Annotated in this window: 44 protein-coding genes and 3 pseudogenes (1 of these 47 running past the window's edge); 41 read left to right on the top strand and 6 right to left on the bottom strand. The window is 45.6% G+C overall.

The window, feature by feature from the left end:
• Positions 1-359 precede the first annotated feature (359 nt).
• Positions 360-2,942, top strand: a complete 2,583-nt coding sequence (locus tag DQX05_RS14310; RefSeq protein ID WP_119794259.1) for an adenosylcobalamin-dependent ribonucleoside-diphosphate reductase — start codon at positions 360-362, stop codon at positions 2,940-2,942.
• 291 nt (positions 2,943-3,233) lie between these two features.
• Here DQX05_RS14310 and DQX05_RS14320 read toward each other — a convergent pair whose 3' ends face one another.
• Entirely contained in the window at positions 3,234-3,602 is a 369-nt protein-coding gene (locus DQX05_RS14320) for a hypothetical protein (RefSeq protein ID WP_119794261.1), read from the bottom strand.
• Between the two features lie 500 nt (positions 3,603-4,102).
• Between DQX05_RS14320 and DQX05_RS33165 the strand changes: the two are divergent.
• The 3 genes and pseudogenes from DQX05_RS33165 to DQX05_RS14345 all read left to right on the top strand — a co-directional run.
• A pseudogene (locus tag DQX05_RS33165) lies at positions 4,103-4,325 on the top strand (transposase); the annotation flags it as partial.
• A gap of 319 nt (positions 4,326-4,644) precedes the next feature.
• The gene (locus DQX05_RS14330; RefSeq protein WP_259391992.1) at positions 4,645-5,160 is read left to right on the top strand and encodes a hypothetical protein; all 516 of its coding nucleotides are present in this window, start codon (positions 4,645-4,647) and stop codon (positions 5,158-5,160) included.
• A 605-nt stretch (positions 5,161-5,765) separates the two neighbouring features.
• Positions 5,766-6,140 (top strand): hypothetical protein, encoded by a 375-nt coding sequence (locus tag DQX05_RS14345; RefSeq protein ID WP_119794263.1) that lies wholly within the window; start codon positions 5,766-5,768, stop codon positions 6,138-6,140.
• 87 nt (positions 6,141-6,227) lie between these two features.
• Here the strand turns inward: DQX05_RS14345 and DQX05_RS14350 are convergent.
• A pseudogene (locus tag DQX05_RS14350) lies at positions 6,228-6,503 on the bottom strand (IS1380 family transposase); the annotation flags it as partial.
• A gap of 529 nt (positions 6,504-7,032) precedes the next feature.
• On the opposite strand from DQX05_RS14350, the gene DQX05_RS32100 reads away from it, so the two are divergent.
• From DQX05_RS32100 to DQX05_RS14365, 5 genes are all read left to right on the top strand, one after another.
• Positions 7,033-7,362 carry a helix-turn-helix domain-containing protein gene (locus tag DQX05_RS32100; RefSeq protein WP_259391994.1) on the top strand — a complete coding sequence of 110 codons (330 nt, stop codon included), beginning with the start codon at positions 7,033-7,035 and terminating at the stop codon, positions 7,360-7,362.
• Between the two features lie 19 nt (positions 7,363-7,381).
• A complete protein-coding gene (locus DQX05_RS32105; RefSeq protein ID WP_259391995.1) occupies positions 7,382-8,041 on the top strand; it encodes a hypothetical protein in 660 nt (219 codons plus the stop codon).
• Positions 8,011-8,319 carry a hypothetical protein gene (locus DQX05_RS32110; protein ID WP_259391996.1) on the top strand — a complete coding sequence of 103 codons (309 nt, stop codon included), beginning with the start codon at positions 8,011-8,013 and terminating at the stop codon, positions 8,317-8,319. The genes DQX05_RS32105 and DQX05_RS32110 overlap by 31 nt, the downstream gene beginning before the upstream one ends.
• Positions 8,320-8,813: 494 nt before the next feature.
• Positions 8,814-8,942: an aspartyl-phosphate phosphatase Spo0E family protein gene (locus tag DQX05_RS14360; protein ID WP_259391997.1), complete on the top strand. Its 129-nt coding sequence runs from the start codon at positions 8,814-8,816 to the stop codon at positions 8,940-8,942.
• 107 nt (positions 8,943-9,049) lie between these two features.
• Positions 9,050-9,415: a hypothetical protein gene (locus DQX05_RS14365; protein WP_119794265.1), complete on the top strand. Its 366-nt coding sequence runs from the start codon at positions 9,050-9,052 to the stop codon at positions 9,413-9,415.
• Between the two features lie 1,116 nt (positions 9,416-10,531).
• Here DQX05_RS14365 and DQX05_RS14380 read toward each other — a convergent pair.
• On the bottom strand, positions 10,532-10,741 hold the full coding sequence (locus tag DQX05_RS14380; protein ID WP_119794267.1) for a hypothetical protein: 210 nt from the start codon (positions 10,739-10,741) through the stop codon (positions 10,532-10,534).
• 830 nt (positions 10,742-11,571) lie between these two features.
• Between DQX05_RS14380 and DQX05_RS14390 the strand changes: the two genes are divergently transcribed.
• The 26 genes and pseudogenes from DQX05_RS14390 to DQX05_RS14530 all read left to right on the top strand — a co-directional run bounded on the left by DQX05_RS14390 (position 11,572) and on the right by DQX05_RS14530 (position 46,714).
• Positions 11,572-11,769, top strand: a complete 198-nt coding sequence (locus tag DQX05_RS14390; RefSeq protein ID WP_119794269.1) for a hypothetical protein — start codon at positions 11,572-11,574, stop codon at positions 11,767-11,769.
• A gap of 809 nt (positions 11,770-12,578) precedes the next feature.
• Positions 12,579-13,043 (top strand): hypothetical protein, encoded by a 465-nt coding sequence (locus DQX05_RS14405; protein ID WP_119794272.1) that lies wholly within the window; start codon positions 12,579-12,581, stop codon positions 13,041-13,043.
• A 1,748-nt stretch (positions 13,044-14,791) separates the two neighbouring features.
• Positions 14,792-15,739, top strand: coding sequence for a carbohydrate ABC transporter permease (locus DQX05_RS14420; protein ID WP_259391998.1), 948 nt, complete (start codon positions 14,792-14,794; stop codon positions 15,737-15,739).
• A 25-nt stretch (positions 15,740-15,764) separates the two neighbouring features.
• Positions 15,765-16,601: a carbohydrate ABC transporter permease gene (locus DQX05_RS14425; protein WP_119794391.1), complete on the top strand. Its 837-nt coding sequence runs from the start codon at positions 15,765-15,767 to the stop codon at positions 16,599-16,601.
• A gap of 181 nt (positions 16,602-16,782) precedes the next feature.
• On the top strand, positions 16,783-18,165 hold the full coding sequence (locus DQX05_RS14430; RefSeq protein ID WP_119794275.1) for an ABC transporter substrate-binding protein: 1,383 nt from the start codon (positions 16,783-16,785) through the stop codon (positions 18,163-18,165).
• Positions 18,166-18,296: 131 nt separating this feature from the next.
• Positions 18,297-21,557, top strand: a complete 3,261-nt coding sequence (locus DQX05_RS14435) for a polysaccharide lyase family 8 super-sandwich domain-containing protein (protein WP_182914750.1) — start codon at positions 18,297-18,299, stop codon at positions 21,555-21,557.
• Positions 21,558-21,597: 40 nt separating this feature from the next.
• A complete protein-coding gene (locus tag DQX05_RS14440; RefSeq protein WP_119794392.1) occupies positions 21,598-23,088 on the top strand; it encodes an alpha-L-fucosidase in 1,491 nt (496 codons plus the stop codon).
• The gene (locus DQX05_RS14445; RefSeq protein WP_119794277.1) at positions 23,085-24,047 is read left to right on the top strand and encodes a sugar kinase; all 963 of its coding nucleotides are present in this window, start codon (positions 23,085-23,087) and stop codon (positions 24,045-24,047) included. Before DQX05_RS14440 ends, DQX05_RS14445 begins: the two co-directional genes overlap by 4 nt.
• 53 nt (positions 24,048-24,100) lie before the next feature.
• Positions 24,101-24,766 (top strand): bifunctional 2-keto-4-hydroxyglutarate aldolase/2-keto-3-deoxy-6-phosphogluconate aldolase, encoded by a 666-nt coding sequence (locus tag DQX05_RS14450; RefSeq protein ID WP_119794278.1) that lies wholly within the window; start codon positions 24,101-24,103, stop codon positions 24,764-24,766.
• 105 nt (positions 24,767-24,871) lie between these two features.
• Positions 24,872-27,304, top strand: coding sequence for a glycoside hydrolase family 95 protein (locus DQX05_RS14455; RefSeq protein WP_119794279.1), 2,433 nt, complete (start codon positions 24,872-24,874; stop codon positions 27,302-27,304).
• Positions 27,305-27,514: 210 nt separating this feature from the next.
• Positions 27,515-28,345 (top strand): 5-dehydro-4-deoxy-D-glucuronate isomerase, encoded by an 831-nt coding sequence (gene kduI, locus DQX05_RS14460; protein ID WP_119794393.1) that lies wholly within the window; start codon positions 27,515-27,517, stop codon positions 28,343-28,345.
• A 40-nt stretch (positions 28,346-28,385) separates the two neighbouring features.
• Positions 28,386-29,192 carry a gluconate 5-dehydrogenase gene (locus DQX05_RS14465; RefSeq protein WP_119794280.1) on the top strand — a complete coding sequence of 269 codons (807 nt, stop codon included), beginning with the start codon at positions 28,386-28,388 and terminating at the stop codon, positions 29,190-29,192.
• 133 nt (positions 29,193-29,325) lie between these two features.
• Entirely contained in the window at positions 29,326-31,143 is a 1,818-nt protein-coding gene (locus tag DQX05_RS14470; protein ID WP_259391999.1) for a DUF2264 domain-containing protein, read from the top strand.
• 125 nt (positions 31,144-31,268) lie between these two features.
• The gene (locus DQX05_RS14475; RefSeq protein WP_182914752.1) at positions 31,269-32,456 is read left to right on the top strand and encodes a glycoside hydrolase family 88 protein; all 1,188 of its coding nucleotides are present in this window, start codon (positions 31,269-31,271) and stop codon (positions 32,454-32,456) included.
• 76 nt (positions 32,457-32,532) lie between these two features.
• Positions 32,533-34,290 carry a sensor histidine kinase gene (locus DQX05_RS14480; RefSeq protein WP_119794281.1) on the top strand — a complete coding sequence of 586 codons (1,758 nt, stop codon included), beginning with the start codon at positions 32,533-32,535 and terminating at the stop codon, positions 34,288-34,290.
• Complete coding sequence (locus DQX05_RS14485; protein WP_119794282.1) at positions 34,265-35,860, top strand: response regulator transcription factor; 1,596 nt, start codon at positions 34,265-34,267, stop codon at positions 35,858-35,860. The genes DQX05_RS14480 and DQX05_RS14485 overlap by 26 nt, the downstream gene beginning before the upstream one ends.
• Before the next feature lie 469 nt (positions 35,861-36,329).
• Positions 36,330-38,501 carry a 1,3-beta-galactosyl-N-acetylhexosamine phosphorylase gene (gene gnpA, locus DQX05_RS14490; RefSeq protein ID WP_119794283.1) on the top strand — a complete coding sequence of 724 codons (2,172 nt, stop codon included), beginning with the start codon at positions 36,330-36,332 and terminating at the stop codon, positions 38,499-38,501.
• Positions 38,502-38,952: 451 nt separating this feature from the next.
• The gene (ahpC, locus tag DQX05_RS14495; protein ID WP_119794284.1) at positions 38,953-39,516 is read left to right on the top strand and encodes an alkyl hydroperoxide reductase subunit C; all 564 of its coding nucleotides are present in this window, start codon (positions 38,953-38,955) and stop codon (positions 39,514-39,516) included.
• A gap of 10 nt (positions 39,517-39,526) precedes the next feature.
• Positions 39,527-41,056 (top strand): alkyl hydroperoxide reductase subunit F, encoded by a 1,530-nt coding sequence (gene ahpF / locus DQX05_RS14500; RefSeq protein WP_119794285.1) that lies wholly within the window; start codon positions 39,527-39,529, stop codon positions 41,054-41,056.
• Between the two features lie 464 nt (positions 41,057-41,520).
• Complete coding sequence (locus DQX05_RS14505; protein WP_119794286.1) at positions 41,521-41,880, top strand: acetate and sugar kinases/Hsc70/actin family protein; 360 nt, start codon at positions 41,521-41,523, stop codon at positions 41,878-41,880.
• 172 nt (positions 41,881-42,052) lie between these two features.
• Entirely contained in the window at positions 42,053-42,661 is a 609-nt protein-coding gene (locus DQX05_RS14510) for a MarR family winged helix-turn-helix transcriptional regulator (RefSeq protein WP_119794287.1), read from the top strand.
• Positions 42,651-43,382: a 4'-phosphopantetheinyl transferase family protein gene (locus DQX05_RS14515; RefSeq protein ID WP_119794288.1), complete on the top strand. Its 732-nt coding sequence runs from the start codon at positions 42,651-42,653 to the stop codon at positions 43,380-43,382. Before DQX05_RS14510 ends, DQX05_RS14515 begins: the two co-directional genes overlap by 11 nt.
• Positions 43,383-43,975: 593 nt before the next feature.
• On the top strand, positions 43,976-44,563 hold the full coding sequence (locus DQX05_RS30315) for a matrixin family metalloprotease (protein WP_147385188.1): 588 nt from the start codon (positions 43,976-43,978) through the stop codon (positions 44,561-44,563).
• A 21-nt stretch (positions 44,564-44,584) separates the two neighbouring features.
• Positions 44,585-45,163, top strand: coding sequence for a hypothetical protein (locus DQX05_RS14525; protein WP_119794290.1), 579 nt, complete (start codon positions 44,585-44,587; stop codon positions 45,161-45,163).
• A 110-nt stretch (positions 45,164-45,273) separates the two neighbouring features.
• A pseudogene (locus DQX05_RS33425) lies at positions 45,274-45,443 on the top strand (transposase); the annotation flags it as partial.
• A gap of 539 nt (positions 45,444-45,982) precedes the next feature.
• Positions 45,983-46,714, top strand: a complete 732-nt coding sequence (locus tag DQX05_RS14530; protein WP_119794291.1) for a 4'-phosphopantetheinyl transferase family protein — start codon at positions 45,983-45,985, stop codon at positions 46,712-46,714.
• 107 nt (positions 46,715-46,821) lie between these two features.
• Here DQX05_RS14530 and DQX05_RS14535 read toward each other — a convergent pair whose 3' ends face one another.
• Complete coding sequence (locus tag DQX05_RS14535; RefSeq protein WP_119794292.1) at positions 46,822-47,727, bottom strand: CgeB family protein; 906 nt, start codon at positions 47,725-47,727, stop codon at positions 46,822-46,824.
• Positions 47,724-48,806, bottom strand: coding sequence for a polysaccharide pyruvyl transferase family protein (locus DQX05_RS14540; RefSeq protein WP_119794293.1), 1,083 nt, complete (start codon positions 48,804-48,806; stop codon positions 47,724-47,726). The genes DQX05_RS14535 and DQX05_RS14540 overlap by 4 nt, the downstream gene beginning before the upstream one ends.
• Before the next feature lie 484 nt (positions 48,807-49,290).
• Here DQX05_RS14540 and DQX05_RS30800 point away from each other — a divergent pair, with 484 nt between their 5' ends.
• The 6 genes from DQX05_RS30800 (at position 49,291) to DQX05_RS14570 (ending at position 55,562) form a co-directional block, all read left to right on the top strand.
• Positions 49,291-49,929 (top strand): WD40/YVTN/BNR-like repeat-containing protein, encoded by a 639-nt coding sequence (locus DQX05_RS30800; protein ID WP_220483179.1) that lies wholly within the window; start codon positions 49,291-49,293, stop codon positions 49,927-49,929.
• 230 nt (positions 49,930-50,159) lie between these two features.
• On the top strand, positions 50,160-50,861 hold the full coding sequence (locus DQX05_RS14550) for a response regulator transcription factor (RefSeq protein WP_119794294.1): 702 nt from the start codon (positions 50,160-50,162) through the stop codon (positions 50,859-50,861).
• Positions 50,854-52,149, top strand: coding sequence for a sensor histidine kinase (locus DQX05_RS14555; protein WP_119794295.1), 1,296 nt, complete (start codon positions 50,854-50,856; stop codon positions 52,147-52,149). Before DQX05_RS14550 ends, DQX05_RS14555 begins: the two co-directional genes overlap by 8 nt.
• A gap of 207 nt (positions 52,150-52,356) precedes the next feature.
• Positions 52,357-53,694 carry an ABC transporter substrate-binding protein gene (locus DQX05_RS14560; RefSeq protein WP_119794296.1) on the top strand — a complete coding sequence of 446 codons (1,338 nt, stop codon included), beginning with the start codon at positions 52,357-52,359 and terminating at the stop codon, positions 53,692-53,694.
• A gap of 116 nt (positions 53,695-53,810) precedes the next feature.
• Positions 53,811-54,668, top strand: a complete 858-nt coding sequence (locus DQX05_RS14565; protein ID WP_119794297.1) for a carbohydrate ABC transporter permease — start codon at positions 53,811-53,813, stop codon at positions 54,666-54,668.
• Positions 54,669-54,689: 21 nt separating this feature from the next.
• Positions 54,690-55,562, top strand: coding sequence for a carbohydrate ABC transporter permease (locus DQX05_RS14570; protein WP_119794298.1), 873 nt, complete (start codon positions 54,690-54,692; stop codon positions 55,560-55,562).
• Between the two features lie 223 nt (positions 55,563-55,785).
• Here the strand turns inward: DQX05_RS14570 and DQX05_RS14575 are convergent, their stop codons facing one another.
• Positions 55,786-57,671, bottom strand: the 3' portion of a protein-coding gene (locus DQX05_RS14575) for a collagenase (protein ID WP_119794299.1). Its footprint extends 1,243 nt past the window's final position; 1,886 of the gene's 3,129 nt are visible here — the last part of the coding sequence; its start codon lies off the right edge, out of view; the stop codon is at positions 55,786-55,788.

Genomic DNA, 57,671 nt, shown 5'->3' on the forward strand with positions numbered 1-57,671 from the left:
TTCTCCTATTGACTTATCTTTTTTTGGTTTTTTTTTTTTTTTGCCCTTCTTGCTTTTCTGTCGGCCAGAGGTTGCTCGTGGCGCCTGCTAGCGGGGCGGGGGCGGGAGGTATGCCTTCCTCAGGAAAATGCAAGAGACAAAATAGAGAGATTGCTAGAGAAAAACGAAGCATGGAGTTCCCCGGTTCTCATCCATTCGCTATAATTCCTTTTTTCTTATTAGAAATTCTATATGTAGTATAGTACAATGATTTTCGCACACAATATATTGTGGAAAATACATACATTGTACAATGCTTCAATTATCGTGTGCGGTGGTTATCATTCAAGTAGCGAGTAATATATAGGAGGTTGTGTTCTTTGAATACGGGGCATAAGCAGCGCTTGGAAGGCTTGAGCGAAAAAATATTTCTGGATCGGTACGCATGGAAGGATGCAGACACGAACAACACCAAAGTAGGAGATGTCGTCCTGGTGCTGACCAAAGACGATCCGAAGTTCCCGGCGAAGGAAGTCGGAGAAGTGGTAGAGCGTAACGGACGCTTCGTCTCTGTCAAGCTGAGAAGCGGAGAGGTGGTTCAATCCACGGTAGAGAAGCTGACCTTGACGATAGAGAAAACACCGGAAGAAATGTGGGATCGGCTGGCGGCTGCGATGGCATCGGTAGAACCAACCCCTGAAAAACAAAACGAATGGACGGAAAAATTCCGTTATATCTTAGATGACTGGAAGCTCGTTCCTGGGGGCCGCATCGCGGCCGGGGCCGGGGCGAGCGAGGAATTGACCCTCTTCAACTGCTACGTTATTCCTTCGCCGAAGGATAGCCGCGGCGGTATTATGGAGACTTTGTCGGAGATGACCGAAATCATGGCCCGGGGCGGAGGCGTCGGGATCAACCTGTCGTCGCTTCGTCCTCGGCGCGCGATCGTGCGCGGGGTCAACGGTTCCTCTAGCGGCGCTGTCTCCTGGGGCGGATTGTTCAGCTATACGACCGGATTGATCGAGCAGGGGGGCAGCCGCCGCGGCGCGCTCATGCTGATGATGAACGACTGGCATCCGGACGTGGTCGATTTCATCACGGTGAAGCAGACAATGGGCCAGGTGACGAACGCCAATTTGTCTGTCTGCGTGAGCAACGGCTTCATGAAGGCGGTCAAGGAAGATCTGGATTGGGAGTTGGTCTTCCCGGATACCTCCGATCCGGAATATGACGAGCTGTGGGACGGAGACCTTGATAAATGGAAGCAGGCCGGCAAGGCGGTCATTCCTTACCGCACCGTCAAGGCCCGCGAGATCTGGCATACGATTATCGAGTCGGCGTGGAAATCGGCCGAGCCGGGCGTCGTGTTCATGGAATACTACAACCAGATGTCGAACAGCTGGTATTTCAACCCGATCATCTGCACGAACCCTTGCGGGGAGCAGGGCTTGCCGGCATGGGGCGTCTGCAATCTGTCCGCGCTCAATCTGTCCAAGTTCTATGACGAGGAGAAGCATGATGTCGCGTGGGACGAGCTGTCTACCGTGACGCGCTATGCGGTGCGCTTCCTGGACAACGTAATCGATAAGACTCCGTATCATTTCGAGGAAAATAAAGAGAACCAGCAGAACGAGCGCCGCGTCGGCCTCGGCTCGATGGGCTTGGCCGAGCTGATGATCAAGCTGGGCATCCGCTACGGCAGCCCGGAATCGCTGGAGTTCCTCGATAAGCTGTTCGGCTTCATCGCGCGCGAATCGTATCTCGCGTCGGCGGAGATCGCGGGCGAGAAGGGCGCGTTCCCGGCATTCGAGACGGAGCCGTATCTGCAGAGCGGCTTCATGAAGAACATTCAGGTGGTGTACCCGGAGGTCGGGGAAGCGATTCGCCAGCAGGGCATGCGCAATGTGACCATCATTACGCAAGCGCCGACGGGCAGCACCGGGACGATGGTCGGCACCTCGACCGGCATCGAGCCGTACTTCGCCTTCAAATATTTCCGGCAAAGCCGCCTCGGCTTCGACGAGCAGTTCGTGCCGATTGCGCAGGAATGGATGGACGCGCATCCGGGCCAGGAACTGCCGGATTACTTCATTACGGCGATGGATCTGTCCGCCGAGGATCATATCCGCGCGCAGGCGGCGATCCAGCGCTGGGTGGACAGCTCGATCTCGAAGACGGCGAACTGTCCGAACGACTTCACGGTAGAAGAGACGAAGCGGTTGTACGAGCTGGCCTTCGATCTCGGCTGCAAGGGCGTCACGATCTATCGCGACGGCAGCCGCGATGTTCAGGTTCTGTCGACCGACAAGGGAGACAACAAGGAAGACGGACAAGCTGACCAGACCGAAGCTGGGACCCCGGCAGAAGAGGCGGCAGAAGCGCCTGCTGTTCCGGCGGCCACGTTGGCGGCAGCGCCGAACCCGGCGGGCAGCAATGTGTACAAGCGCCGTCCGCAAGTACTGCGTGGCGCGACCTATAAGGTGAATACGCCATTCGGCATGGCTTATATTACGATTAACGATATGAACGGCATTCCGGGCGAGATTTTCTTGAACGTTGGCAAGGCCGGTTCCGATGTATTCGCGATGGCGGAAGCGCTCGGCCGCGTCTGTTCGCTGTTCCTTCGCTATGGCGATCATGGCAACAAGGTCGAGCTGCTCATCAAGCATCTGAAGGGCATCGGCGGTTCCGGCGCGATCGGCTTCGGCGCCAACCGCGTCGAATCGATTGCCGATGCGGTAGCCAAGGCGCTCGAGATTCACCAGCAGGAAGCGCTCGGACTCGGCGCCGAGAATGATCCGGCTCCGATCGCCGCGACGATTGAGACCCCGGTCATCGGCCTGAAGGAGAGCGGCAGCGCATCTGCCTCGCGCGACCTGTGCCCGTCCTGCGGCACTGCCTCGCTCCTGAACGTCGAGGGCTGCAAGACCTGTGCGAACTGCGGTTACAGCCGCTGCTCGTAGAAGACGGAAGTCCCCCTGGATGGGGGACTTCCCTTATCCGTTACGAATGCGGATGTTCAATCAAGATCTTGATAAAATGAAAAAGAATGCAAAGAGGTGTGATCGGCTTGACGCTTACGAACGTTTAAATGGCTTGTACCCAACCAATATCGGCGAGTTGTATAACGATAAGAAAACCCTCAGCTCTGTTAAATTGAACTGAGGGAAATAGACTAATTTTTTATTTTTTACCCTGTCTACTTGACAGGGGCACTTCACTGGCCGCTAGGTGGGTTTATTTGACGTTTACCTTTACACCATACCGCCCGCGTCTTCAATAATTCTCATGGCTTTGTCAAAAGACTCCTCCTCCACCACAACAGTCAGCAAAATGTCCCTTCCGGTGGGTCCACCCTGCCCCCCGTCACTCATTCCGCTTGCCGATACATTTGTAGCAGCTAGAACGTTGGTGGAATCACCTCCGAGCGTGTCCCCGAAGGTCACGGAGGTTAAACTGCCCATACTGCCGGTTAGATTCGGCGAACCGTATGAATCACTGGCTGGATACATGCTGAAACGATCAATTGACATGTCCACGACATGCAGCGCCTGCAGCTTCTTGGACACACTTTCGGCTTCTTCCGGACTTAAAAAATAGGCCAAAATATTTTTTTCTGCCACAACCTTCACCTACCTGTGTTCATGGTCTGTTTTCTTAACCAGTAAAATAGGCTTTCATCCCTTTCATTAGATTCTGCCTAACCCGTAATGAATATGCGCATACGTCGGGAAAAAGAAACATTTACTTGAAACGATAAAGTAGGGGAACCACTTACATGGCTCTCCCCTTATCGAACCGTACGTGCCCTACTAAGGCATACGGCTCACCAACGTGATTCAACTTGAGATCAATATGTCGCTAATCGTTGTGCATATTGCATTTTACGGACGTGAAGCAGCGGTGAAGCTCAGCATAACGGTGTAAGGGCGGCACAACGTCACGAAGCAGTCCGGGTTCAAAACCGGGACGAACATCGATCCGGGCAACGCCGGCTTGAATCTGAAGGGACTCGGTTGCTTCGATTCGGCCAGCGACAGCAACTGGACGAAATGTAGTGTTCGCCGAGGTAACAGGGGCTTGCCTTTTCGCCTTATATATTATAAATTGATGAACGGTTAAAGAAGTCTACTCTGCCGATCCTTGTTCCTCATGGCAACGAGGTTCAAACGAGAACGCAAACGGCCTTCTCAGAGAGTTCTTCCCAAAGGGGCATGACTTTGGAGAGGTGACGGAAAAACAGTTAGCCGATGCTATTCAATGGATCAAATGCTCGACTTCGAAAATGCCTTGCTCGGCGTTCGTCTCACGAAACTTTCATGGAAGAGGTGTCGCACTTAACTTGACAATCCGTCGTATTGATCTTATTTTTGAAATGCAGATGGCAAGATGACGCAAATTCATGCGAATCACGAATATCCGAGTGGGGATCTCAATTTGCTGAGAGAGATAGAAGAACGATACGTATCCGAGCTGAGAAACGGCGGGAATGGCTGTCGGCGCATTCGATGGCGATTCGCTTGTCGGATTCGGAGAGCAATGGAAGCCAATTGACGGATGACGTCGATCCCGAGCTTTTTCAAAAAGAGCCGAAGGATATTCATATGCTGTTGAGGCTTTAGATCTAATGAAGCAAATAAGGTAACATACGCGGAGAGTGATGCTATGAGAGAGATAAAGTTGTACAATGTAATATTTCCGATTTGGTTCATCATGTTTTATCCGCCGATCATTCTCGTTACGTTGGCAGGCAACTTCATCATCGACTCGCTAGTCCTTCTCGCTTCCGCGTATGCATTCGGTCTCGTATCAGCGGATCAAACATTGGGGCTCATTTATAAAAAGACCATATGGAAAGTGTGGGGCTTCGGATTTCTTGCCGATTTTATCGGAGCCCTGTTCTTATTTTCCTTGCTGCTGCTGGAAGGAATGCAGGTGCTGCCTCGGGAAGCGATCTCAGCGGTTGCTTATAATCCTTTTCACAATATATCCGGCTTCATGCTCGTCATTATCGCGATGTTCATCTCTTCTTCTATCATATTTATCCTGAATTACAAGTTCACATTTAAAAAGCATATTGCGAGTCCTGCACAGAGACTGAAGGTATGCTTAGCAATCGCGATTGTTACGACACCTTGGACGTTCTTGATCCCGACCCAATGGTTATATAGAGGACTGTAAATGTTGAAATATGATTTCATTGTAAGCCAGAATGAGCAGGACTACTATCCGCGCGTTGCTAGCGGAGTGGCGAGCATAATGATGTTGCTTACTTATCATAAGTTGGTGAATGGGAAACGTTTACAGAGTTGGCTGATGAGATTTTTAAACGATTTGACCTCTATAAAACGGAAGGTCAATCGTCGCTCTCAAGAACGGCGTTTTAGGATGGACATGGTCATGAAATTCGGGTAGTTACGGATCTAAGGGCGATCTCGGCAGAACAGGTTGCTGAGATCTATAAAAAACGCTAGCAAATAGAGCTTTTTTTTTCGATGGATAAAGCAGCATCTAAATGTGCTTACTTTGTTTGGAACGACGGAAAATGCGGTATACGGACAGCTTTATTCAGTCTTGATTGTTTATGTGGTCAACAGGCGTGAAATAAAACCTAAGTTTAAGGAGAATCAAGTATCATTGTTCCTTATATTTGAATAAAATAATTTTCTGTCTATATGATATATAAAGACATTAAGGACTTCGGATGCGACACTTATTGCTGAATACTATCGTAGAGTTGCTATCTTATTGCAATTTATGAATAAAGAAAGTATAAGTATTTTTTCGTGCTTTCGAGAATCATTGAAAAGGACATAGATATTCTCGATTATGATACGCTTCTATCAATCTGTCCTGATCTTAAGGAGGTAAATTTATCGGTATTCAAGCTGATTTGTTTCGGTTATATTGAATGGTGTGTTTTGATAGATAAACAACATCCAATTGCTCTTAAATATCCCGATATATATGAACCTTTTATCAAATTGTTTGAACGAGGTGGGGGGCGAATTAGTATTCATCATCATGAGTTAGTAGGAGGATTCGGAGCATTTCCGCGAACTATTGCTGCTGACAGAGGAGATATGAAAGAATTCGATATCAGCGACAATGCTCTTGATCAGGAAGTCATTAAATTAAACCTAAATTTCGAAAGCCCATAAGATTGAGGCGAGTGACGGGTCTTTCCCCCTCCCCACTGAAGAGGCAACCCCATTTTCCATATGAAATTTTGGGGAGTACTCATTCCAGATGAAGTTTTCCATGCAGCAGTGCTGATTGTAGAAGCGCCACAAATCGATCGGCTCCCATTGCAAATTGGTCGCGATCGCTTCATACTGCCCATCCGTGTCGAACAGAATTCGGCTATGACCGTCATCGAACATTTGCGCCTTACGGATGATCGCTGCCCGGCGCGCCTTGTTCCAAGACGTCGCTTTGTAGATCGAGGTAATGCCTTCAATGATCCAGTCTTCGTCGACATAACGCGTCCAATAGCGGCAAGCCTGAACTTCTTTGGCAAGCCTCCCTTTACTCCCCATATAACGTAAATTATATAGGCAGTATTTTGATATATAGGGGGGATAGTTTACATCTAGTAATAGTTAATTTTTACAAAATATGCTCTTAGCACTTCCATTCACACACCTCGCTTAAAATTTGAACCGATATTAGTATCGGATCGTGTATCGTAAATTCCTCTTCACACCAATAAAACCTCCTGTTCCCTATCCCACTATTTTCTTCCTTTCTCACCCCTAAACCACCCATTTCCCCTTATCATAACAATCTTTCCTCGATATTACGCCAGCTCCTTCAACCCTTTCCCCACAATCAAACCCCTTAAATCCCTTTCTGTAATAAACTTTTTTGACACAAAAAAGTGTTCTTAAATGCACCTTCCGATACATCAAAAAACACTCTCGATTCTATATCTTGTACATGGTCTTTCTCTTTCGCAAAATGGATAAAGTGTAAACAAATGTTTGTGATTCGCAGAGTGGCATGGTAATATATAGGTGTAAAACAAATATTTTGTTACTTAGGAGTGAGGTTGTGAGTACCGTTGCTACGAAGCCAATGAGTTTGGGGGAGCTGATACAGCATCATCGAAAGAGGAAGGAAATGACTCTGGCGAAGCTGCAAGAAGCAGTCGGCATAGATAAAGGCAGCCTGTCGAGAATTGAAAACAACGAGATTAAGCGGCCTGATTTCCAAGCCATCTTATCTATTACTTCTGCATTAAATATCCCCCATGAATCCATCGTAGAACAGTACATCGAGATTGGACATAAGGCGGAAGTACTATACGAAATTTTACAGAATGAGTTGGAAACGCTTGAGCATCCTTCGCTGATACTGAAAATCTCTAAAAAACTTTCTTGAATCGCCAAATGAAGATAGCTTGGAAGCAGTAAGTAAATTGTATCGCAAAATCGACTCTATCGACAACGACTCCATTAAACTCGCGTTGTATAACCTCATCCTTGATTACTCACGTTCCCACGGAATTATGCCTTACATAGCTAAAAGCATGTATCAACGTTACCTCATTGAACGAAATGATTTCAGCAGATTGAAGGAGACCTATCAAAATGGAAAGTATATTCTTCATTATGCTGACTTCTTATCGTCCGAGGAACGGGCGAGCCTGTACTATAAATTAGGCATACATGCATACACCCTTAGCAATCATAACGAGTGCATTGCTTATTGCAAGGAAGTATTGAAAGTCGGAGGGCATTACAAAGCAGATGCGCTCGGTGTCCTCATAGATGCATATTTTAGCATAGGGGCATACACTGAATCAGAATTGTATCTGCTTCAATATAAAAATTTTGCTTATCCAAATATAAAAGAAAATGTTGTTCTTATGGATGCGTTTTACGCTGCAAAAAAGGAAGTGTCAACCAAGCCATCGAACAGCTTACATCATTTCTTGAGATATGTAGCAATGCGTCCATTATTCCGGCGACAAAACAACTTCTTCAATTGTACTTACAGGAGAAAAACATTGAAGGGGCTAAAGCTATTTTGGAGAACGACAAGACAACTGCCTTTGTAGTCGATGAGGCTAATCCATTGGTTTGCGCTACTTATGCTGACAGTCTTCGAGTTAAAGGAGAATATTATTTGGCTTCGGGCGACATAGACAAAAGTATTACGAGTAAGGTGGAATCGGCCTTGTGGTACTCCAAAGTTGACGATGCAGCTAAAGAAAAAGAATGCCTTAACACGGTGATGTATATCCATTTAACACATAACGTTTCGCCGCAGTCTACACTAGAAAAGTTAAGCGATTACTACCAACGAAGCGTTAAAGAATTGGAGGGATTAGCGTGAAAAACAAAATTAAAAACTTAATCTGCAATGTCCTTCTTAGCACAGCTATAATAGCAACAACAGCAGCAATGTTTACTGGCGGGTCAGGAAGTGTCCATCCTTGGTAAAGCACCTTAAATGGTGGTTTTTCAAAAGTTAAACACGAACTAAAGGAACGGAGGGCTATAGTTGAAAAATTTAATCCAAAGAATCTGTGCTCCAGCTTTTCTTTACACTGCTCTTATAACAGTAGTTGCATTATCAAGTGACACTGGGTCTATTATTCCTTATTGAACGTACCTTTAACCCCTTAATAACAGTCGTTGCATTCTCTGGCGGGTCAGGGAGCATATATCCGTGATAATTTTGGGAGCATCTCTTGATGCTCCTTTTTCGACAAATGATGCAATAAAATATTTTCACAAATCAGACTGTAAACGTGCATTATACTATACATAGAATAGATAGTGTACGTGAGGTGAGCAGTCATTTCTCTAGAGAATAAAATTATCGAATTGAGGAAGAAATTAACCAAGGGAGTCGAGAATAAGGGGGATTTTAAAGATGAAGAAGTAGTCCGAGTTAGTCAATTGCTAGATATGTATATACTTGAGATTCAAAGGAAACATAAACAGAAACCATAAACATTTCACTATGCAAGGGGTTGTAACAAAATCAGATTAAGGGACTGTTCCCGGCAACACACAGTTTTGCAAAAAGTCAAAATCCAACGGAGAAGGAAATTCAGGCATTGGCTTATGAATTGGAATACATTTTCTCGAATATCCTTGTAAAGGATGAAAAGACAGGAGTCTATCTTGTCAACGAAGAAGAGTTAAAGAACTCACACTATACTGAAGAAGAACAAGAACGTTTTCTTAAATATGCTAAACAATTAATGAATCAAGGAGACTATAGTCTTAATAATACCTTCGATAAATGTATGCAGGATTTATTGGGGATCACAAGTGCTGTATGGGACGAGATAAAGAGCTATATCGACGCCGGGCAATATCTTGCAGCAGCGGGAGCTATTTTACTTGCTGCGCAGATAGCTGTTAATCCAATAACAATCGCTTTATTTGTGGCAACATGCGGACCTAGTTCAGCTAGTTAAAATATCTTCACTATGAAAAGAGAGTCTTATAATTTACTTTCATTAAGAAAATAAATGTGGGACTCTCTTTATATTCTAGATTCATTAATATATAAGGGATGCCAGCGTTTCTTTTAGCGAATTCGCATACTCATTCATGGACGTGGCCTCCTCCTGTTTCAAGGGTCTTCGCCACACATATCCATCTACCTGTTAAGTCTTGATTTTCTTTTGAAACAAAAAAAGAGCGGGCTATCTTTTCGATAACCTGCTCTTGTGCTTGATTATGGTTTCCGCGCCTTATCTTAATGAGTAAGTTCCCCTTTTATTTATCCATTTTATTCTTCTTCCTGTAAATCAATTTTTGTCTAACAAGTCGCAAAGAGAAAAGTTGAAGCCAATTATTCCTGCCCTTGAATATCGTACTGTAATAAGATATTCTTAAGACACATTTTTACATCTTCAGTCTGGAAATCATCCCTTGAGACAGAATAATGCACTCATGTCCCAAAAGAAGAATAAAATAAGCAACTGCGTAGACAGGAAGTGCAATCGAAGTGATTACATATATTATCTTTTCACTTTTCGAAAGTTCCCTTTCCCAGCTAGCTAGTTTGAGTTGCCTACGATAAATAAAGCTAGAAAAATAATCAAATCAATCACCCCTTTAGGTCTAAGGAGTTTATTCTAAATAATACAACGGACTTCACAATCGAATTACAGAAAAGACATTGAATGGTTTTTCCTTTTCATGTAGTGCTTAATAAAATCCATAATACCAACCATAATCAGCAAGAAGACGGATAGTAAGAAACGTTTAGTATAGCCAACTCCTTCGTATATAATAAAGAAGTAAGTAACTACAAAGTTGACTATGAAAAAATCAAATATCCCAGATCTCATTCATCTTGTCTCAGAACCAGGGATCTACAACAGTAGATTTTCTTATGTCTGTATCAGAAGATGCAATAGATACTTTTTTCATCTTTTCAAACCTCCTCTTATGTAGTACGTTTAGACAAATCTATACGATGCTTAGGATTTAACATAATCGGAGGAAGTTGTCTGTCGAAAAAAGGCATTTTTACAAAATATTTTTATCACTTTTTTGTATTCCAAGATATGTTCATAATTCCTTTATAAAGGGCCTTCTATTTCTAAATCCTTCAGTCCAGTTCTATACATATAAGCATTAGGCAACTCGCAGCCAGCTTCATAATAAGGTTCATTCAGTCTCAATTGTACCGGATACATATAATCCTGATACAAATATGCTTGCTCTATATATTCAACTCTTCCCTCCACTCCAAGGGATTTGATTTTTATAACCTGATCGACTTTTATCATTCAGTAAAAAACACTCCTTTAGAAATTAACAAGATTATAAGTTTCAGGCTTTTCCTCCGTTGCAGCTTGAAGATACGCACATTAGAAATTAGTTTTTCAAATTGATTCATATTGCCCCCCTGCTCTCCATTTGTTTAATCCAAGCGTACAGAAAAAATAACCATGAAATTAGACGTTTTCGATTCATGTAGGTGGAAGTAGTCCGACTTAGTCAACAACTAGATATTTATATACTTGAGATTCAAAGAAGAGAGTACATAAAAGGGAGATATATAAAGAAGTTTGAATAAAATCAAGTCGAAGAACGTGTACGATGCAATGGTTGCAGGAAAATAAGATTAAAATAGATGAATATTCGATCCTGTTATATAAAGGCAGATAAGGTAATATATTGCTAGTATTATCTTCACCTATAGAAAACGAATCCAATGGGTTCGAAATGCATCGATGATCAACTAAAGCTTATATTGAACTAAAGTTTTGGGGAGTAATGGAAGGTTGTTTCAAGGATGCTATACTTGGCCATGTTAGCATTCTTGTTTCAATAATATAGAGTCGATTCCAGATGAGAAGGGCAGACAACACTGGGAATCAACTCCGAAGCGCTCTTTCCTTGCCGTGCAAAGAAACAGCTAGGATTAACACCAACTAAGTCTTTGTAATAGCATTGGATCGGGCAGTCGTTATATCGAGGAGGGGTACCTATTTTCCTTGGTTGTAGTGATTGGAAGTAAGCACAGATTGCATCAGACATCATCGAAGAAAATGATAAGTTACAAAGTCCGATCCATGAGATATCGAATCATTATATTATTAAGGAGATGAAAAAAATGAAAAAGCAAATCATTACTTTTGTATTGAGTGTAAGCATGTTATTGTCAGTCGTTGCTCCAGCCGCATTCGCATCAGAGGCCACGGTTGCAGAAAACCTTCAACAACAGTCACAGGAAAATCGCATCCTTGAAATTGGTAAGGATGATTTCTCACAAAGTGTCTTGGAAGCAGCCCCGATGATGGACAAATACTGACGAAAGAAAATAAAGTTATAGACTGAAAAATAAAGTACTAGACTGACGCATTTGTTCTGTTTTTTACCTTGATGCCCTTCTTTATTCCAATACCAGGAGGTAATAACTTATTTCTTCAAAATATGAATCTGGTTCCTTTTAGAGATGTGATTAAAGGAATTAACGGTGCTATAAGGGAAGCTATTCTAAATATTATTATGTTAATACCATTTGGATTTTTACTTCCTATTCGTAAGAAAAAGAAATGTAATTACTATAACTCTTTTTTCATTATTATTTTCTTTATCAATAGAGCTAATGCAATTACTGTATATATGGTCAGCAGGACCAATAAGTAGAAGTTTGATGTTACAGATTTAATAAATAATACTATTGGAGGAATGATTCGCTATTTAATTTTTCTTATTTTTCGTCCACTTATTAATAAGATGCTCAAACAAATAAAGTAACAATATTTATAGAATAAACGTGTGATTCAACTAACGGGAAACGTTAGTTCAATGAAACAGCGACAGTCTAGAACTTTATTTTCTCGTCCTTAGCTGTCGCTGTTCCAATATAGACATCCGGTCTAATACTTTATTTTCTGCTGACAACGAGCCTTAGAAGTGATTCTTGAGGCTCGTTGTCTCTGACGGCCTTTTTATGAAGAAAGTGGACTTTTTGAGAATCGCTCTCTCTTTTTCTTCTGTAAAAACCAATGATAGATTTTGATTGAATTGCCATGTATTCACAGTAAAATTGCCTTTTAATAGCTTGCATGCTATAATAACCACCTAACATCTACCACATAAAGGGGGAAGAGGAATATGAGGAAATATTTCCGTAACACGTTTTTTGCTTTCTTCGTTGTCGCCTTAGTAGTTACATTCACTACACCTCAAACTGGATATGCAGGAACTAGTAAAAACTTCAAGTTCCATGTCGGGTACAGAGATGATGGCGTGTATGCAACGAAAAGTTCTGGTAAAAGGTTCGAGGTTACATTTAAGAAGCCAGTAAAATATCTATCGTTTGCTGCTGTGCTAGACGATTATAGTAAGAAAGAACTTCCACTGAAGCTTTATTTCCACATAGAAGAAAAACTCGATAACGGAAGAACACATGCTTTCAAGGACAAGAAAATTAAATTTAGTTATATTGGAGAAAGAGACTCGTCAGAAGGCTACACACAAACAATTGATCCCGGTACTTATTATGTGTATGTTTCACGAAGAGATGGTTCAGTCCATCCAATAGAGGGTAATGGTTACTTCTATTATGATTATGAGTAATAAGTAAGTAATAAAGCAGGGATTCTTTGCCTAACGAAGCAGATCCCATAATGTGAGACAAATAAACACCTTCAAGAGAATGTTCTTATATCGTAAGATATAAAGACAACCTTGGAGGTGTTTTTACATTAGCAACAAGAGTGAGCTATCCAGTAGATGTGAAGATGCAAACGATTCAGGTATGGCGTCATTTATTCCTGGAGGTCAAATCGTATCATTTTGGTCGGCGGTTGCAGGTTTCGGTGCTGCATGGTTTGCAAATGAATTGTCCTACAAAAACGATGGCAAGGGAGTTACGTTTAATTTTCATTGGCTCCCTTGGACATATTTTGTTGTAACCTCAAATAGTTTATCAAACAGAAAGGAGGGGCTATGCACAATATCTTACTACTTGTATTTGCTGTTTTTATAATAGCCGCTCTTGTAGGTAGCTTCGTTTTCAAAAAGAACATTTTCAAATCAGATCAAACTGTATTGGTATTGTTTGTACTTCTGGTCATCATGTCGTGGAATTATACATTCTTATATGACCCCGGAAACTTATACTATTCGATTGCTCTGACGGTTGTCTTGTTCTTAGTTGCACTAAAAACATTTTTGTGGAGTAAGAAGTGATGTAATCGGGTATGTTAGTCTTCACACTATCTAGCATACGTTTGACGGACATAAAAAGGAACACCAAAAAGGTGTTCCTTTTAAATTTCTTGTACGCCCAGAGAGGAGAATAAAGTGAATGAAAGCAATTGTGCAGTAACGTAAAACTTCGAACTAATATTGGTTGCCAGTTATTTATTACGAAGTTACAACAAACCAGTAAGCGATTTAACGTAGAGGAGTGAAGGAGAGTCATGGAGATCAGTCAAATTGAAGCGTTATTAATCATCATTTCTTTTCTTACTCTATACACATTAATAGTCGTTCTAGGAATTCACTTTATCTTTAGAAAGAACATTTTGCTAAGGAATTATGTTTATTTGGGACTTTTGGCAATTGGGTTAATAGTATCGTATTACAGTACGATCTTCAAGGACAGAAGTAACTGGATTCAATCTTTACTCTTTACGATTATTTTTATTGGACTTGTCAGACAGCAATTGATTTACAGGAAGAAGAATAAAATGAATAAATAAAAGGGGTACTTACGGGTACTCCTTTTTTATTATTATCATTTGAACTGTTACATATATACATAAAAGTGTACTATAGTCTGTATCAAAAAAATCGACCTTGATTGACCTTGACCTTATGGAGAGCACCCTCCCCTGTAAAAAGCCAGAAGTAATCCTGGTTCCAAGCAGCGGCCGTATCCGCCGTGAATGTCGCCGCTACCGCTCAGGCGTTAGCGCGAATGTATGCCTCACTGAGTAGCGGATTTTTCGGTTTCTATGGGGGATGTTGAATAGTGTATCTTTTAGTCATCAATATGTTTGCCTTTCTATTTTTGTTTTGTTACATCCCCGTTTCTTCATCAGCTGCTTGTTCGAGTGATTCAGATCTCTCCATGTCCGACTTATCCCATCAAGGCCTTCATCTAAATGATGCTCAATATCGTCGTGTGCTCTTTGTGAATCTAATAGTCATCTCAAAGGAGCAAAAACATTGGCTTTCCTTAACAGGTTTTGATGACATTTTTCTTACACGACAAAGGTCAAAATTTTACCCACACAAGGTCATAATCCATCCTTTGTTCTCCCTTGTCTGCCCCTTATGATGAAGTCAACAAATTATAAGTTGAGGTGACATCATAAGTGGAGGAGACAAAATCAAGTTATCAGCTCCCACAGCAGCAGGCGGAGCGCGTAGTGAAGAAATTTTGGTCGCCACAGAGAAAGGAAGCATTATTTGGTTGGTTGTTTTTACTGCCGGAAATTGTGGGTATGTTGCTGCTTAATGTATTTGCCCTTGGGTTTTCGTTGTATTTAAGTTTTACAGATTGGGATTTATTGTCTGGGGTATCAGGTATTAAATTTGCCGGTTTGCAAAACTACATTCACTTATTTCAAGACCCGACAATATGGAAGGCATTATACAACAACTTAGTGTATACGGTGTTAACCGTGCCATTGCCGATTGCGATTGCGCTTGTGCTAGCGGTTGTTATTCATAGTAAAGTCTACTTTAAAGATTACTTTAAAGTCGTATTCTTCATACCTTACATTTCCTCGATTATCGCTGTGGCAGCAGTGTGGAGCATTTTGTTCCACCCTTCGCTAGGCCCTATCAATCAATTTCTAATGGATCTTGGTGTCTCGAATCCCCCGAAATGGCTCGTTGATCCAAAAACATCACTAATCTCGGTCGCCATTATTAGTGCGTGGGCAGGGCTCGGTTATACGATTATTATTTACATGGCGGGACTGTCCAATATTTCCGAAGAACTATATGAAGCGGCAGAAATTGATGGGGCAACGGGGATGAAGAAGTTTTTCAATATCACGATCCCGATGCTCCGGCCAACGACGTTTTTCTTGCTGATTACGATGCTAATTGGTTCATTTAAAGTGTTCGATATTATTTCGTACTTGACCGAAGGCGGCCCTGATAATTCATCAACCGTAATTGTATTCCGCATCTATCAAGAAGGTTTTGTCAACTACAAGATGGGCTATGCATCTGCAATATCTTGGCTGTTATTTGCGATTATCGGTCTGATTACGGCGGCAACGTGGAAGATGCGTCAAGAAGAATCATTTTAATAGAAAGGGAGAGAGGGAGAGTATGATGCTTAGCTTACGTAATAAGACTTCTAAAATTATCGCTACCGTGTTAATGGGGACATTGTCCATTTTTTTTATCTTTCCATTATTATGGATGGTCTCATCGGCATTTAAATTTGAAAAAGATGTGATGCGCTTTCCGATTGAATGGATTCCATCTTCCATCAACGTTGTCAATAACTTCAAGGCAGTATGGATGCAAAGGGTACCGTTTGGTCACATTTATTTGAACTCAATTAAAGTGGCGATTATCGTTACTTTACTTTCGCTACTTATATCAACGATGGCAGCCTATTCATTTACGAAGCTAAAATTTCGTGGCCGAAACCTCGTATTTGCCATGCTGCTAGCAATGATGATTATTCCTGATCAAGCGACGCTCATTCCTCGCTTCATGCTTATTCGCTGGCTGGGACTATATGACACCCATGCAGCGCTAATATTGATGGGTATGTTTTCGATTTATTTTACATTCTTGTTGCGTCAATTTATGACCGGTGTAAGTGATGATATTTTGGAAGCGGCTAGAATTGACGGTGCAGGGCACCTGCGTACCTTCACTTCGATTATGCTTCCGCTCTGTCGTCCTGTGATAGCTACGGTGGCGATTATTAAATTCATCTGGTCGTGGAATGATTATCAAAATCCGTTAATCTTCTTGCAATCGAAATCATTGTATACCGTTCCGCTAGGCATGACATTGTTTAGGGATGATTACACGACCAACGATGCGATTATGATGATGGCGGCAGTGTCAGCGATTATTCCTCTGCTGATTGTATTTATTGTTCTGCAGAAACAAGTTATTAGTGGGATTGCCCTTGGTGGTGTGAAAGGGTAAGCAATACGGGCTCATGATAAATCCGTAGATATCTTAGAATCTTCTAATAGGTCAAAATCGTTATCGCACAAGCACAAAATTATACACGCTAGCAAGTTGCAAACGTTATATACTGGCTGTAAGCGCTAACAACGGTCTTAATTAAAACAATACGATAATTAATTTTAGGAGGAAGTTGCAAATGGTAAGTAAAAGAAAACGCTATTTTCTTATTTCCACATGCATACTGCTCACATTAATGATGTTTACAAGCGCTTGTGGAAACAAAGCTGCTGACGAATCAGCACAATCGAACGGTTCTGCAGGTACGGGGACGAAGGAAGTGACGCTCAAGTACTATAACTGGGATAATGAGGCCCAAGAAGGGGCTACAGACGCAATGCTGCGTGAGTTTGAAGCAGCTAACCCTGGTATTAAAGTTGAACATGTCGTGCTCGTTCCAGGTAATTCATTAGAAATGTTGAAGAAATTAGACTTTCTTATTTCGTCAGGAGATGAAGTTGACGTAGTTCAATTACCAAGTTCATCAGCAGTCGTTGAAAGAGCAGTTCGCAGTGCATTTACGCCACTCAATGAATTCTATGATAAAGAAGGTTTGAAAGCGGAAGATGAGTATTATGTTAATCCGCAAGTAGACGGCAAATATTACGGGATGCAATATACATCAGGTTATACTTATGTAATGCTCAATAAGGATGCGTTGGATGAAGCGGGACTGCCTGTTCCTAAATTCGGCTGGACATGGGATGACTATCGTGACTATGCGAAGAAGCTAACAAAAGGCGAAGGTGTAGATAAACGATATGGGACATACTTCCATTCGTGGGAGTTATATATGAATGCCCCAGCGCAAACGGTAATGAAAGATCCGTTCCGCTATGACGATGGCAGTACAATTCTGTCTGACCCAACCTATCCGTACTTTTTCCAACTGCGCAAAGACATGGAGAGTGTTGATAAGTCAGCGAAAACATACGCGGATGTATTAGCAGCTAAGCTTAACTATCGCAGTGAATTTTTCGGCGGGAGTGCAGCGATGATCATGTCAGGTAGCTTCACGATTCCTGATCCAGGTAATCTTGAGCAGTACCCACATGATTTTGTGACTGCTTTCGCGCCAGTTCCTTTGCCTCCACAGAATGCTTTGCCTAAAGAATATGAGGGCGGTAAATACTTTGTTGGCGGTTCACAATTAGCAATGGGTTCAACAACGAAGCACAAGGAAGAGGCATATAAGCTGATGCGCTTTATGTCTACAGCAGATTCAACCAATAGACAAGAGTTTTCCGGTTGGAAGAAAGCAGATCAAACAGCACTATTGGAGCGCATGATTGGTGAAAACACGGACAAGTACGATGTAGAGTCGTTAAAGTACACGCTGTTTGGCGACGATATTAAGTATTTGGATGCTTCTAAGGTGCTTACCATTTCGAGTGCTGATTTAACAAAAGTTATTGGCGATGGCTTCAGCAAATTTATGCTTAGCAACGAGCCAATTGACAAAGTACAAGCATGGATGGTTGAAGAAGCAACGAAGATTATTAATGAGAAAGAGAACAAGTAACGATTAGTAAGTAACATAATAAATAGCAATCCGCTGAAACGGGGCGTCTCTATATTCCATGCTATATAAAGTGTAAATAGTGGAAGAGGGACGCCTTTGCAGTAAGTTGCTCAGGGATGGAGGTAGGAGTGATGAAAAGGATACTAAGCTTGTTACTAGTAGTTACGATAGTAGTCACGTTGTTGCCTGTTAGTACAGTTGTGGCGATGTCATCAGATGCATCAGATGCTGATAATTGGCGGCAAGATACGAACGTATTTACCGATGTTAATTTAGTACCGAATGGTGATTTCGAAATGACAGCGGCGCCGAGCGGTACTTGGATTCAATATACGGATACGAATCCTGTACCTGTTCATTGGGACACGTGGATTCCAGTAGGTTCTGGTAAGCCAACTAAAAAAACAGTAAATGTAACGGTCGACACCTCTACTTATTATAGTGGTCAGCAATCGATGCTGATTGATGCTTCCCAAACAAGTCGCGTATCTATTAATGCAAAGGCACCTGTTGAATCAGGTAAATCGTACCGCTTGCAAGTGTGGTATAAAACCGAAAATATTACAGGTGGCAGCGGCGCTTATTTTCGCACTTCTGTGCTGAATGCTTCTAACACAAAATTAATAGATGGACCTGGTTCAACTAAGGTCTATGGTACGAACGATTGGAGAATGCAGCAAGTCTTTATAACGGTGCCAGCTGGTGGTGCCAAATTTTTTGTTGAATTGTTTTTTGAAAATTGCACCGGCAAAGTGTGGTTTGATAACATTCGGCTGGAGGAGTATGACGGTATAACGATGTTAACGCTTGAACCGACGGCAATGGCGATGACGGTTGGGGAGACGAAGCCGCTTACATTAACCCATACTCCAAATGAGCTATTATCTCCCAAAGTAATATGGAGTACTAGCGATGAGAACGTAGCTACTGTTGATAACGACGGTAATGTAACAGCAGTTGCTGCGGGTGTAGCAACAGTCACTGTTGCAACAGAAGACCAGATGATAAAGGCACAAAGTAACATTGGTGTAGAATCCGCAGAAACAGCAGCTGCCTACAACCAATTGCGTGAACGCTGGAAGCAGAAGCTAGTTGGATCTGCAGACGCTACCCTCGCTGCTGACCCCGTTATTCAGGCACTAGTAACTGAGATGGATAATAGTGTATCCAATGCCACTAAGACGGGTTATCTCGATACACTTCGTGCTGATGATGGCAGCCGCAGATACTTATGGTCAGATCTTGTCGATAACGCCGATACGAAGGAGCAGCATGCCAACAATATAGTTAGTGAGTTTACTCGTATTAAAACGTTGGCAACCGCTTACAACACAGAATCTTCCCGTTTCTATCAAAATAAAGAGTTGCGGGATGCAATTACTGGTGCTCTAGATTGGATGTACGCTAAGCGCTATAACGAGCGTTTATCCTACAGCAGCGCCAGTAGCTGGTGGGGATTTGAAATCGGTGCACCGCAGCTGTTAAATGATTGTTTGATTCTTATGTATGATGAGTTGAACGATCAGCAAATAGGCGACTTTATGCGGACAATTGATAAATATTGTCCTAACCCAACAAAGCGGGTGCAAAATAGCTCCGTTATCGAGACTGGTGGCAATTTGCTGGACAAAGCGCTTGTCGTAACTTTGCGCGGCGTAATTGGTAAAAATAGCGCTAAAATTACGCAAGGACGGGATTCGATTGGTTCAGAATTTAACTATGTCACGAATGGTGATGGTGTATATGAAGATGGTTCACTGGTGCAGCATTCGAATATCGCTTACACGGCTGGCTATGGTGCAGTTTGGCTCAGCCGCACGGCGGACATCACTTATTTGCTCAACACTTCACCATGGCCTGTGACTGACCCGCGTGTGGCTAACATTTACAAGTGGGTAAGTGATACATTCGAACCGGTTATTTACAAAGGGCTGTACATGGATATGGTTAACGGCCGGGGGATTTCCAGAAGCGGTTCGGGTACGGCTCGCAGTACGATTGTAGCCTTAGCAAGTTTAGCAGAGGGTGCACCGCCAGAAATAAGCGCGAATATTCGCAGTATGGTTAAGGAATGGGTAAGCAAGGATACAACCTTTGATGATTACTATAAAGGCTTGCCGATTTATAGTGTGATGTTGCTAAAGCAAGTGATGAACGATGATAGTGTTGCAGCGCGCGGTGAGTTAACGCGCAGTTATATGCTCAACGGTATGGCTCGTGTTGCACATCATCGTCCGGACTACGCTTTTGGTCTAAGTATGTTCTCAGACCGCATCTCTGCCTTTGAAATGGGTAACAAAGAAAATATAAAAGGCTGGGATACCGGTCTTGGCATGACCTATATCTATAACGAAGACTTATTGCAATATCGCGATGGATTTTGGGCAACGGTTAATAGTTTCCGCTTGCCAGGCACGACGACAGACGGTTCAGGAGAAGGAAAGATGCCGGGCGAATGGGCGTACTATTACAACACGAAAAGTCATGTTGGCGGTGCAACACTAGATCATTTATATAGCGCAAGCGGCATGGATTTCTCATTATCGAAAGTAACGGGCAGTGATTTAAGTGGTAAGAAATCATGGTTTATGTTCGATGATGAAATTGTAGCCCTCGGTACAGATATTAGTAAAACATCGGCCGCTACAAAACCGGTAGAAACGATTGTTGATAATCGCAAGTTGAATAGCAGCGGTGATAACGCCTTAGTGATTAACGGTGTACAGGTGCCTACAGCATTGGATTATGCAGCAGATATTGATGATGTAAACTGGGTGCACCTGGCGGGCAATCGTGCAGGTTCTGGTGCAGATATGGGCTATTACTTCCCAACTGCGCCCACACTACATGTCGTGCGCGAGGCGAGAACAGGCTCGTGGTTTGATATTAACAACGGTCAATCGAAAGATAAGCTGACGCGCAACTATGCTAGCATCGCCTTTGAACATGGGAATAATCCACAAGCAGCTAGTTACGAATATGTGTTGCTTCCGGGTAAGACAGCGGCACAAACACAAGCTTATAGTGAACAACCAGCAGTAGAAGTGCTGAGCAACACCTCAACCGTACAGGCTGTTAGCCATAAGCAGCTTGGCATCACCACTGCGAATTTCTGGAGTGCAGATACTGTGGACAGCATCAGTGCTACATCCGCTGCCACTGTCATCATGAAGGAAGACAGTGATGAAATGAAAATTGCGATATCTGATCCAACGCAAAAGAAGAACACAGTGACGATTGAAGTCCATCAACCGGACTTGACACTGCTGACTGCAGATACTGGGATGAAAGTTACACCGATAGAAGATGGAGTTAGCATTGAAGTCAACACTTCGGGATCGCTAGGTAAGACGTATACGGCAATATTCGTTCTCGGAAATAACTGTAAATGAGAGATGGAGTGTTCATAAAGTGACGGTTACAAGTAACGTAATGAGTGCGGAGCAGGTTAAGGCTGCGGCGTTGGTGCGGCCGTCGGAGCGACAGTTGGCGATACAAGAGATGGGGTTTTATGCTTTTGTACATTTTACAGTAAATACGTTCACGGACCAGGAATGGGGCAGTGGGCAGGAGCAGCCGGATATTTTTAATCCGACGCAGTTGGATGCACGACAGTGGGTGCGCGCTTGTAAGGCTGCAGGGATGAAAGGGCTGATTCTGACTTGTAAGCATCACGATGGGTTTTGTTTGTGGCCGAGTGAGTATACAGAGCATTCGGTGAAGAATAGCCCGTGGGAAGATGGCAAGGGTGATGTCGTTCGTGAGGTGGCTGATGCTTGTCGTGAAGGCGGGTTGAAGTTTGGGATTTATTTATCGCCTTGGGATCGTCATGAGGCTTGTTATGGGGATTCGCCAGCTTATAATAAGTACTTTACCAATCAACTGCGCGAACTGTTGACAAGGTATGGGGATATTTTTTGTGTGTGGTTTGATGGGGCTTGTGGTGAAGGTCCTAACGGCAAGCGGCAAGTGTATGATTGGAATAGCTATTATGCACTGATTCGTGAATTGCAGCCAGAGGCGAGTATTTCGGTTTGTGGACCGGATGTGCGCTGGTGTGGCAATGAGGCGGGGCATTGTCGCAAGTCGGAGTGGAGCGTAGTACCTGCGCAGCTGCAGGATAAGGAGAGAATTCAGGAAAATTCACAGCAGGAAGATAATGCTGAATTCGCCAAGCGTTTCACTTCAGAGGATGAAGACTTGGGTAGCCGCGACATTATCACCAATGTATCGGAGCTTGTCTGGTATCCAGCGGAAGTGGATACGTCGATTCGTCCGGGATGGTTCTATCATGCGAGTCAAGATGATCAGGTCAAGTCGCTGGATGAGCTGCGGAATGTGTACTATGGTTCGGTCGGAGGCAATGCTACGCTCTTGCTTAATATTCCTGCTGATACGCGCGGTCTGCTCCACGAGAATGATGTGCAGCGGTTAGAGGAGTTGGGGGCTTGGATTCGCAATACGTTTGAGACGAATGTGGCGCGCGATGCAACTGCTACGGCTAGTGAAGCGATGGCTGGACATGACGCGGCCAATGTATTGGATGGCAATCGAGATACATTTTGGGCTCCTGAGCAAGGTACAGAGGTGGCGAGTATCACTGTCGACTTAGGAACAGAGCACACGTTCGACCACATCGTACTGCAGGAGTATCGCTATACGCAGAGGATTGAGCGTTTCAGCTTGGAGTATTGGCAAGCCGATGCTGCTGCAACTACAGAGGCAAGCACGGATACAGCTGCAGGCAGAGGCACGTGGCAGCCAATTCTGAAGGGTACAATTATCGGTCACAAGCGAATTTTCCATTTTCCAGCCATAAGCAGCAGTCGCTTGCGTCTTCACATCACTGGCTCACGCTGGTGGCCAAACTTGTCCACATTCGAAGTGTACAATAGTCAGGTTCAGGATGGTGAAGGTGAATGAATAATCGAAATTCTCATCCGGAAGTGGTCACCTTCGGGGAAAGTATGGCCCTATTGATCGCCGAGGGAGGAAAAGGTCTTGAATACACATCGAATTTGACGCCATCCTTTGGTGGAGCTGAGACGAATGTAGCGATCGGTTTGTCAAGGCTTGGACATTCCGCAGGCTGGTGCGGCCGGCTTGGAGATGATCCGTTCGGGCAGCGGATTTATAAGATGGTGCGGGGAGAAGGCGTAGATGTTACACGCACTTCATTCACACATGAAGCTCCAACAGGACTAATGATTCGAGAGAATGCGGCTGGAAGAAGCTCTGTTTATTATTACCGCAAGCTATCGGCGGCTAGTAAAATGACTCCTGAGCATTTGGATGAGGAATATATTGCTGGAGCAAAGATTTTGCATATTACCGGAATCACACCTGCGTTAAGCACATCCTGCGCGGAGACGGCGGCAGCAGCTATGGACATCGCGAAGCAGCACGGAGTCAAAGTGAGCTTCGATCCGAATTTGCGCTTAAAGCTATGGGATGTTAAAGCAGCCCAAAAGGTTCTTTTGCCATTGGCGCTAAAAGCGGATTATTTCTTACCGGGATTAGATGAATTGAAACTGTTGTATGAGACGGAATCGGTGGATGAGATCGTTGCCAAGCTCGGTGAGCTGTCCGCTGTAAGCATTATTAAAGGTGGCGAGGACAAAACCTATATTCTGGAGAACGGTAAACTGTCAGCGGTTCCTTACTATAAGGTTGATCATGTAGTCGATACTGTAGGAGCTGGAGATGGCTTCTGCGCCGGATTTCTAGCTGGTTTGCTGCGGGAATATAGCCTTGAGGAGGCGGTTCGTCTCGGGAATTTGATCGGCTCGCAGGTAATCCAGACTGTTGGTGATTGGGAAGGTCTCCCTAGTGGAGCACAAATCGAGCGATTGCTTGCCGGTAAGATGCATGTTGAGCGATAAGGGTGTTTTGGAAATTCCGATGAAGTGAAATAGAGATTGGTGAGGAGAACGATATGAAGAAAATGCAGCTTATTCAGAAGATTGTGCAGGAAGGTGTCGTTGCCGTACTTCGCGGAGAAACGGCAGAAGAAGTTGTTGCAATGGCCGAGGAAGCTATACGCGGCGGAATTAAAGTGATAGAGATTACGATGACAGTTCCGTTTGCGTTGAAAGCGATTGAGAAACTAGCTCAAAAATATAAATGGAATTCATCGGATGAATCTACTTATGCGATTATTGGCGCAGGGACCGTGCTGGATGCTGAAACGGCACGCGCGGCGATTCTCAGCGGCGCCCAATTCGTAGTGTCCCCTTTTCTTATCGCTGAGACAGTAACCTTGTGTAACAGATATCGCGTACCGGTTATGCCAGGAACAATGACCATCAAGGAAATGAATGAAGCGCTTGAGCTTGGAGCCGATATCGTCAAGCTGTTCCCAGGCAACCTGTATGAGCCATCCGTAATCAAGGCGATCAAAGGCCCATTGCCGCAGGCTAACATTATGCCAACCGGCGGTGTGTCGTTGGATAACCTTGGTGAATGGATAAAAGCCGGAGCGGTAGCGGTAGGGATCGGCTCCGATTTGACGAATGAAGCAGTAAAGAACAAAGATTTATCGTTGATTCGGAAGAAAGCTGCCGCTTATGTAAATGCCTATCGTCAGGCAAAAGAGATATAAAATATAAAGAGCAAGTTCTGAGGCCATATATGCCTTGCTACTTGCTCTTTTCTCTATATCTACGAGCTATTACACAGGATTCTTTAAAGAAATGAGGGTAGCTTAATGAATCATATAAGCAACTATTATTTGCTTGAGCGGACAGCGGCTAGCAAATGGACGGAAGCGTTTCCGATCGGTAACGGGCGTTTAGGGGGAGTTGTATATGGTGGTATACAGCGCGAGCAAATTCAATTAAATGAAGATTCGATTTGGTATGGTGGTGCAAGGGATAACGATAACAGAGCTGCGCAAGCGGCGTTGCCGGAAATTAAAAACTTGTTGCTGCAGGGTAACGTGCGCAAGGCAGAAAAGTTAGTGTTGAAGCATATGACTAACGTACCACAATATTTCAACCCTTATCAGACATTAGGCAACTTGTTCTTGGATTTTGATACGAATATAGAAGTTCATGCAATCAATCATTATTGTCGTGAGTTAGATTTGGATAATGCTTTGGTTCAGGTAAATTATGAAGTGGGACGGCAAGATAAGGAAGGAAGAACGGCAACTAAGGCAACGGGTGAAGTTCAGAAAGATGCAATTCAGTACAGCCGCGAGATATTTTCTAGTGCCGCTGATCAAGTGATGGTAATCCGGATGACAACGACCGATGCAGCAGGCTTAACCTTTGCAGCTAAATTCGACCGTAGACCATTCACCGGTGAATTTGTTCAGACAGATGATAGACAGGCTATTGCCATGCAAGGACAATTAGGAGCAGATGGCGTACGTTATGCCGTTGTGTTGCGGGCAGTAGTTGAGGGCGGACAGTGTCAGACGGCGGGCAATTATCTTGATATTCGCCAAGCTAGTGCAGTCACGCTTATTGTAGCAGCGCAGACTTCATTTCGCTGTGCTGATGCTTATGCTGTTGCTTGGCAACAAGCGAAACAGGCAGCTAAAGTGCCATATGAGACATTGAAGCAGCGGCACTTGGATGATTATAAGCCGCTGTTTCACCGTGTGACGTTGGATTTGGAAGCGGAGCAAGGAAGAAGAACGGAGCCACAGCAACAGATTCCTAGACAGCAATGCTTGTCCACGTCGCAGCGACTAGAACGATACCGGCAAGGTGCAGCTGATAATGGGCTGGAGGCTCTGTTTTATCAGTACGGGCGTTATTTACTGCTTGCCAGCTCCAGACCGGGAACTCTACCAGCTAACTTGCAAGGGATTTGGAACGATAGCTATACTCCTCCATGGGAATCGGACTATCATCTAAACATTAACTTGCAAATGAACTACTGGCTTGCCGAGACGGGGAATTTAGCGGAATGTCACATGCCGCTATTTGATTTTATTGAACGCTTAGTCATCAATGGACGCCACACAGCGCGCAACATTTATGGTGCACGCGGATTTGTTGCCCACACGAGTAGCAATCTGTGGGCAGATACAGGCATTTACGGGGAATATGTGAGCGCCAATATGTGGCCGATGGGTGGCGCATGGATTGCGCTACATATGTGGGAGCATTATTGTTATAACGGCTCGCTTTCGTTCTTGCGCGAACGTGCGTATCCCGTGTTGAAAGAAGCGTCGTTATTTTTCTTAGACTTCTTATTGGAGTTGCCATCAGGCCAGCTGGTGACCGCACCATCACTATCACCAGAAAACTCGTATCGCAGTGAACAGGGTGAAGTCGGGGCGCTATGCTATGGTCCGTCGATGGACTCGCAAATTTTGTATGCGTTGTTTACAGCATGTATCCGTGCTGGTGAACTGTTGCAACTGGATGTGGAAGGGCATATGGAACAGGGGTTCCAAGAGGACAAACATTTGTTGGCACAGTGGCAGCAAGTGCGCAGTAAGTTACCACAGCCGCAAATCGGCCGCCATGGACAACTTATGGAGTGGGCGGTTGATTACGATGAAGTAGAGCTGGGGCATCGCCATATCTCTCATCTATTCGCTTTGCATCCAGGGGAACAGATTATTCCTCATCGCAGCCCTGAACTTGGACAAGCTGCTAAGTTCACGTTGCAGCGGCGCCTAGCCCATGGTGGAGGACATACGGGTTGGAGTCAAGCGTGGATTGCAAACTTCTGGTCAAGGCTGGATGAGGGAGATCGGGCACATCTGAGTTTACGGAATCTATTAAGCAAAGCGGTACATTCGAACTTGTTCGGCGACCATCCTCCATTCCAAATTGATGCCAACTTTGGTGGAGCAGCAGCGATGCAAGAGATGCTATTGCAGTCGCACGGGGATGAAATCCGGTTACTGCCAGCTCTTCCGCTTGCGTGGCGGCAGGGTCATGTTACTGGCTTACGTGCCCGCGGCGGATTTACCATTGATATGGCTTGGCAGGCAGGCAAGCTGCAACAGGCGCAGATAACATCTACGCTAGGTAAGCCTTGTGTCATTTATAGTACGGCTCCGCTTACTTTTCGTAATGGTAAGCCATCAATGGCAGTGGCAGTAACACAGCCCGCGCCACATACGTATCAGCTGGATATCCCGCTTGGAGCTACGGTTACAGTAAGCTTAGCGTAGGTCACTCTTGAATTAGTATACATAATAAGGAAAAAAGAAAGTCAAATAGGCAAAAAAGTCAAAATTGTTCACGATCGAGCAAAATAATTAGCTTACTATTGTTGGTTGCATTCACTATGATGGTTGTAGATCCAATATCGAATGATCGCATTGTTCATTGTGATGATTCCAAGTCTATGAAATCGGGAGGAACTAGAAAAAATGCAAACTATGGAGACGCGCTACGCGTATGCGCCACAATCGATCGCACGCATGACAACGGAAGAATTGCGCAAGGAGTTTTTAGTGGAGCAGGTGTTTGTTCCCGGTGAAATTCGCTTGACTTACTCGCATAATGACCGTTTGATTTTTGGTGGCGTAACACCTACGAAAGAGCCGTTGGAGATTAAGCTTAGTAAAGATTTGGGTGTTGAGTATTTTCTGGAGCGTCGTGAACTAGGTGTAATTAATATCGGTGGTCCTGGGTTTATTACGATTGATGGTGTACGTGAATCGATGAACAATCAGGATGGCTATTATATCGGAAAAGAGATTAAAGAAGTGCTGTTTGCTAGTGCAGATGCTAGTAATCCAGCGAAATTTTATATTGCTTCTAGTCCGGCTCATCACAAATATCCGAATGTACGTATTTCCATTGATAACATTAAGCCAATGGAGACAGGTGCTGATAACACACTGAATAAGCGCAAAATTTATCAGTACATTCATCCCAATGTGTGTCAGTCATGCCAGTTGCAAATGGGCTATACGCACCTAGAAGAAGGTAGCGCTTGGAATACGATGCCATGCCACACGCATGAGCGACGCATGGAAGCGTATGTATACTTCGATTTGGAAGGTGACAACAAGGTATTTCATTTCATGGGCAAACCTGATGAGACGAAGCATCTCGTTGTCGGCAATGAGCAAGCGATTATCAGTCCAAGCTGGTCCATTCACACCGGCGTTGGCACTAGCAACTATACGTTTATTTGGGCAATGTGCGGCGAGAATATTACGTACACCGATATGGATATGGTCGCTATGGACGATCTAAAGTAGATATATTAACAGATATGTATCTAGAGAGGGGAGCGTTAAGATGTCACAATTTTCGGTAGATCGTTACCGCCTTGATGGTAAGGTAGCTCTCGTTACAGGTGCAGTGTATGGGATTGGATTTGAATTGGCATGCGCTATGGCGCGTGCGGGTGCAAAAGTTGTATTTAATGATCGTAAGCCAGAAGGTGTAGAACGCGGTATAGCTGCTTATAAGGAAAAGGGAATAGAGGCACACGGATATGTATGCGACGTGACCGACGAGCCAGGTGTACAGGCGATGGTGCAACAGATTGAAGCGGAAGTTGGAGTCATTGATATTCTAGTCAACAATGCTGGCATTATTAAGCGGATTCCAATGATAGAAATGAGTGCGGAGGAGTTCCGTGAAGTGATTGATATTGACTTGAATGGACCATTTATTGTCTCCAAAGCGGTTATTCCAGGGATGATGAACAAAGGTGGCGGTAAAATTATTAATATTTGCTCGATGATGAGCGAATTAGGGCGGGAGACCGTGTCTGCTTATGCTGCTGCCAAAGGCGGTCTCAAGATGCTAACCCGCAATATCGCTTCTGAATATGGCAAATATAACATCCAATGTAATGGTATCGGCCCAGGCTACATTGCTACGCCACAAACAGCGCCGTTGCGTGAACGTCAAGCTGATGGCAGCCGTCATCCTTTTGATTCGTTTATTCTTGCCAAGACACCTGCAGAGCGTTGGGGCGACACGGAGGATTTAGCAGGTCCTGCGGTATTCTTAGCTTCACCAGCTAGTGACTTTGTCAATGGGCACATTTTATATGTTGACGGTGGGATTCTTGCCTATATTGGTAAGCAGCCTTAAGTTCGAATAGTAAGACCAAAATAGAGACTAACAGGAGCATTTAGCTGTTAGTCTTTGTACTTTAGTTATGTGTGCAAGTGGAGTGATGAGGTTTGTTGTGCTGTGAAAACGGATAGAGGAAGGGAGAATAATCGTGATAGAGGAAATACGTAGAATTCAGTGGAATTATCGTGACGATGTAGCGGCAGCACTACTGACGTTAGTGGAGCCGCTAAGGTCGCGGTTAGCAAAACAGCCTGGACACTTAGCATTAGGAACCCACGGCACGATCTATACCGAAAGTCGCAGAGATGCCGAAGGATTCTTACGAATAGTATGGGGATTGGGACCTTTTCTCGTCCATTATGATGACGAGCAGCTTCAGCTGCAATGGATGCATGGACTTGCGGCGGGCTGCAACTCGGACAGCGAACATTATTATGGCAAGACGATGGACGGAGATCAGCTGCTGGTCGAGATGGCATCTATCGCTACTACACTGCTGCTTGCACCGCACAAAACTTGGGATGTTCTATCCGAGACGGAACAGCAACATTTGGCAGACTGGTTATGGCAAATTAATGAACGTCGTTTGGCACCGAATAACTGGCACTTCTTTCGCATCTTAGTTAATGTGGCACTGAAACGGCTAGGTATGAATTATTCTCAGGAGATGATTGAACAAGATTTTGCCCTGATTGAGTCGTGCTATGTTGGCGATGGCTGGTATTTTGACGGTGTGGATCAGCAGTTTGATTATTACATCCCATGGGCATTTCATTACTATAGCTTAATCTACGTTACGTTTATGGCGGATGAAGACCCGGAGCGGGCAGCTAGGTTGAAAGAGCGGGCTATTCTTTTTGCGCGCAGCTATCAGTATTGGTTCGATAGCAAGGGAGAGGCGATTCCTTTCGGTCGCAGTCTAGCGTATCGCTTTGCGCAAGCAAGCTTCTGGAGCGCGCTTGTGCTGGCCGATGTTGAAGCGCTGCCATGGGGCGTCATTAAAGGTTTGTATGCGCGCAATATGCGAAGCTGGATGAACCATAATATTTTTACGGCAGATGGCGTGCTAAGCGTAGGCTATCATTATCAGAACTTGGTGATGGGCGAGGGGTATAACGGTGCGGGTTCCCCGTATTGGGCGTTCAAAAGTTTCTTATTGCTTGCTGTTCCTGATGACCATCCTTATTGGCAGGCAGAGGAAGTACAGCAAAAGATATCACCGGGCCGACTGTCGCTGCCGAGCATGAAGGCGATGATTGAACATACGCATCATTCGCAACATGTGCTTATGTATCCGGTAGGTCAATTTATTGGCTATCAGAACCATGCTTGCGCCAAGTACTCTAAATTTGCCTACTCGACTGTGTTTGGCTTTAGTGTGCCACGCAGTAATTATTACTACTACGAAGGTGCTTTTGACAGTGTGCTTGCTGTTAGTGAGGATGGCGTACATTATCGTGATAAGCCGTTGGATACGAGCTATGAGCTGCATCAAGATCGACTTGTACATAACTGGCAGCCCCAAGTGGGAGTTATGATTCGCAGTACGATTGTCCCTTGTGGCGACAGCCATGTACGCATTCACGAGTTGGAAACTAGCCGCGCCTTAATTGCCTATGATGCCAGTTTCTCAGCGCCGTTCGCCACGGTTAGCAGTGACGACACAGCCGTAGTCGAGACAAGCTGGGCAAGTTACGATTCGCCTGTCGGGAACACCATCGCCAAGGCGGTTACAGGATTCACACAAGCGGAGATGATTCGCGTCGAGCCTAACACCAATCTATTCTATGAGCGGACATTGATGCCTGCACTGCGTGCCGAACTTCAGCCAGGCACCCATGTATTAGTAAGTGTGATGGCAGGGGTTCCGGCTGGTTGCGTGTCGCAGTTGCCTGAGGTGAAGCTGACAGAAGATCGCGTGATTGTGCACGATAACGAGCAAACGATAACGGTGAAACTTAAATAGAAGGAAAGCGAATCAAATGAAAAGGGTAAAAATTGTTCACATATCAACAAAATAAACGCTTACATTATGTGAGATGTATCCGCTATCATATAGTTGGCGTTGAGTTATTCTGAGAGAGGGCTGAAATGCAGATGTCTACAGAGGGAATGCAAACAACGGTAATGCAAGCAAATCAACTTTACACCCAAGCAATTGAGGACATTCTAGCAAAAACGCTAAGCAATATTGAGAGGTTTGGAACTCAGTTTCCGCATGTCAGCCTGAATGGGAAATATCAACTGAATGATAACAACGACTGGACCAATGGCTTCTGGTCGGGAATATTGTGGTTATGCTATGAGTATTCACAAGATGAACGCTATCGGCAGGCAGCAGAAGCTGCGGTGGCTAGTTTTCGTCAGCGGTTGGAGCAAAAAATTGTATTGGATCATCATGATATTGGATTCCTATATAGCTTATCTGCCAAAGCGCAGTGGATCATTACAGGCGATGATCGTGCTCGCGAGCTGGCATTGGCTGCCGCTGATCATTTCATAAAACGTTGGCGAAACACGAGCGATGGCAGCGGCTACATTCAAGCTTGGGGAGCGCAGGATAACGAGCAAGAAGCGGGCAGAATCATTATCGATTGCTTGCTTAATTTGCCATTGCTGTATTGGGCAAGCGAGCAAACCGGCGATCTTCAGTATCGAGAAATTGCAGAAATCCAAGCAGAGAAAACGCGGCGCTATATCGTTAGAGGGGATGATAGCTCGTATCATACGTTCTTCTTTGATACCAAGACAGGTGTTCCAATCGGCGGCGCCACTCATCAAGGCTATAGCAACGGTTCGACGTGGACGCGGGGGCAAGCTTGGGGCGTATATGGTTTTGCACTTTCCTATCGTTATACGGGAAATGAGGCATTTTTGGAGACTTCTAAGCGTATGGCGCGCTACTTCCTGGAGCATTTGCCTGAGGACCGTGTTGCTTATTGGGATTTCAATGCGCCTGTAACTGCGGATACGTACCGCGATAGTTCAGCTTCAGCGATTGTAGCTGCCGGACTGGCGGAGCTTATCTCACATCTGGATGATGCCGGCCCTGATCGTCCTTATTTCGAGAAGATGCTGGCAACCAGTATGGGGTCGCTGATTAACAACTATGCTACGATTGGCGACGATGCAGCGGAAGGCTTGCTTAAGCATGGCTCGTACTATGTCCATGGCGGTTTGTCCCCTGATGATTATATGATTTGGGGCGATTATTACTACTTGGAAGCGCTAATGCGTCTTACACGCGGTATTCCTGGCTATTGGTATGAGCGTAAATAGAAATAGGAAGATAAGGTCGCTGATTTGGCCTGAACAGTAACGGAACTTAGGTAGGAAGGGAAGTGACGTTAACCTCATGTTCCATTTAACTTATTATAAACGAATGTTACTTTCCTTCATGCTATTTATTATCGTGCCGATGGTTGCTGTATCTGTGCAATCTTTTTATTTAATTAAGGAATCGATGCTGGATAAGCTGCATGCAACGAACGAGAACATGTTGAACGTCATCGGTGCAGAATTTAGCAAAACGATCGATGATGCTACGTTTGCCTCCCATTATATTGTAAACGATGCAGGCTTCAAAACTAGCTTACGTCAATTCGCTGATGTGAAGCAGTTAAATAGTTTTGCTGATTATGAGAATTTCTCACAAATCAAAGCTGTCTTTTCGCTTATCAATTCGAAAACGTTGAATCGGCAGACGCACATGTACTTAATTAACCTCCAGCAGTTTATTATCCCTTCAGGAGATGATGAACCGGCTGCACTATTACCGCATTTACCTGAATTGTATAGCAAAATTAATTTCCAACAGCCAGAACGGCTGCAGTGGTTAGGACTACTCGAAGACGAAGGAGAGAGTAAATATTATATTGCTCGTGTCATATATGATCATGTCAGTAATAGGTATATGGCAGTGCTGCTGATTGGAATTGAACAGTCTTATTTCGAAAATGCATTACAATCTGTTAAGTCATGGGATGTTGCTCTCTTGGATGAACATGGTGACCGGATTGCTGGCTCAGCACAATTGCTTCCATCCGATACCAATAAGGCTGACGATCGTATGCGTTCGGAAGTCGTGCTGAGCAAAAACGGGTGGAAGCTTGTGTATGAGATGAGCAACAACACCTTTATAGGTATCATTTCAAGGACACTTTATATCGGTCTTGCTGAAGTCATGCTTTTTGTCATTATATTCTCTTTGTTTGCACTGCTGATCTCTAAACGATTGCATCGTCCGATTGAGCAATTACAGCAGGTTGCAAGACAATTTGGCAACGGTAAGCTAGATGTTAGGCTGCAAGTTAAGGGAAAGGATGAGCTAGCAGCGGTTAGCAAGACGATTAACTTGATGTTGGATCGGCTGCAACAGTCCATTTATGAGATGGAGCGGCAACAGGAGCAGAGACGAGTGATGGAGCTGGAGGCGCTGTTTATGCAAATTCGTCCCCACTTTCTGTTGAATACACTTAATTCAATCAAGTGTAGCTTAACGCTGCAGGATGATCGGCTGCATAGTGGCATGATTGACTCTTTAATGAGCTTACTGCGTGCCTATATGAAATTCAATGAACTGGCAACACTGCAAGAAGAGTGTGAGTTAATGGCTCACTACATTGATATTATGCAAATGCGCAGGGACATTCCAATCCAACTGCAAGTCGATGTAGAGCCACAATTACAGTTCCTTAAGTTTCCAAAGTTATTACTACAACCGATAGTTGAAAATGCAATTATACATGGCTTCGTCGACACTGATGTAGATATAGAGGGCAATGATACTAGGCGCCAGCAATCTCAAATTTGGATCTCCGTCTATCATGACTCGGATACAATCGTCATTGAGGTTGCCGACAACGGAGCAGGTATGGATGAGTCCATGTTGCATCGGCTGAATCAAAGTGTGTTACGTTGCAGTAATGAACCTGATCCTAGTTATAAGCGGGTCGGATTGGTTAATGTTGCCCAACGCTTGAAACTATCTTTCGGTTCAGAGGCTACGCTTTCTTTTGCTCATAATAGGTATGGCGGTATAACGGCACGGATGCAGATTCCAGTGACATCAAGCGGGGTGACAACTAGTGATATACACAGTGATGCTTATTGATGATGATGTGCCAATGCTCAAATTATTGCAGCAAATGATTGATTGGGAACAATTACAGTTGAAAGTTGTAGCTGCCACCTATTCCAGCGTAAAAGCAGTACACCTGTTTCAGCAGACCGTTCCAGATATTGTGATAACGGATATTGGCTTGCCGCAGACGAATGGGATTGAGTTAGCAGAACAGTTTCGCCAAATCAAACCTGAAGTGCGCGTCATTTTCTTAACCTGTCATGAAGACTTCAACTACGCGAGACAGGCGCTTAAGCTTCAGGCTGACGATTATTTAATTAAAGATCAGTTAACAGCAGAGCAGTTGCAACAAAGTTTGTCTAAGTCGCTGCGCTTACTGAAAAAACAATCATCGTCTGTATGTGTACAACCTTCAAGCTACAATCGACAGTTATTCAAACAAGGTTTATTACAGAGTGTGCTTGATCGAACGAATGTTGACGAGATCCTTAAATATGCTGCTGGCATTGGAATAAGGTGGAACTGTCCTTGGTATATGCTCAGTCTTGTACATGTACAATATGCTAGTTACGATGAACATTACTCACAGCAATCGCTATCGTTAATTTACTATGCCGTCTACAATATTGCGGAAGAGCTAGCGCGCAAGTATGAAGGTATCACGCCATTTTTGCAGCAACAGCATCTTGTCATTGTGTATAACTATCACGATAATTTAGCTGATAACAACGTGTTGCACTTCAACAGCTATCTACAAAAATTGAAAGCGCGAGTTGCACAATATATGAAATTACAGCTGGTAAGCGTCACGGTTATTGATAAGTTGCAACTTAAGCAACTTAGTACGTGTTATCACTCCTTATTACGCCATAAATATGAGTTTTATGTTGGGGAGTCGATGCTGATTGCCGATCGGCAGCAGGCGATGGGACCAACATGGCTGCAATTGCCTGCAGGGGAGTTGGACAACTATAAAGATGAACTGAAGCGGGCACTAGCTATCCATGATATAGATGGTATACAACGTATTATTGGGGATATGAAGCATAATTTTCATGCGAGAATGATTGAACCTGCTTCATTCATGCATGAGCTGCAAGTTTGCTTACGCGAGCTGACGGTTGCAGCTTCGGTTAGACTCGATGAAGCGATCTACAATTATATGGAGCACTCACGGACCCTTGTTGATGTGCTGGCATTAGCGGAACGCCCGCTAACAGCGATGGCTATGCCTAACGATAAACAGGGGAAACAAGGGCGAGGTACACTAGCTAGTAGCTATGAACCTAAGTTACAGCAAATTCAACATTATATCGAACAAAATTTAGCCGATAGTATTACTTCCATTGATATTGCGCGCTATCTGTATTTGAATCCAAGTTACTTCTCACGCTATTTCAAACGCTTGACTGGCAGCAATTTCACTGATTATGTACATCAGTATAAAATGAATATTGCTTCGCAAATGTTGAAAACATCTGGGCATACGCTGGAACAGATAGCAGTTGCACTAGGTTACTCAGACCGTACCTATTTCTCTAAAGTGTTCAAGAAGTATATGGGTGTAACACCAAGTGAATATAAGAACAAATGTTCTTAAATCTTTCAAAAAGTATTTGAGGAAAGAGATGATCATCTTATGACACCACTAACGCAGTTTACGATTGAAATTCACGATGTGAATCATACCGTATTGGCAACTACTTCTGATCAGGGGCAAGCCCAACTTGTATATCAACAACCATTCATCTAACGAAAACGAATGCAAAGCAGGTAATTAAGCTTACGCCGCGTCAGGTAGAGTCACTGACATTAAAGAACTTAATCAAGTCCGCTGACCCGTCACCGTTCCCTGCACTAACGCAAATTGAAGTTTATGGCTATGAAGTAGAGTGAGCGAATAAAAGATATAGAATGCAACCTGTTGCGAGCAGGGAGGTCTATATCTTTTTTTTGTAGCAAAGGTCAAAATTTTACCCGTGGAAGGTCATAATCCGTCCTTGGGTCTCTCTTTCTCACTGAGTATGATGGTATCAACAATCAGTTATTTGGAAGGGAGCATGTTACAAATGTTCGAGCAGAACCAGAACAAACAAGGTAGAGGGCGCCTCACCATCCCTACCGACCTTGATGTCGTAGGAGAAACGCTGAAAACGATGAAGTTGTGGGGCGCTGATGCTGTGCGCGATGCAGACGGCACAACTTTTCCGCAAGAGCTAGCTGAATGTGGAGCGAAAGTATACGCTACTTATTATACAACCCGCAAAGACAACAATTGGGCGAAAGCAAACCCTGACGAAGTACAGCAATGCTATATTTCAACCAAATTTGTTGCTGCTACAGATGCTGAACTTTCCATTCGTTTATTGGAGGGGATTAGCGAAGACTTATTACAAGTCAACAGCCGCGATGATATTTACCGCTGGTGGGAAGTCATCGATCGTACCACTGGCGAGGTCGTACCGACCAATCTCTGGCGCTATGATGAAGCTAGCGGCTGCGTTATCATTAGTAACACGATACCTTACCATGAGTATAGCGTGAGCTTCTTAGCCTATCTGATTTGGGATCCCGTTCATATGTACAATGCCGTCGTAAATGATTGGAAGGAATTCGAACGACAAATTACGTTTGACGTACGTCAGCCTAAAACACGGGAGTTTTCTAAAGGCAGACTGCGTGAATTTTTGCGGGACAAGCCTTATGTAAATGTAGTACGGTTCACAACGTTCTTCCATCAGTTCACGCTCATATTTGATGAACTACGCCGGGAGAAATATGTTGATTGGTACGGCTATTCCGCTAGCGTCAGCCCTTATATTCTCGAACAGTTCGAGCGTGAAGTTGGCTATAAGTTCCGTCCGGAATATATTATTGACGAAGGTTACTACAACAACCAGTATCGGATTCCGTCCAAACAATACTTAGACTTTATGGCCTTCCAACGGCGCGAAGTGGCACAACTAGCTAAAGAGCTCGTTCATATTACCCATGAAGAAGGTCGCGAAGCGATGATGTTTTTAGGTGACCATTGGATTGGCATAGAGCCTTTTATGGATGAGTTTACATCCATCGGGCTAGATGCAGTCGTCGGCAGCGTCGGCAATGGTTCAACACTGCGTTTAATTAGCGATATTCCTGGGGTGAAATATACAGAAGGGCGCTTCTTGCCATACTTCTTCCCTGATACGTTCCATCCTGGTGGCAATCCAACGGCAGAAGCTCAAGTGAACTGGTTAACAGCTAGACGAGCTATTTTGCGCAAGCCTGTAGATCGCATTGGGTATGGCGGTTACTTGAAGCTGGCGCTGGACTTCCCAGACTTTGTTGATTATGTAACGCAAGTTGCCGATGAATTCCGCGATTTATATGAGAAGGCACGCACGAAGCCGCTGTGCTTAGCTAAAGTTGCCGTCCTGAATAGCTGGGGGAAAATGCGCTCTTGGGGCTGCCATATGGTGCATCATGCTCTGTATCAGAAACAAAACTACAGCTATGCGGGTATTATTGAAATTTTAAGCGGCGCTCCTTTCGATGTATCGTTCATTAGCTTTGACGACATTCGTGAGCAGCCGCAGTTGTTAGATGAAATTGATGTCATTATTAACATTGGTGATGCTGACACTGCACATGGCGGCGGCGATAACTGGAAAGACCCGTTTATTGTTGAGCAAATCCGTGCATTTATTGCTGGTGGAGGCGGATTTATCGGTGTGGGTGAACCTTCTGCTGTTCAACATCAAGGTCGTTTCTTCCAGTTAGGCGATGCTCTTGGCGTAGAGCTAGAGCGCGGCTTCACCCTCGGCTACGATAAATACAATTGGGACGAAAAGCCGTCTCACTTTATTACCGCCGATATGGATGGTGACATTCACTTTGGTGAAGGCAAGAAAAATGTATATGCGACTAGCGCTGATATTCTAGCTTGTATGGATAAAGAAGTGCAGTTTGCAGTCAATCACTACTTTAATGGTCGATGTGTCTATATCGGTGGACTACCGTATAGTGCGGAGAACGCCCGCTTGTTGCATCGTGCAATATTATGGTCGTGCAGCAAAGATAGCGAATTGTACAATTGGTTTAGTTCTGATGCCCATACGGAAATCCATGTTTATCCGGAAACAGGTACGTATTGCGTTGTCAATAACACTGCAGAGCCACGCAACACGACAGTGTACGCAGGTGGCAACAGATTCGAACTAGAGCTCAAGGGCGGCGAATTGCGTTGGTTTAATATGTAAGTTTACGTCGCATTGCGATTGAATAAAAATTAGATTAGGCTGGGCAATTATTAGATAATTGTTCCAGCCTAACAATATCAAACAGCGGTCGTTTAATTATTTTCCGCCCCTGCCAGAGAGAGCAGATATTTTGCCGCATTCGCAGGCACTTCAGAGTAGAACTTGCGGATGGACGAAAGGTGTCCGTTTTTAGAATGAAGAAGCAGAGGGTTTAAGGGGTGGACTTATTGGGTAACATCTGGACAAGGCGTGAATACTCTGGATCAGTTCGCAGCATAATGAAAGTTGTGTGAAATTACAGAAAGAGTCTTTTTATAATTATTATAAAATAGCTTGACGAATTTAATTAATTAGTTAATAATAATAATTACAAAGTGTGTTTGGAATATGTTGTGTGCATGTTCCGAATATGCTCGATAATTAATAAAACACAGGTAAAGGAGATATGACCATGTCACTTATCGGAACAGAAGTACTTCCATTCAAAGCATCTGCATTTCACAATGGCAAATTTATCGAGGTTACCGAAGAAAATTTCAAAGGGAAATGGAGTGTCGTTTGCTTCTACCCAGCGGACTTTACATTCGTTTGCCCTACCGAGCTTGAAGATTTGCAGAACCACTACGGAGCCTTGAAGGAACTTGGTGTTGAAGTATATTCCGTATCCACGGACACGCATTTTACACATAAAGCATGGCATGAAAGCTCTCCTGCGATTGGCAAGGTTGAGTACATTATGATCGGCGATCCATCCCATGTAGTCTCCCGCAACTTCGATGTACTGATTGAAGCTGATGGTCTTGCTGACCGGGGTACGTTCATCATCGATCCGGATGGTATTATCCAAGCAGCCGAGATTAATGCGGGAGGCATCGGCCGCGATGCAAGCATCCTTGTTAGCAAAATCAAGGCGGCACAGTATGTTCGCAACCATCCAGGTGAAGTATGCCCGGCAAAATGGCAAGAAGGCGGGCAAACACTTAAGCCAAGCCTCGATCTCGTAGGCAAGATTTAAGGTGTGAAAAATGACACTAGACCAAGAAATTAAAAATCAACTCGCACAATACCTCCAGCTCTTGGAAGGCGCTGTGGTGCTCAAAGTCAGTGCGGGCGAAGACGCTGCATCGGAAGACATGATGGCCCTGGTCAATGAAATTGCCGGCATGTCATCCAAGATAACGGTGGAGAGAACGCAATTATCCCGAACACCGAGCTTCAGCGTCAATCGTCCAGGCGAAGATACGGGCATTGCCTTTGCAGGAACTCCTTTGGGACACGAGTTTACTTCCCTCGTATTGGCTCTGCTGCAGGTTAGCGGCAGACCTCCAAAGGTGGAGCAAAGTGTCATTGACCAAATCAAGAGCATTCGCGGCGACTATAAGTTCGAAACTTATATCAGCCTGAGCTGCCATAATTGTCCTGATGTGGTGCAAGCACTGAACTTGATGAGCGTCCTCAATCCTGGCATTTCTCATACGATGATTGACGGTGCCGTTTTCAAGGAAGAGGTCGAAAGCAAGGACATTATGTCGGTGCCAAGCGTTTACCTCAATGGTGAATTTTTCGAAAGCGGCCGTATGACCGTTGAAGAGATTCTTGCCAAGCTGGGCAGTGCTCCGGATGCATCCGAGTTCGACAATAAGGCTCCATATGACGTGCTTGTTGTCGGCGGCGGCCCGTCAGGTGCTAGTGCGGCTATCTACGCGGCACGTAAAGGGATTCGCACAGGTCTTGTTGCTGAACGCTTTGGCGGTCAGGTCAATGATACCTTGGGCATTGAGAACTTTATCAGTGTAAAATATACGGAAGGTCCTCAACTCGTAGCGAATATTGAGCAGCAAGTGAAAGAGTACGATATCGATGTGATGAAGCTGCAGCGTGCCAAGCGGTTGGAGAAAAAGGATCTTATCGAGATTGAACTCGAAAACGGTGCTGTTCTCAAGAGCAAGACGGTCATCGTATCGACAGGCGCTCGTTGGCGGAATGTCGGCGTCCCTGGGGAAGCGGAGTTCAAGAACAAAGGGGTAGCTTACTGCCCGCATTGTGACGGTCCTTTGTTCACCGGCAAAGATGTCGCGGTTATTGGCGGCGGTAACTCAGGAATTGAAGCGGCGATTGATCTCGCAGGTATTGTGAGACATGTAACCGTGCTTGAGTTCGCGCCAGAGCTCAAAGCGGATGCCGTGCTGCAAGATCGCCTGTACAGTCTGCCTAATGTTACTGTACTGAAGAACGTGCAGACACAAGAAATTACCGGAACAGACAAGGTGAACGGAATCTCCTATGTCGAGCGGGATACAGGAGTAACGAAGCACGTTGAACTGCAGGGTGTGTTTGTACAGATCGGTCTTGTTCCGAATACCGATTGGTTAGCGGACACGGTTGAACGCACGCGTACAGGTGAAATCGTGGTAGACAGCCATGGCGCAACCAATGTACCCGGCGTGTTTGCGGCCGGCGATTGCACCAATAGCCCGTATAAGCAGATCATTATTTCGATGGGATCCGGCGCTACGGCAGCATTGGGCGCGTTCGATTATCTCATCCGCAATTAATCGATATTGTTCACCAATGAACCAAGAGCCCTCACTTTTCATAAAGTGGGGGCTTTTCTTATGCCACAATTCCAGGTGAACCCCCCTTTCTACATATAAATACAATTGAGGTGGGTGAGACCGCGGCGGGGCGACTAGCGGAGGAGGGGGTAGGCAGCGAATCCTGCACAGATGCAGGAATTTTCACTAGTTTAGCTGCTATCTGATGCGAATCCTGCAAAAGTGTATCATTTTCGCCGATTTTTGCTTTTTATCCGCTCGCATGGCTTCAATTCCTGCAGTTTTGCAGGAATTCCTGTGACAGAGTAATCCGTCTAAGGGAATACTGTATTTCTGCAGTTTTTTCGGCAAAGCCGCGCAGCAAGAAGCAGGGGGGGGATGTCTCACTGCAGCAGAGAACGTCTTATGGGGACAGCCCGCGTTATGAGATCGCTTCCGCGGTCAGCGAGGACGCGGCCAAGCAGTTGCTCTACTACGTCGAGCAGGAATACTTCCGCGATCCGGCGCCTGCCTTGAAGTATAGCGAGGACGACTTCTTGAGACGGCACCGAGCTCAAAACGCAGATCGATATATTTTCTTGAGCAGAGCCTTGGCGGTGACGATGAACCTGTTCGGCCCGGGAAAGACCATTTTGGACGGCTGGTTCATGGAGTCGCCCCGATATATGCAGAGGATACATGCGCATCTTGCCAGATTTACGGTGGACGGCGGATATGACTCCAGTTGGGTCGTGCCGGCCAGCTTGGGCAAGCGCAATTATGTCATCGGCGCAGCCACGATGGTGCTGCACCAGTTGTTTAAAGGCAAAGTGTCGGTAACGTAATCGTTAGGGGCGCGAACAAGTTCATATTGCCACAGGTGAAGAGACTTCCCGAAGCGGGAAGCCTCTATTTTCATATTGAATGATTTATTCCAACCCATCGATACCAGCAACTGGTATAATGTGAATGATTGTTTTATTCTAGAAGAAATGTTTATTGAGGTGACGATTCCATTTGGCTACTCACAAGGAACTGTATGTCATTCAGCAAATTTACGGAACGCTTTTCCCGTTGGCGAACAAGCTGCAGACCAAGGGAGACGCATACTTAAGCGGCATCACATCAAGACAGTTTATGGTCATGCTTGCGATTCTTCATCTGCCGGAGGGGGAGGCGACGATCATCAATATTGCCAATAAGCTTGGCACGACCAAGCAGAGTGCAAGGCAGATGATATCCTCCCTTGAACAGAAAGGCTATATTGTCGCGAAGCCGAGTCAATCGGATAGACGTGCCGTGAATATCTCGATTACAGACGCCGGAAAAGAGATTATGCTGAAGTCCGGGGAAAGCTCAGTAAGCTTCTTTGCCGATCTGTCCCAGCCTTTCACTTTGGCAGAAATGGAGCAATTGTGGACCTTGTTGAAAAAGCTGTACCGCTTTGATGGCGGGGATCAAGATGGCTTTGAAGAAAATGTGTGTCTTGCTAAGGGAAGGGAAGAAGAGGAAATGACAAAGAGGACGTTGGAACAATTCTCGAGACAACGAGCCGCAGATGCGGAGCCGATTGTCGACAAGCTGAACGGAATTGCGAAGCGCGAAGGAGTTGAACATGATGTGTGAGAGCCGGGAAATCGGCATATTCGCGATGAGAGTCCCCGATCTTATCGATCAAGCGGCATGGCAGCAGCTGCTTCAGCTGCTCCCTTCGGATCGGCAGGACAAGATCAACCGCTTCCATTACAAGGCCGATGCCTATCGAAGCTTGCTGGCGGAGGTGCTCGTACGCCACATCATTGGCGAGAGAACAGGGCTTGCCAATTCCCAGATCGAGTTTCATTATAATAGCTACGGCAAGCCGGAGCTCGCTTCGGAGCTTCGTTTGTATTTTAATATTACGCACTCCGGCGAATGGATCGCCTGTGCCGTGCATGATGCAGAGGTGGGCATTGATGTGGAGCAGATCAAGCCTATCGATTTGAGCGTTGCGAGGCGATTTTTCTCGGCAGAAGAATATGAACAGCTTGAGAATGAGCCGCCGGAAGGCAAGCTGAAGCTGTTCTATGATTTGTGGACACTGAAGGAAAGCTATGTCAAGCTGCATGGACAGGGCCTGTCCATCCCGCTCGATTCCTTTTCCGTTCACAAATCAGACCAAGGGGAGTGCTCTCTCCGTTCTCCGGCCGATGCAGCGTCCCGCTTCTTTTTCAAACAATATCATGTGGCAGATCAATATTGTCTGTCCATTTGCGCGATTGAACCTGCATTTCCCGCAGACATTGTCAGATGTGACTATCCCGCGTTTTTGTCACAGCTAAGGAGTGGGGCACATGTCTTTCTTTAGCTTCTCGCCAAGGCAGGCTTGTTTAGCGAACTTGAGCAGATATATATACGATCCCTCTGTTTTCAAGACGGGCCAGATAGTCAATTGGCTCGTCTTTTGTTGTGCCTTGAACTGAAAAATATGAAATAGATTGCTGGACGAAACGATTGGTATGCTAAGAAAAAACATGTACCAATCCCAACCCGTGCGAAGACAAGAAACCCTTGAAGGGCATTGAAAATGAGACGGCTGGAACCCGATCATCCGGGAGCGATTAGGTGCAATTGGCTATATAGATCGTTAGTGAGCCTTTTTTAAAGGCCGACATCAAAAACTGTTTATTTCGAATTCCGTCAAAGCGAAGCATGAAGCGGCGCGGTGATCGACTGTACACTCGCAAACGGCTAGTAGACTTCTTGAACAAGAATATAAAATAGGAGGGTGATTCGCAGCGACGAGCTGATATGGATATACGCCGTTCAATGTCCGCCAAGCATTTATCTGAAATCGAATTTAAATTTTACTAAAATTTCCCTTGACAGCGTTTTATATGGGAGATACACTTCAAATAGTATGACACAATAGTTTACATCAAAATAGAAAGGAGAATTATTATGAAAAGGAAGATGTTGTTTCTTAGCCTTTCAGCAGTTATTTTAGTTATCACTTTTTCTAGTATTACAAACGCTGACACATTTAAAAAGTCACGAGTAGAAGGCATTTATAACGCCTGGTATGATTCTTCTGTATCCAGTTATGGCTACACAGGTGCTATTGATGCTGCCAGAAAGAATTGGAGTGATATTTCCTCTAATGTTTCTATTGGGTACACCAATGATAAAACGGGTTACAGTACGGATGAAGTTTATGTTGGAACAACAGCACAAGCTGACCTACTTGGTCGTGCATTACCTCATGTTATTAGTTGGCCAATAAATATCCCCGTTGACCCAGATATGTTTAACTGGGATTATTCTGTCGTTTCCTTCTATCATAATAATTTCGTTTCACATAATTTAAATACTTTTAATCTAAGAAAACACATTGCAACACATGAATTCGGCCATGCTCTTGGGTTAGCTCATACAACAGGAGCTAATCAATATAATTCAATAATGAAGTCAGGAACAAATGAAGAGGAAACGATATTTAGTCCTACAAGTTATGATAAAGGTCAATTAAGAGATAAATGGGGAAACTAATTTAAATTGGAGGGGGAACATGTGATTATCAAAAAGCGTAAAAAATTCATATATGTATTTTTATTATCTGTTTTAACCCTAGCTGGTTTATACTATTTTTTTATTTACAACAGCTATAAAGGAGAAGTCAGAGTTGACTCCACTTATATAGAATCTACTTCAACAGAAGATCTAATTAATAGAGCAGAATTAATAGTAATTGGCACGCCAGTTAATAATTTCGAGGAGAGAAAGCATGTAGTAAGTTATTATAATACAATGACGATCCAAGACTTCTATACTATCACAGACATGGAAGTAGAACAAGTTCTAAAAGGTCAATGGAACAACAAGAATATTTCTGTTATTGAACCAGTATCAATATTGCAAGGTTTTGATGGTAGAAGAAAACTAGTCTCTGACGATTATGTGGAAATGAAAAAGGGTAATCGATATATCGTAACACTTAAAAAGAACTCTTTTGGTGACTATAGCGTGATTAACATGAACAATGGTGTATTTAATCTTAACTCAACATCTTTTCATAATAAATTAACTTTTGAAGAGAACAAAAATGAAGAAATGAAAAATGAACTGAGTCGTTACTATAATATAAAATAAATTTTGGGGTAGGTAGACTTTTTAGTTGAGTCCGTATAATTGTGTAAAATAGCTTCTTCCAATTGCTATGTACTTACGCTCTGGTGGACTTTTGAGCACAACAGGAGTCAATCAATACTGACGGAACACGAGAAGTGCTTGATCACATTCTCGGCAATTCGGAATCGGAAGAGACGTGGGGAGCCTCCTTACAGGAACTGAAGTAGCGTGGTAGCGTGGGTTACGGGGCGTGGATTACATCGTCTCTGACCAGCATGGCGGGCTTGTGCGTGCGATCCAAGGCTCCATGTCATACCACGTCGGTCTTCATTTGAATTTCTGAATCATAGTATTCTAGATTAATCCAAAATATTTCTTAAAATGAGTAGTATATATTCGAATGTAATAATACTTTACACCATCGCCGGTCGCCATAACGAAGAGAAAACTCTGAACTTGAAGTGTTCATCTGCTCCACTTAAATGGTGCTCCTCTCTTTGTGAATGATGTTTAAAATAAACACCATTCTACCGAGGTTGGAGCACTTTTCGCTTTTAGATAATGCTACTCTTAAAATTCAAATTTAATTCCCTATTGAAACGCAAATCATATGGGGTGTAGAAAATGTTAAACGAAAAGTTTTATCATTCTATTAATTATGCAAGAGTCCAACATCGCCCAATCAGAATGCTTTTCGAACTGGTGTTTCGAATTAGAAAATCAAATCTTATTTGAACCAGTGAAAAAATTAACGCTAACAATTCGCGAGACAACGAGCCGCAGATGCGGAGCCGCTTGTCGGCAAGCTGAACGGAATCGCGAAGCGCGAAGGAGTTGAACATGATGTGTGAGAGCCGGGACATCGGCATATTCGCGATGAAAGTTCCCGATCTTATCGATCAGGCTGCATGGGAGCAACTGCTTCAGCTGCTCCCTTCGGACCGGCAGGACAAGATCAACCGCTTCCATTACAAGGCCGATGCCTATCGAAGCTTGCTGGCGGAGGTGCTCGTACGCCACATCATTGGCGAGAGAACAGGGCTTGCCAATTCCCAGATCGAGTTTCATTATAATAGCTACGGCAAGCCGGAGCTCGCTTCGGAGCTTCGTTTGTATTTTAATATTACGCACTCCGGCGAATGGATCGCCTGTGCCGTGCATGATGCAGAGGTGGGCATTGATGTGGAGCAGATCAAGCCTATCGATTTGAGCGTTGCGAGGCGATTTTTCTCGGCAGAAGAATATGAACAGCTTGAGAATGAGCCGCCGGAAGGCAAGCTGAAGCTGTTCTATGATTTGTGGACACTGAAGGAAAGCTATGTCAAGCTGCATGGACAGGGCCTGTCCATCCCGCTCGATTCCTTTTCCGTTCACAAATCAGACCAAGGGGAGTGCTCTCTCCGTTCTCCGGCCGATGCAGCGTCCCGCTTCTTTTTCAAACAATATCATGTGGCAGATCAATATTGTCTGTCCATTTGCGCGATTGAACCTGCATTTCCCGCAGACATTGTCAGATGTGACTATCCCGCGTTTTTGTCACAGCTAAGGGCTGACGCCTATTTCTGTATGTAAATGGTACGTCCGGTATTCATATCAAAAAATAAGCCTGCAACGGCATCTAAGTCCGTCTGCAGGCTTGCTCAGCTTTAGCAAGAAATGGCGCGCTGCCCGCGTTATTCCTAATTCCGGTTCGCCTTGTCCCGCAAAGACGCGATCAAATCAAGCACGTGACGGGCTCGATGTTCATACGTATGATTCCGGACAACATGCCGCTGCCCTTCGGCCGCGATCTTGGCGGCTTCATCCGGATGGTCTACTAAATAGTACCGCAGCTTCTCAAGCATATCTTCTTGTGAATCATAGAGAACATAATGAACTCCGTTCTCGAACAATTCCGATTGTTCGGGAGTATTATCCGTCAGGACTAATGCCCCGCACCCCATTCCTTCGAAGATTCTCATATTGAAGGCCTTAATTGTATCGGCCGTTTGGTTGAAGACGATTTTGGTATTTCCATAAAGTTCGCTAAGATCTTGAAGAAATATATTTTTCCGCAGTGACAGATTCGCCTGTCCTTGCAAGCGTGTTTCAATGACGCGCAGGCTTTCGTCCCGTTTTTGATACAGCTCATGACCGCGCGAACCAACAAAAGAAACGTCGATACGGCGCATCGCATAAGGGATATCCGAATAAAACAAATCGGGATCCACCCCGAACGGGAAGAATCGCACCGGTGCCGGGAAGCGGGATGCAAGGTGTAAGGAATGCGACATCAGCAGCATATCGGGACGATACAGTTCACACATCTTCAGGTTGTCCGCGAGACGATTTTCTCCGTGATGGATCCAGAAGAGAACGGGCGCTTGAATCTGTTCCCTGTGTGTAATGGCAACCGGGGGGCGGGAAGGACTCTCGACGAACAGAACCGCTGCATACTTTTGGGTATCCAGGGCGGAGAAATCGACGGCATTTATGATCACATCGACGCCGATCCCAAGCTTGCCGAATGCTCTTTCCAAATAGCTGCCGGGTGTGCAAGGGGTTTTTCCGTAACACATCAAAATGCGCTGCGGCAGAATACTCAATTGGTTTCAACCTCCTTTTGTAGTCTGCGGAAGAAAGGCTCCGCCAACATCTTCTTTTTTTGATAGGGGAAGACTTGTCTATCGATTTCGTTGACCGTGTCCGTATAGTTCTCTTCGATGCGGGTGGATAATTGCAGTAACTTCTGGTCGAGGGTCGAGCTATCGGTCGATAGGACATAAGGGAGCGCATCGATGGAAGCCGCGAAATCGAACACCTTGAAGCGGTATCCAAGCGCGATAAAAGGGATCCGCATGACGGCTGACAGCACAGCGGCGTGCAATTTGAAATCGACCGTAAATTTACATTGGCCTATTATGCTCATCAATTGGTACGGATTTACGGTTTCGAACAACCGTACGCGGTTCTTGCATCCTATTTTATGCATCATTCTTCGGCTGGCGGCGATGTCGTGAGGCCACATGACGAACATGAGAATAGAGTAGCCTTGCCGGATCCATTCCTTGGCGGCCCTGACCAACTTGTCCTCCACGGAAGCCTCATCATGGCCGAAGACTAGATTCATTGCGGTGCCCCAGTTGATTCCAATATAGGGCCTGTCACGCGGCAGGGGAGGCTCGTACGAGACGGGCTTCGCGTCTTCGGGCGTGAGGAGCAAAGCAGGGTCGCCGCTCACCGCGATGTTCTCCGCAGCGACTCCCCCCATTTGGAGAAAGGCTTGACTGAGAGGACCCCGGACGGCCGTGAAGCGGGCCCTTTGGAATACATCGCTGTGGATACTTTGAGCGATAAGCTTCGCAGGCAGCGGGGTGCCATTAAGCATGGCGTCCAGTCCTTTTTTAGACACGAGCTTATCGACCCCGGAACCCCAAATATAGTACGGTTTGTTGCCTTTGTCCGCCTCCGCAAGCTTCGCAAGATAGGTAGGGGCGATCAAAGAACCGCCCCCAAGCACAACGGCATCGAATGCTAACGGGTCTGCGCCGCCGGACAATGAGCCGGCGACCTCGAAGCGGCTCCCCTGGAGGTGCTTGTTGAACTGATGCCGAAACACATCCCACATAACTTGGTCCCCTGCGTTGTGGTAACCAATCTCCCCCAAATATAAGATTCTCTTCATATCAACACCACCTTCTTGCGTGCAACGCTGCTCGCCCTACTCTACAGTGATATGATAGTCACTGCCGATATGATATGGACAGCGGTTGAAAATCGTGAAATATGAAACTGGATTTCATAGATTCGGGCCAGTCCCTTCCACTCAACTAATACAATTGCTGACCACTCTCCAGACTGGGGCAAGCGGCCCGGGATTGGCAGCGATTATCACTCGCGTGGTATGGCGGGAAGAGATTGCCGTTATTGCGCTCCGCCTGGGCGACGGCGCACACTTCGAACGCGGCCGGTCGTATTCCTCTTACCGGTAACGGTCGGTTGGCCGGAATATGGATTAGACTGATAGAGAAGAAGATTGGGAGAATTCATAAGACTGGCCAGAGGTTTCTGGCCATTTTTTTCATTTAAGGTTCGTTAAAGGTAAGGTGCTTATAATTAGAAATCGTAAGGCAGCTGCCTACAAAAAAAGAAAACATGGAGGTATGAGTATGATTAACGTATTGAACACAACCAAAAAGAAAACGGGAGCAGCCATCCTGTGCGGCGCACTTGCTCTTACATTAGGAACAGGAGCAACAACAACCTTTGCAGCCGAGGGGAAGATGGATGCCCTGATGGCCAAAAATGAAAATGGAGTCATCACTTACTCTACGGATGGCGGGCAGACTTGGAGCGAGAACGCTCCTGTATATACGGAGACATTCGAATGGGTCGAAGAAGCCGGAATCAAAGCCAAGTTGATGGTGAAAGAGGAAAACGGCAAGAAGCTGTACTCTACGGATGACGGCCAGACTTGGAGCGAGACGGCGCCGGAAGGGCTGAGGGTCTTCTTCGGCAAGGGCAAGGGCGAATCAGAAGGTGTCGCCATGCAAAAGATTGGCAAGTCGGTTATGAGTGATGGCCAGACCTGGAGCGCAGAGACAGTCGAATTGGGCGAAGTGAGCATCAATTCCGAAGCCGGAATCACCAAGGTAATGGTGAAGGGGGAAAACGGCAAGAAGCTGTACTCTACGGATGACGGCCAGACTTGGAGCGAGACGGCGCCGGAAGGGCTGAGGGTCTTCTTCGGCAAGGGCAAGGGCGAATCAGAAGGTGTCGCCATGCAAAAGATTGGCAAGTCGGAGTAAGATGGAAAACGGCGTACAGCTGTTCTCGACCGACGATGGCCAGACTTGGAACGAACAAGCTCCTGAAGGCGTGCAAATCAAAAAATAACATCGCTTGAAGCAGTGCACAGATCCGCAACTGTTGGGGTGAAAACCCCAAGGTTGCGGATATTGTCATCGCAGCAGCGAACGGACCCGCGCCAAACGCTGCAGACTGGCGATATATCAGGCTTATAACCGAACAATGGAGGATGCAAGTGAGGATTTTAATGGTTGAAGATGAAAAGCATATGGCCGAAGCCATGGAACAGGTCCTGAAGAAGAAAAATTACAGCATTGACTTGGCGTTTGACGGCGAGTACGGCTTGGACTGCGGCCTTGCCGATATTTATGATATTATCATTCTCGATATTATGCTTCCTAAAATGGACGGCCTTCAGGTTCTGAAAGAATTGCGGGACAACGGGATCCAAACTCCGGTCATCTTGCTGTCGGCCAAGGGTTCAACCGATGATAAGGTGCAGGGTCTGGACAGCGGGGCGGATGATTACTTGGCCAAGCCTTTTCAGGCGGAGGAGCTGCTGGCCCGCTTGCGTGCCTTGGGACGCCGCAAAAATGTGCCGATCCATGACAGCATCTTGCAATATGGAGACATTGAGCTAGATCCGTTCTCCTTGCAGATTAGCTGCGGGAACAAGGACTTTAAGCTCACCTTAAAAGAAAGCCATCTGCTGGAGCTGTTGATCAGCCGGCAAGGGATGATTGTGTCCAAGGACACGATCATTGAGAAGCTGTGGGGTTACCATACTGATGCGGAGGATAACCATGTGGAAGTATACATCTCTTTTTTGCGCAAAAAATTAAGACATCTGCAATCCGCCGTTCGGATTCAAACGGTGCGGAGCGCAGGCTATCTATTAAAAACGTCAGAAGATGGGAAAAACTATGTTTAATCAACTGCGCAACCGGCTACTGCTGCTAAATATGTCCATCATATCTATTGTCATGATTGGCGCCTTTGCCGTCGTTTATTTTACGACCTCTAACAACATTCATATGGAAAATCAAAATAAATTGGACTCGGTATCTTCCAAACCTTACGCGGAATATTTTAGCTTGCCGGATGCGGCGGTTCCAGAGCAGAAAGTTATCGGTGTCGTTCCTTCCGAGTCTACCCTGTCATTCCATATGATTGTCGATACATATGGAGATGTCGTGAAAGTCATCTCAAATATCGACATGCCCGAGGAAATCTATTATAAAGCGGCGGAGCTTATCGAGATCGGGAAAAAGGAGAGCCGTACGATCTCTCTCGGCGACAAACGATGGCAATATCAAATCTCTCCTATGAAAGGCGAGGTTATGTTGCATGAAAACAGGACGAGTTTGTTTATCGGCGCGATCGGAGACCGTTATCAGATTACATTTTTAGATGTGACGGAGTCCTATAATACCTTGATGGAGCTTCTGACGACCTTATGTATTGTAGGTCTCCTTATGCTCTTTGTCATATTTGCGATCAGTCTGTTCTTTGCCAATCGGTCGATCGCGCCGATTGCCGAGATCTGGGAGAAGCAAAAGCAATTTTTTGCGGACGTTTCACATGAATTGAAGACGCCGCTTGCCATTATCAACGCCAATTCCGATGCTCTGCTTGCCAATGAGGGAGAGACGATTCAGAGCCAGCGCAAATGGCTCGATTATATTAAGAACCAAACCGAGAGAATGGGAAGGCTTGTGAACGATCTTTTATATCTCGCGAAGACCGAGGACACCAACCTCAAACTGAATGTTGCACCTTTTAGTATGAGTGAAATGGTAAGCGATGTGATCTTAGCGATGGAAGCGGTGGCGTTCGAGAAGGAGATTACGCTGCTGCAGGAAGTGGAACCGGATATGATCATCAAAAGCGATTGCGAAAAAGTGAAGCAGGTCATTACGATCCTGGTAGATAACGCGATCAAGTATACGGAGAATAAAGGCCATATTCAGATTACGTTGAAAAAAACAAGGCATCATGTTGCCTTTTCCATAAAAAACAGCGGCAAAGGCATCCCTCCACAACATCTGTCCAAGCTGTTTGACCGTTTTTACCGGGCTGATCCGGCAAGAACCCAGGAGAACGGCGGTTATGGCTTGGGCCTTCCGATAGCCAAAGCGATTATCGATCGGCTCGGAGGCAAAATTTATGCCGAGAGCAAGGAGAATGAGGGGGCAACCTTTACGTTCACGCTTGGATGATAAAGCGGCCTCCTCTGATGTTCCCGGAAGGTATACTTTCCCCGAATCCCTCTTTTTCACCCCGCGGCAGTCACGAGTCTAGTGGAAGTATTTATCCCTTAATCAGAGGAATGTATCCTTTGAATACACTGCCGCGTGGACTACACTTTAGGTATACACCAAGAACAACCTGCAGGGTGAACAAAAATACTTGGGGGGATTTGCAAAATGAAAAGGTCTTCATTGGTACTGATGAGCATTATGCTGTTGCTCTCCATGTTCCTCGCGGCATGCGGCAATAAGGGCGGCAGCAACGCCGGCGGTCCGGCTGAAGGAACAACACCGCCGGCCGAGACAGGATCGCAGGAAGCCAAAGCCGATCCGGTCAAGCTTCGCGTCTTCTCGACATTCGGAGGAACGGACCCGTCCCGGGAAGCGTTCCAAGCGCTTCTGGATGATTTTACGGCGAAAAATCCTCACGTCACGATTGAAAATGATCCGATGTCCGCGAATGACGACGGCTTCCGGACGAAAGTAAACACCGATATGAATAGCGGCAACGAGCCGGACTTGCTGTTCTACTTCATCGGCACTGACGCCGAAGGCTTCGTCAATGCAGGCAAGGTCGTTCCGCTGAATGAAATTCTTGATGCGGATGCGGAGTGGAAAAATGGATTCCTTGCGAACGCGCTTGAGCTTGCAAGACAAAAAGACGGCAATATTTACGCGGTGCCGTTGACCGGATTCTACGAAGGCTTGTTCGTTAACAAGAAAATCTTCGAAGATAACGGCCTAGAGCTCCCGACCGACTGGGACAAGCTGAAAACAGCGGTTAGTACTCTGTCTGGAAAAGGCATCATTCCGTTGTCCGCACCGTTTGACCAGTCCCACTATGTGGTCGAGCATGCGATTCTGTCCGCAGCAGGGCCGGAAGGTCAGGATAAAGGCTTGATCGACGGCATCGACCCGAACTGGGAAAAAGGCTACGCGGGGTTGAAGGAACTGTATGATCTCGGCGCATTCCCAAAAGATGCGGCGACGATTGATCTCGGCATGGCCGGCAACTATTACAGCGAAGGTCTGGCCGCGATGATTCTCGAAGGCTCCTGGGCCATTAATGGGTGGAATGACGACACGCGCAACAACTCGACGGTTGTCCCATTCCCGCAGGTCCCTGGCGGCGCCGGCAGCGGCAACGACATCGTAGGCGGCTTCGGCTCCGGATTCTACCTGCCTAAATCGACCTATGACGATGCAGCGAAGAAAGATGCCGCGATTGCATTGCTGAAGCATCTGACTTCCCCGGACAGCATTCAAAAAATCGCGACGGCGAACGGCGGTACGCCTGCTGCTGACGTGGAAGTAACCGGCTTGCCGCAGGTTGCGCTGGATGGATTCGCTATGGCGGCGAAGGCAGCTTCCATCAGTGCTCCGGTCGACAGCAAAGTGGCACAAGAAACGTTCTCCAATCTTCGCGCCAGCGTTCAACAGGTGGTAACGGGCAAGAAAACGCCGACCCAAGCGATCGAGGATGCGAAGAAAACCGAGGATGACAACAAAAAATAACATGAATCGCAGTATCGGAATCGGTTGAATATATGACGAACGCCGCCCCTCAATCATTATTCGGGCGGCGTAGTCATTTCGATGAAGGAAGAAAATAAACATCAAAGGTGATAAATATGAAGGGCGACCGAAAGTATATTGTGATGTTTTTACTGCCTGCAGCGGCGTTTATGTCGGTCTTTCTATATTATCCGTTCTTCAAGAGCGTCTATCTCAGCTTTTACCGCACCTCCGGTTTTTTCGACAAGAAATTTGTCGGCTGGGATAACTACAAGAGGCTATTCACGGATGAGCTGCTGGGCGCGGCAACGCTGCACACCTTGGAATTGATGATTTATGTAATTCTGTTCCAGGTAGGTATTGCGCTAGTGCTGGCGGTGCTGGTCGATAATATTCAAAAGTTGAAGGGATTTTACCGAACTGTCTTCTTTTTCCCTGTCGTCATTTCCGGCACGGCGATCTCCCTGTTGTTCGTGTTGTTCTACAACTATAATTTCGGTCTGTTGAACAATCTGCTGGCGAACTTCGGCATTGAAAAAATATTATGGCTCGATGAGAATAATGCGTTGAGAGCCGTAGCAATTCCAACGGTTTGGCACTACATCGGCTTTTATTTTGTCCTGTTCCTGACCGCCATGTCCAAAATTCCTTCCGACTACTATGAAGCGGCCAAGCTCGAAGGGATATCCGGCATCCGCAAAACAACGATGCTGACTATTCCTCTCATTATGAGCGATATCAAGGTTGTCATCACATTGGCGATTACGGGGACGTTGAAAGTATTCGAATTCGTCTGGGTCATTACGAAGGGGCAGAACGGGACGGAAGTGCTCGGAACGTACATGTACAAAAAGGCCATGGTGGATCAAAACTTCGGTTACGGTTCCACGATAGCCATTTACATGGTCGTGTTCGGCGTTCTGCTGGCGCTCATTGCCAACCGGCTGCTGAAGAGGGACGAGATTACTTACTAAGCATTATAGGGGTGTACAGTGATGGAGCCAACCTTAGTCGTGGAACGCAATGCTCGGCGAACGAAGTCTAAGCGGTTTAGCGTTAGCGCCGCCTTGATGTATGCAGCATTGACAGCGTGGGCCTTGACGACAATCTATCCGTTATTCTGGATTGTGAACAACTCGTTCAAGATGTCGCGGGATGTCATGAACAACTCGTTCGGAATCGCCTGGAACCCGGTGATGACGAACTACACCAATGCGCTGGATCGGATCAATATCGGAAAGAGCTATGTGAACAGCTTGATCATGTCCTTTGGCACCGTATTTTTTGTGCTTCTGTTTGGCGGTTTGGCAGCTTATATATTATCGCGCTTCCAATTCCGCGGCAAGAGAACCATTTATTCGATTCTTTACGCGACCTTACTCATTCCCGCATTTGCCACGGTTGTACCGGTGTATGAGATTTTGATCAAAACAAGCCTGGTCAATACGTACTGGGGGCTGATTCTGCCCCAGACCGCAGGGAACTTGACGTTCGCCACGCTGGTTATCGCGGGATATATGGCCACGATCCCGAAGGATTTGGAGGAAGCCGCATTTATTGATGGCTGCAACCGCTGGCAAATGTTCATTAAGGTGTTCGTGCCGATATCGCAGCCTGTCTTCGCGTCCACCAGCATTTTCGTATTTATGTGGTCGTACAACGATTTGTTCTCGGCCATGATTTTTGTCAACAAAGAAAATGTCCGGCCAATCGTGGCCTTGCTGAATGAAATCAGCTCACAATATGGAACCGACTTTGGACTGATGGCGACGGCCGTGTCGCTGACCGTCATTCCGGTATTGATTGTGTATCTGTTCATCTCGAAGTTTATCCAAAAAGGATTGACCGAAGGCGCTGTAAAAGGATAACGATCAGGCCTGACCTATCTAATGGAAGAAAAATTCTTGGAGAATATAACATAGCGGCTTCACTCTCTTGGCTTGGCGCTGGAAAGTCATGTCCGGGGGTGAAGTCTTTGCTTGTTGCCCGTTCCGAAGCTTCACATCAAGCAAAAAAGCGCACCACTCTTGCGAGTAGGCACGCTTTTTTAACGTCATTCTTCCACCCCGTTAAGGCGGGGCGGCAGCTCAATTAATGCTGAACCTGAAGCGTATAATGAATATCCTCATCGGTAAATTTGTACACATACAGATGGTACCGCCCGGCTTCTGCCGCGAATCCGCCGCTCATTCGGTTGCCTTCCACCTCGGACGGGTACAGGAGCGGACGATCGGTATCGCCTTCCCGGCACAGGATCCAATTCACGTCGGATCCAAGCCGCCGCTCCAACTCAATCTGAAGCTCAGCCGGCTGGTCCACGTCAATGATGAACACATCCTGCTTATCACTGCCATTGAGGGTCCCAATGACAGGCCGGCCTGCTGGAATCGGGCCATTGGCCGTCTCCTGCGTATCGTTCGGCTCGATCTCCTCGAACGGAGGAAGCTCCGGCTCCTGTTCTTGGCCTGTTCCCGGCTGGACGACCAAGCGATAGGACTGCTCTCCGTTCCCCACGAGATATACATACACATAATAGCTTCCCGGCACAGCATCTACGGAACCAGCTACGCTCTTGTCCTCCACTTGCGTCGGAAAGGCGGCATAGTTATTCAGGTCGGACTCGTGGTGGACGACCCAGGCGACACTTTGCGCCTGTTCCGTCTCCAATTCGATCATCCATTGTTCCGCCTTCGCGGCATCGAATCGATAAACATCAACCCGATCCGTGTCGCTCAGCTTGCCGGATACCGGAACGCCCGTCCCATCCAACGGAACGGCCTGTTCCCAGGAATCGTTCGGTTCATGGTCCGCATTCGGTTGTCCACCGTCATGACCGCCGTCCTCGGCTCCCTCGTTGCCTTCATTCCCGGTGCCTCCATCCGGCAATTGTACGCCGTTGTCGTCCGGGTTCTCGCCAGCATCCCCGTCTGCGGGAAGCTTGCCATGGAACACGACATCATAGACGAATCGTCCTTCATGGTCCACGCGGTAATTGGTAAAGTATGCGGTGACGGTCTTATATCCGTTCCATGGCTGTTCCGACAAAGCTTGCAAGAAGCCGTCCGTCATGCTGTTCATCGTGTGCCAATCTTGCTCTTTTCCTTCAGCTGTTCCGCCGATGTAAGTGCCGCGAAGCTCGAAGGAACGGAAGAAGCGGGATTCCCGTTCATTCGTGTTCGTATCCTGCAATCCGGCTACAGCCGCTATTTCACTGTAAATATCGCCCACCGGCTTCGGTTCCAGCGTCAGCAAATAATCGTCAGACACAAGCGGAACTGTCAAGCTGTCATAGCGGGCGACCTGCTCCCCTATGGAGTGTCGGTAGGAATCATTCGTATGCGCATCTCCGCTCATCGCCGCAAGCTGTCCTTCATAAGCGGTCGCGTCATTGAAGCGGATGGCATGATGAATGCGATCCAGTGACATAAAATCTTGATGGTACAAGTAATCGTACAATGCAAAGGAATAATCATAAAATTTCCATGCCCCGTACTGCGAATTCACCGTATCCGCCACGGAGAAGCGATCCCCCGGACCGTCATTACGCAGATTACCGACGACCGACTTGCGGGGCTGAATTCCTTCCGTCCGCGTCGCTCCGGCGAAGAACTCGGCGCCGCCTTCATCAAACCACTGCATGAGTCCGGTCTTATACAGCGGACCCTGGCCCCACATGCCCGGCACCTCATACCGGCCTTGAAGATAATGGGTAAATTCATGGCGGAACAGCTCTTCCAGGCTATAAATGCTCTGATCAATCGTCCGATCATACGTAAAAAACGTGCCGTCGGGTTCAATGTATATGCCGCCATTCTCGGTATCGTACCCGTATAAATACTTGTTCATCCGGTATTCATCCGGATTGTTGTAAATGACGACCGTCAGCACATCATCCGGATTTCCCGCCTCCAGCGGCTGGTCGCTGCCGATGACACGGTGGAATTGGGCTTGAACCTCCTTGGCAGCCCAATATAAGC

Origin of the sequence: Paenibacillus thiaminolyticus (assembly GCF_003591545.1) — a bacterium.
GTDB classification, from domain to species: Bacteria; Bacillota; Bacilli; order Paenibacillales; family Paenibacillaceae; genus Paenibacillus_B; species Paenibacillus_B thiaminolyticus_A.

Excerpts from the sequence above, each read along its gene's own strand:
- DQX05_RS14540 (WP_119794293.1), bottom strand. The coding sequence starts at position 48,806 with ATGAAGAGAATCTTATATTTGGGGGAGATTGGTTACCACAACGCAGGG.
- DQX05_RS14405 (WP_119794272.1), top strand. The coding sequence starts at position 12,579 with ATGAGGAAATATTTCCGTAACACGTTTTTTGCTTTCTTCGTTGTCGCC.
- DQX05_RS14440 (WP_119794392.1), top strand. The coding sequence starts at position 21,598 with ATGAGTGCGGAGCAGGTTAAGGCTGCGGCGTTGGTGCGGCCGTCGGAG.
- DQX05_RS14555 (WP_119794295.1), top strand. The coding sequence starts at position 50,854 with ATGTTTAATCAACTGCGCAACCGGCTACTGCTGCTAAATATGTCCATC.
- gnpA (WP_119794283.1), top strand. The coding sequence starts at position 36,330 with ATGTTCGAGCAGAACCAGAACAAACAAGGTAGAGGGCGCCTCACCATC.
- ahpF (WP_119794285.1), top strand. The coding sequence starts at position 39,527 with ATGACACTAGACCAAGAAATTAAAAATCAACTCGCACAATACCTCCAG.
- DQX05_RS14565 (WP_119794297.1), top strand. The coding sequence starts at position 53,811 with ATGAAGGGCGACCGAAAGTATATTGTGATGTTTTTACTGCCTGCAGCG.
- DQX05_RS14450 (WP_119794278.1), top strand. The coding sequence starts at position 24,101 with ATGAAGAAAATGCAGCTTATTCAGAAGATTGTGCAGGAAGGTGTCGTT.
- DQX05_RS14560 (WP_119794296.1), top strand. The coding sequence starts at position 52,357 with ATGAAAAGGTCTTCATTGGTACTGATGAGCATTATGCTGTTGCTCTCC.
- DQX05_RS14530 (WP_119794291.1), top strand. The coding sequence starts at position 45,983 with ATGATGTGTGAGAGCCGGGACATCGGCATATTCGCGATGAAAGTTCCC.
- DQX05_RS14425 (WP_119794391.1), top strand. The coding sequence starts at position 15,765 with ATGCTTAGCTTACGTAATAAGACTTCTAAAATTATCGCTACCGTGTTA.
- ahpC (WP_119794284.1), top strand. The coding sequence starts at position 38,953 with ATGTCACTTATCGGAACAGAAGTACTTCCATTCAAAGCATCTGCATTT.
- DQX05_RS14480 (WP_119794281.1), top strand. The coding sequence starts at position 32,533 with ATGTTCCATTTAACTTATTATAAACGAATGTTACTTTCCTTCATGCTA.
- DQX05_RS30800 (WP_220483179.1), top strand. The coding sequence starts at position 49,291 with ATGATTAACGTATTGAACACAACCAAAAAGAAAACGGGAGCAGCCATC.
- DQX05_RS30315 (WP_147385188.1), top strand. The coding sequence starts at position 43,976 with ATGAAAAGGAAGATGTTGTTTCTTAGCCTTTCAGCAGTTATTTTAGTT.
- DQX05_RS14445 (WP_119794277.1), top strand. The coding sequence starts at position 23,085 with ATGAATAATCGAAATTCTCATCCGGAAGTGGTCACCTTCGGGGAAAGT.
- DQX05_RS14455 (WP_119794279.1), top strand. The coding sequence starts at position 24,872 with ATGAATCATATAAGCAACTATTATTTGCTTGAGCGGACAGCGGCTAGC.
- DQX05_RS14380 (WP_119794267.1), bottom strand. The coding sequence starts at position 10,741 with ATGATAAAAGTCGATCAGGTTATAAAAATCAAATCCCTTGGAGTGGAG.
- DQX05_RS14570 (WP_119794298.1), top strand. The coding sequence starts at position 54,690 with ATGGAGCCAACCTTAGTCGTGGAACGCAATGCTCGGCGAACGAAGTCT.
- DQX05_RS14435 (WP_182914750.1), top strand. The coding sequence starts at position 18,297 with ATGAAAAGGATACTAAGCTTGTTACTAGTAGTTACGATAGTAGTCACG.
- kduI (WP_119794393.1), top strand. The coding sequence starts at position 27,515 with ATGGAGACGCGCTACGCGTATGCGCCACAATCGATCGCACGCATGACA.
- DQX05_RS14390 (WP_119794269.1), top strand. The coding sequence starts at position 11,572 with ATGAAAAAGCAAATCATTACTTTTGTATTGAGTGTAAGCATGTTATTG.
- DQX05_RS14475 (WP_182914752.1), top strand. The coding sequence starts at position 31,269 with ATGCAGATGTCTACAGAGGGAATGCAAACAACGGTAATGCAAGCAAAT.
- DQX05_RS14550 (WP_119794294.1), top strand. The coding sequence starts at position 50,160 with ATGCAAGTGAGGATTTTAATGGTTGAAGATGAAAAGCATATGGCCGAA.
- DQX05_RS14515 (WP_119794288.1), top strand. The coding sequence starts at position 42,651 with ATGATGTGTGAGAGCCGGGAAATCGGCATATTCGCGATGAGAGTCCCC.
- DQX05_RS14465 (WP_119794280.1), top strand. The coding sequence starts at position 28,386 with ATGTCACAATTTTCGGTAGATCGTTACCGCCTTGATGGTAAGGTAGCT.
- DQX05_RS14430 (WP_119794275.1), top strand. The coding sequence starts at position 16,783 with ATGGTAAGTAAAAGAAAACGCTATTTTCTTATTTCCACATGCATACTG.
- DQX05_RS14330 (WP_259391992.1), top strand. The coding sequence starts at position 4,645 with ATGAGAGAGATAAAGTTGTACAATGTAATATTTCCGATTTGGTTCATC.